55 protein-coding genes, 1 pseudogene and 1 riboswitch (2 of these 57 only partly in view) are annotated in these 56236 nt (G+C 71.0%); of the genes and pseudogenes, 24 read left to right on the plus strand and 32 right to left on the minus strand.

Annotated features, from left to right (window positions below):
- Positions 1-798, minus strand: the 5' portion of a protein-coding gene (locus M2283_RS28325; RefSeq protein ID WP_280879241.1) for an NCS2 family permease. It extends 606 nt beyond the left edge of the window; only the first 798 of its 1404 coding nucleotides appear in the window; the start codon lies at positions 796-798; its stop codon lies off the left edge, out of view.
- A 112-nt stretch (positions 799-910) separates the two neighbouring features.
- On the opposite strand from M2283_RS28325, the gene M2283_RS28330 reads away from it, so the two are divergent.
- Complete coding sequence (locus M2283_RS28330) at positions 911-1201, plus strand: DUF2530 domain-containing protein (protein ID WP_280879242.1); 291 nt, start codon at positions 911-913, stop codon at positions 1199-1201.
- A 95-nt stretch (positions 1202-1296) separates the two neighbouring features.
- On the plus strand, positions 1297-3690 hold the full coding sequence (locus M2283_RS28335; protein ID WP_280879243.1) for an HAD-IC family P-type ATPase: 2394 nt from the start codon (positions 1297-1299) through the stop codon (positions 3688-3690).
- A 45-nt stretch (positions 3691-3735) separates the two neighbouring features.
- On the opposite strand, the gene M2283_RS28340 is transcribed toward M2283_RS28335, so the two are convergent.
- The 7 genes from M2283_RS28340 to M2283_RS28370 all read right to left on the minus strand — a co-directional run bounded on the left by M2283_RS28340 (position 3736) and on the right by M2283_RS28370 (position 11636).
- Entirely contained in the window at positions 3736-4623 is an 888-nt protein-coding gene (locus M2283_RS28340; protein WP_280879244.1) for a hypothetical protein, read from the minus strand.
- Between the two features lie 243 nt (positions 4624-4866).
- Positions 4867-5817 (minus strand): hypothetical protein, encoded by a 951-nt coding sequence (locus M2283_RS28345; protein WP_280879245.1) that lies wholly within the window; start codon positions 5815-5817, stop codon positions 4867-4869.
- 124 nt (positions 5818-5941) lie between these two features.
- Positions 5942-6721, minus strand: a complete 780-nt coding sequence (locus M2283_RS28350) for a calcium-binding protein (RefSeq protein ID WP_280879246.1) — start codon at positions 6719-6721, stop codon at positions 5942-5944.
- A 200-nt stretch (positions 6722-6921) separates the two neighbouring features.
- A complete protein-coding gene (locus M2283_RS28355) occupies positions 6922-7254 on the minus strand; it encodes a hypothetical protein (protein ID WP_280879247.1) in 333 nt (110 codons plus the stop codon).
- 116 nt (positions 7255-7370) lie between these two features.
- On the minus strand, positions 7371-10502 hold the full coding sequence (locus M2283_RS28360; protein WP_280879248.1) for a sacsin N-terminal ATP-binding-like domain-containing protein: 3132 nt from the start codon (positions 10500-10502) through the stop codon (positions 7371-7373).
- A 67-nt stretch (positions 10503-10569) separates the two neighbouring features.
- Positions 10570-10779 (minus strand): DUF397 domain-containing protein, encoded by a 210-nt coding sequence (locus tag M2283_RS28365; protein WP_280879249.1) that lies wholly within the window; start codon positions 10777-10779, stop codon positions 10570-10572.
- On the minus strand, positions 10776-11636 hold the full coding sequence (locus tag M2283_RS28370) for a DUF5753 domain-containing protein (protein ID WP_280879250.1): 861 nt from the start codon (positions 11634-11636) through the stop codon (positions 10776-10778). Before M2283_RS28370 ends, M2283_RS28365 begins: the two co-directional genes overlap by 4 nt.
- Before the next feature lie 154 nt (positions 11637-11790).
- Between M2283_RS28370 and M2283_RS28375 the strand changes: the two genes are divergently transcribed.
- The 3 genes from M2283_RS28375 to M2283_RS28385 all read left to right on the plus strand — a co-directional run bounded on the left by M2283_RS28375 (position 11791) and on the right by M2283_RS28385 (position 12992).
- Positions 11791-12267 (plus strand): ATP-binding protein, encoded by a 477-nt coding sequence (locus tag M2283_RS28375; RefSeq protein ID WP_280879251.1) that lies wholly within the window; start codon positions 11791-11793, stop codon positions 12265-12267.
- A 123-nt stretch (positions 12268-12390) separates the two neighbouring features.
- Positions 12391-12738 (plus strand): hypothetical protein, encoded by a 348-nt coding sequence (locus tag M2283_RS28380; RefSeq protein WP_280879252.1) that lies wholly within the window; start codon positions 12391-12393, stop codon positions 12736-12738.
- Positions 12735-12992: a hypothetical protein gene (locus M2283_RS28385; RefSeq protein WP_280879253.1), complete on the plus strand. Its 258-nt coding sequence runs from the start codon at positions 12735-12737 to the stop codon at positions 12990-12992. The genes M2283_RS28380 and M2283_RS28385 overlap by 4 nt, the downstream gene beginning before the upstream one ends.
- Before the next feature lie 10 nt (positions 12993-13002).
- On the opposite strand, the gene M2283_RS28390 is transcribed toward M2283_RS28385, so the two are convergent.
- On the minus strand, positions 13003-13929 hold the full coding sequence (locus M2283_RS28390) for a DUF3027 domain-containing protein (RefSeq protein ID WP_280879254.1): 927 nt from the start codon (positions 13927-13929) through the stop codon (positions 13003-13005).
- Between the two features lie 301 nt (positions 13930-14230).
- Here M2283_RS28390 and M2283_RS28395 point away from each other — a divergent pair, with 301 nt between their 5' ends.
- The 4 genes from M2283_RS28395 (at position 14231) to M2283_RS28410 (ending at position 17790) form a co-directional block, all read left to right on the plus strand.
- On the plus strand, positions 14231-15655 hold the full coding sequence (locus M2283_RS28395) for an MFS transporter (RefSeq protein ID WP_280879255.1): 1425 nt from the start codon (positions 14231-14233) through the stop codon (positions 15653-15655).
- A 62-nt stretch (positions 15656-15717) separates the two neighbouring features.
- Positions 15718-16230 carry a DUF2771 domain-containing protein gene (locus tag M2283_RS28400; protein ID WP_280879256.1) on the plus strand — a complete coding sequence of 171 codons (513 nt, stop codon included), beginning with the start codon at positions 15718-15720 and terminating at the stop codon, positions 16228-16230.
- Positions 16200-16949 carry a futalosine hydrolase gene (locus M2283_RS28405; protein WP_280879257.1) on the plus strand — a complete coding sequence of 250 codons (750 nt, stop codon included), beginning with the start codon at positions 16200-16202 and terminating at the stop codon, positions 16947-16949. Before M2283_RS28400 ends, M2283_RS28405 begins: the two co-directional genes overlap by 31 nt.
- A complete protein-coding gene (locus M2283_RS28410; RefSeq protein WP_280879258.1) occupies positions 16927-17790 on the plus strand; it encodes a 1,4-dihydroxy-6-naphthoate synthase in 864 nt (287 codons plus the stop codon). The genes M2283_RS28405 and M2283_RS28410 overlap by 23 nt, the downstream gene beginning before the upstream one ends.
- Positions 17791-17818: 28 nt before the next feature.
- Here M2283_RS28410 and M2283_RS28415 read toward each other — a convergent pair whose 3' ends face one another.
- The gene (locus tag M2283_RS28415; protein ID WP_124004059.1) at positions 17819-18202 is read right to left on the minus strand and encodes a cold-shock protein; all 384 of its coding nucleotides are present in this window, start codon (positions 18200-18202) and stop codon (positions 17819-17821) included.
- A gap of 163 nt (positions 18203-18365) precedes the next feature.
- On the opposite strand from M2283_RS28415, the gene M2283_RS28420 reads away from it, so the two are divergent.
- Positions 18366-18614: a hypothetical protein gene (locus tag M2283_RS28420; protein WP_280879259.1), complete on the plus strand. Its 249-nt coding sequence runs from the start codon at positions 18366-18368 to the stop codon at positions 18612-18614.
- On the opposite strand, the gene M2283_RS28425 is transcribed toward M2283_RS28420, so the two are convergent.
- Entirely contained in the window at positions 18593-19252 is a 660-nt protein-coding gene (locus M2283_RS28425; RefSeq protein ID WP_280879260.1) for an HAD family hydrolase, read from the minus strand. The genes M2283_RS28420 and M2283_RS28425 overlap by 22 nt on opposite strands.
- Before the next feature lie 81 nt (positions 19253-19333).
- Complete coding sequence (locus tag M2283_RS28430) at positions 19334-20308, minus strand: hypothetical protein (RefSeq protein WP_280879261.1); 975 nt, start codon at positions 20306-20308, stop codon at positions 19334-19336.
- Between the two features lie 119 nt (positions 20309-20427).
- On the opposite strand from M2283_RS28430, the gene M2283_RS28435 reads away from it, so the two are divergent.
- Entirely contained in the window at positions 20428-22965 is a 2538-nt protein-coding gene (locus tag M2283_RS28435) for a helicase C-terminal domain-containing protein (RefSeq protein ID WP_280879262.1), read from the plus strand.
- Positions 22966-22978: 13 nt separating this feature from the next.
- Here the strand turns inward: M2283_RS28435 and M2283_RS28440 are convergent, their stop codons facing one another.
- A complete protein-coding gene (locus M2283_RS28440; RefSeq protein WP_280879263.1) occupies positions 22979-23509 on the minus strand; it encodes a hypothetical protein in 531 nt (176 codons plus the stop codon).
- 172 nt (positions 23510-23681) lie between these two features.
- Between M2283_RS28440 and M2283_RS28445 the strand changes: the two genes are divergently transcribed.
- Positions 23682-25328, plus strand: a complete 1647-nt coding sequence (locus M2283_RS28445) for a DNA repair helicase XPB (protein WP_348538933.1) — start codon at positions 23682-23684, stop codon at positions 25326-25328.
- A gap of 152 nt (positions 25329-25480) precedes the next feature.
- Here the strand turns inward: M2283_RS28445 and M2283_RS51675 are convergent.
- Both M2283_RS51675 and M2283_RS28455 read right to left on the minus strand, forming a co-directional pair.
- Positions 25481-25747, minus strand: a pseudogene (locus tag M2283_RS51675) (glycosyltransferase 87 family protein); the annotation flags it as partial.
- A gap of 154 nt (positions 25748-25901) precedes the next feature.
- Complete coding sequence (locus M2283_RS28455; RefSeq protein WP_280879265.1) at positions 25902-26093, minus strand: hypothetical protein; 192 nt, start codon at positions 26091-26093, stop codon at positions 25902-25904.
- A gap of 399 nt (positions 26094-26492) precedes the next feature.
- On the opposite strand from M2283_RS28455, the gene M2283_RS28460 reads away from it, so the two are divergent.
- Positions 26493-28460, plus strand: a complete 1968-nt coding sequence (locus M2283_RS28460; RefSeq protein ID WP_280879456.1) for a HelD family protein — start codon at positions 26493-26495, stop codon at positions 28458-28460.
- A gap of 228 nt (positions 28461-28688) precedes the next feature.
- Here the strand turns inward: M2283_RS28460 and M2283_RS28465 are convergent, their stop codons facing one another.
- Entirely contained in the window at positions 28689-29390 is a 702-nt protein-coding gene (locus M2283_RS28465) for a copper homeostasis protein CutC (RefSeq protein ID WP_280879266.1), read from the minus strand.
- A 176-nt stretch (positions 29391-29566) separates the two neighbouring features.
- Complete coding sequence (locus M2283_RS28470; RefSeq protein WP_280879267.1) at positions 29567-30238, minus strand: maleylpyruvate isomerase family mycothiol-dependent enzyme; 672 nt, start codon at positions 30236-30238, stop codon at positions 29567-29569.
- Between the two features lie 59 nt (positions 30239-30297).
- On the opposite strand from M2283_RS28470, the gene M2283_RS28475 reads away from it, so the two are divergent.
- Together M2283_RS28475 and M2283_RS28480 are read left to right on the plus strand one after the other, a co-directional pair.
- On the plus strand, positions 30298-30954 hold the full coding sequence (locus tag M2283_RS28475; protein WP_280879268.1) for an HD domain-containing protein: 657 nt from the start codon (positions 30298-30300) through the stop codon (positions 30952-30954).
- Positions 30955-30964: 10 nt separating this feature from the next.
- Positions 30965-32029 (plus strand): GNAT family N-acetyltransferase, encoded by a 1065-nt coding sequence (locus M2283_RS28480; RefSeq protein ID WP_280879269.1) that lies wholly within the window; start codon positions 30965-30967, stop codon positions 32027-32029.
- Here the strand turns inward: M2283_RS28480 and M2283_RS28485 are convergent.
- Positions 32011-32289 (minus strand): DUF4031 domain-containing protein, encoded by a 279-nt coding sequence (locus M2283_RS28485; protein WP_280879270.1) that lies wholly within the window; start codon positions 32287-32289, stop codon positions 32011-32013. The genes M2283_RS28480 and M2283_RS28485 overlap by 19 nt on opposite strands.
- Positions 32290-32296: 7 nt before the next feature.
- On the minus strand, positions 32297-32680 hold the full coding sequence (locus tag M2283_RS28490) for a hypothetical protein (protein WP_280879271.1): 384 nt from the start codon (positions 32678-32680) through the stop codon (positions 32297-32299).
- A 55-nt stretch (positions 32681-32735) separates the two neighbouring features.
- Between M2283_RS28490 and M2283_RS28495 the strand changes: the two genes are divergently transcribed.
- From M2283_RS28495 to M2283_RS28505, 3 genes are all read left to right on the plus strand, one after another.
- Positions 32736-33713 (plus strand): MurR/RpiR family transcriptional regulator, encoded by a 978-nt coding sequence (locus M2283_RS28495; RefSeq protein WP_280879272.1) that lies wholly within the window; start codon positions 32736-32738, stop codon positions 33711-33713.
- Positions 33714-33828: 115 nt separating this feature from the next.
- A complete protein-coding gene (gene murQ, locus M2283_RS28500; RefSeq protein WP_280879273.1) occupies positions 33829-34767 on the plus strand; it encodes an N-acetylmuramic acid 6-phosphate etherase in 939 nt (312 codons plus the stop codon).
- 16 nt (positions 34768-34783) lie between these two features.
- Complete coding sequence (locus M2283_RS28505) at positions 34784-36187, plus strand: PTS transporter subunit EIIC (RefSeq protein WP_280879274.1); 1404 nt, start codon at positions 34784-34786, stop codon at positions 36185-36187.
- On the opposite strand, the gene M2283_RS28510 is transcribed toward M2283_RS28505, so the two are convergent.
- Positions 36150-37667 (minus strand): subtype B tannase, encoded by a 1518-nt coding sequence (locus M2283_RS28510; RefSeq protein WP_348538934.1) that lies wholly within the window; start codon positions 37665-37667, stop codon positions 36150-36152. The genes M2283_RS28505 and M2283_RS28510 overlap by 38 nt on opposite strands.
- A gap of 186 nt (positions 37668-37853) precedes the next feature.
- Here M2283_RS28510 and M2283_RS28515 point away from each other — a divergent pair, with 186 nt between their 5' ends.
- A complete protein-coding gene (locus M2283_RS28515) occupies positions 37854-38426 on the plus strand; it encodes a hypothetical protein (protein ID WP_280879276.1) in 573 nt (190 codons plus the stop codon).
- 10 nt (positions 38427-38436) lie between these two features.
- Here M2283_RS28515 and M2283_RS28520 read toward each other — a convergent pair whose 3' ends face one another.
- The 7 genes from M2283_RS28520 to thrC form a co-directional block, all read right to left on the minus strand.
- On the minus strand, positions 38437-39975 hold the full coding sequence (locus M2283_RS28520) for a carboxylesterase/lipase family protein (protein ID WP_280879277.1): 1539 nt from the start codon (positions 39973-39975) through the stop codon (positions 38437-38439).
- A gap of 14 nt (positions 39976-39989) precedes the next feature.
- Positions 39990-40895 (minus strand): metallophosphoesterase, encoded by a 906-nt coding sequence (locus M2283_RS28525; RefSeq protein ID WP_280879278.1) that lies wholly within the window; start codon positions 40893-40895, stop codon positions 39990-39992.
- Positions 40896-40957: 62 nt separating this feature from the next.
- The gene (locus M2283_RS28530) at positions 40958-42100 is read right to left on the minus strand and encodes an NADH:flavin oxidoreductase (protein WP_280879279.1); all 1143 of its coding nucleotides are present in this window, start codon (positions 42098-42100) and stop codon (positions 40958-40960) included.
- 222 nt (positions 42101-42322) lie between these two features.
- A complete protein-coding gene (gene groL, locus M2283_RS28535) occupies positions 42323-43951 on the minus strand; it encodes a chaperonin GroEL (RefSeq protein WP_280879280.1) in 1629 nt (542 codons plus the stop codon).
- 286 nt (positions 43952-44237) lie between these two features.
- Complete coding sequence (locus M2283_RS28540; protein WP_004986573.1) at positions 44238-44441, minus strand: cold-shock protein; 204 nt, start codon at positions 44439-44441, stop codon at positions 44238-44240.
- A gap of 451 nt (positions 44442-44892) precedes the next feature.
- Positions 44893-45168: a MoaD/ThiS family protein gene (locus M2283_RS28545; RefSeq protein ID WP_124004081.1), complete on the minus strand. Its 276-nt coding sequence runs from the start codon at positions 45166-45168 to the stop codon at positions 44893-44895.
- The gene (gene thrC / locus M2283_RS28550; protein WP_280879281.1) at positions 45165-46454 is read right to left on the minus strand and encodes a threonine synthase; all 1290 of its coding nucleotides are present in this window, start codon (positions 46452-46454) and stop codon (positions 45165-45167) included. Before thrC ends, M2283_RS28545 begins: the two co-directional genes overlap by 4 nt.
- Positions 46455-46471: 17 nt before the next feature.
- Positions 46472-46626, minus strand: a riboswitch (SAM riboswitch).
- 170 nt (positions 46627-46796) lie between these two features.
- Here thrC and M2283_RS28555 point away from each other — a divergent pair.
- Both M2283_RS28555 and M2283_RS28560 read left to right on the plus strand, forming a co-directional pair.
- Complete coding sequence (locus M2283_RS28555; RefSeq protein WP_280879282.1) at positions 46797-47741, plus strand: glucosyl-3-phosphoglycerate synthase; 945 nt, start codon at positions 46797-46799, stop codon at positions 47739-47741.
- A gap of 86 nt (positions 47742-47827) precedes the next feature.
- Complete coding sequence (locus tag M2283_RS28560; protein ID WP_280879283.1) at positions 47828-49309, plus strand: alpha,alpha-trehalose-phosphate synthase (UDP-forming); 1482 nt, start codon at positions 47828-47830, stop codon at positions 49307-49309.
- On the opposite strand, the gene otsB is transcribed toward M2283_RS28560, so the two are convergent.
- From otsB to M2283_RS28575, 3 genes are read right to left on the minus strand one after another with little or no spacing between them, the layout of a single operon-like run.
- Positions 49297-50166, minus strand: coding sequence for a trehalose-phosphatase (gene otsB / locus M2283_RS28565; RefSeq protein ID WP_280879284.1), 870 nt, complete (start codon positions 50164-50166; stop codon positions 49297-49299). The genes M2283_RS28560 and otsB overlap by 13 nt on opposite strands.
- A 40-nt stretch (positions 50167-50206) precedes the next feature.
- Positions 50207-50440 (minus strand): DUF3263 domain-containing protein, encoded by a 234-nt coding sequence (locus tag M2283_RS28570; RefSeq protein ID WP_280879285.1) that lies wholly within the window; start codon positions 50438-50440, stop codon positions 50207-50209.
- A 60-nt stretch (positions 50441-50500) separates the two neighbouring features.
- Positions 50501-51718: an ABC transporter substrate-binding protein gene (locus M2283_RS28575; RefSeq protein WP_280879457.1), complete on the minus strand. Its 1218-nt coding sequence runs from the start codon at positions 51716-51718 to the stop codon at positions 50501-50503.
- 174 nt (positions 51719-51892) lie between these two features.
- Here M2283_RS28575 and M2283_RS28580 point away from each other — a divergent pair, with 174 nt between their 5' ends.
- From M2283_RS28580 to M2283_RS28590, 3 genes are all read left to right on the plus strand, one after another.
- Positions 51893-52834 (plus strand): ROK family protein, encoded by a 942-nt coding sequence (locus M2283_RS28580; protein ID WP_280879286.1) that lies wholly within the window; start codon positions 51893-51895, stop codon positions 52832-52834.
- The gene (gene nagA / locus M2283_RS28585; RefSeq protein WP_280879287.1) at positions 52834-54045 is read left to right on the plus strand and encodes an N-acetylglucosamine-6-phosphate deacetylase; all 1212 of its coding nucleotides are present in this window, start codon (positions 52834-52836) and stop codon (positions 54043-54045) included. The genes M2283_RS28580 and nagA overlap by 1 nt, the downstream gene beginning before the upstream one ends.
- Before the next feature lie 87 nt (positions 54046-54132).
- Positions 54133-55062, plus strand: coding sequence for a 1-phosphofructokinase family hexose kinase (locus M2283_RS28590; RefSeq protein ID WP_280879288.1), 930 nt, complete (start codon positions 54133-54135; stop codon positions 55060-55062).
- Positions 55063-55107: 45 nt separating this feature from the next.
- On the opposite strand, the gene M2283_RS28595 is transcribed toward M2283_RS28590, so the two are convergent.
- Both M2283_RS28595 and cdgB read right to left on the minus strand, forming a co-directional pair.
- Complete coding sequence (locus tag M2283_RS28595) at positions 55108-56058, minus strand: carbohydrate-binding protein (RefSeq protein WP_280879289.1); 951 nt, start codon at positions 56056-56058, stop codon at positions 55108-55110.
- Between the two features lie 132 nt (positions 56059-56190).
- On the minus strand, positions 56191-56236 hold the end of the coding sequence (gene cdgB, locus M2283_RS28600) for a diguanylate cyclase CdgB (protein WP_280879290.1). Its footprint extends 1646 nt past the window's final position; 46 of the gene's 1692 nt are visible here — the last part of the coding sequence; its start codon lies beyond the right edge, outside the window — the gene reads right to left on this strand; it ends in the stop codon at positions 56191-56193.

A 56236-nucleotide genomic window follows, 5' to 3' on the forward strand; every position in this document is an offset into this window, starting at 1 on the left:
CTTGTCGAAGCCGCCGAACAGGCTGAACTTGCCGATCAGCCCGAAGTCCGGGGTGGCGACCGGGTTGCCGGGCCACTTCGGGGTGGTCAGGCCCCAGGACGGGATCGTCGCGACGGCGTTGACGATCACGGCGAGGACCGTCATCGCGACGATCGAGATCAGGATCGCACCGGAGACCTTGCGGACGATCAGCGCGAGGGTGAGCAGCGCGCCCAGGACGAAGACCAGCACCGGCCAGCCGTTGAGGTGGCCGTCGCCGCCGAGCTGGAGCGGGACGGTGGTCTGGGCGGCGTCCGGGATGCGGGAGACGAAGCCGGAGTCGACCAGGCCGATCAGCATGATGAACAGGCCGATACCGATGGCGATGGCCTTGCGCAGGCCGAAGGGGACGGCGTTCATCACGCGCTCGCGCAGCCCGGTGGCGACCAGCAGCATCACGACGAGGCCGGCCAGCACGACCATGCCCATGGCGTCCGGCCAGGACATCCGGGGTGCGAGCTGGAGCGCGACGACCGAGTTCACGCCGAGACCGGCGGCGAGCGCGATCGGTACGTTGCCGATGACGCCCATGAGCAGGGTGGTGAAGGCCGCCGTCACGGCCGTCGCGGTGACCAGCTGACCGTTGTCCAGCTGGTGCCCGTACATGTCCTTCGCGCTGCCCAGGATGATCGGGTTCAGCACGATGATGTAGGCCATCGCGAAGAAGGTGGCGAAGCCGCCACGGATCTCACGGGGCAGCGTGGAGCCACGCTCGGAGATCTTGAAGTAGCGGTCGAGTGCGCCGGAAGCGGTGGCCATTGGAGGTTCCTACGAGCAGAAGTGGACAAACGGAAAACGGTTTCAGTATGAACATATGACGTCGTCAGCGCCATCTCCGCGCGTAGACGCAAACGCCTCGTAAGCTGTGCGCATGGCGAAGTGGACACCAACGCACGAGGCGCCGGAGCCCCTGGAGGGCCCCGTGGTCGCCACCATCACCGGCCTCACGGCCGTCTGGTTCGTCCTCTTCCTGGTCCAGCTCCCCTTCTACGGCTGGTTCGACGACCACGGGCACCTGTGGTGGCTGTGGACCTGCCTGGCCGGCGGCGGACTCGGCTTCATCGGCATCTGGTACGTCCGTGGCCGCGACGCGGCCCTCAAGCGGATGGCGGCAGCGGACGCGGGAGCCGCGTCGGACCCGGGGCCCGGGTCGGGCGCGTAGCCCCTACAACCACGGCAGGACATGGCTCCTCCCCAGGTCGGATCTTCCGCCCACTCGGCGGGTGAAGCCGCAAATCCGCACGTACCGTCGGAGGCATGACGCACATCGACGCCGGCGCCGAGCTCGACCCTGTGCACCCGGTACCCCTGCCGGAGACGGCGCGTGGGCTGAGTGCCGCCGAGGTCGCCGAGCGGGTGGCGCGCGGGCAGGTCAACGACGTACCCGTCCGCAGCAGTCGGTCGATGGGCGAGATCGTCCGGGCCAACGTGTTCACCCGGTTCAACGCGATCATCGGCGTGCTCTGGCTGATCATGCTGTTCGTCGCGCCCGTCCAGGACAGCCTGTTCGGGTACGTGATCCTCGCCAACACTGGCATCGGGATCGTGCAGGAGTGGCGGGCGAAGAAGACGCTCGACTCGCTGGCGGTGATCGGGGAGTCCAAGCCGACGGTACGGCGGGACGGGACCGCGGCCGAGGTCAGCACGTCGGAGATCGTGCTGGACGACCTGATCGAGATCGGGCCCGGGGACAAGGCGGCCGTCGACGGCGTGTGCGTCGAGGCCGACGGCCTGGAGATCGACGAGTCGCTGCTCACCGGCGAGGCGGACCCGGTGGTGAAGCGTCCCGGCGACCAGGTGATGTCGGGCAGCTTCGTGGTGGCCGGCGGCGGCGCGTTCAGAGCGACCAAGGTGGGCCGCGAGGCCTACGCCGCCCAACTCGCCGAAGAGGCCTCCCGGTTCACGCTCGTCCACTCCGAACTGCGCTCCGGCATCTCCACGATCCTCAAGTACGTGACGTGGATGATGATCCCGACCGCGATCGGCCTGGTCATCAGCCAGCTGTTCGTGAAGGACAACGACCTCAAGGACTCGATCGCGCGGACCGTCGGCGGCATCGTGCCGATGGTCCCGGAGGGCCTGGTCCTGCTCACCTCCGTCGCCTTCGCGATAGGCGTCATCCGCCTTGGCCGGAAACAGTGCCTGGTTCAGGAGCTCCCCGCCATCGAGGGCCTCGCCCGGATCGACACCGTCTGCCTCGACAAGACCGGCACCCTCACCGAGGGCGGCATGGACGTCACCGAACTCCGGCCCCTGCAGGGCACGGACGAGGCGTACGTACGCAAAGTGCTGGGCGCCCTCGGCGAGTCCGACCCGCGCCCCAACGCCTCCCTCCAGGCGATCATCGACGCCTACCCGGACGCCGAGGACTGGCGCTGTACCCGGTCCCTGCCCTTCTCCTCGGCCCGCAAGTACAGCGGCGCCCGCTTCAGCGAGGGCGACGGCGAGACCAGTACGTGGCTGCTGGGCGCGCCGGACGTGCTGCTGGACCCCGCCGACCCCGCCCTCGCCGAGACCGTCCGCCTGAACGAACAGGGCCTGCGCGTCCTGCTGTTGGCCCGGGTCACCGGCGACCTGGACGACCCCGAGGCGGCCCGGGGCGCCAAGCCGGCCGCCCTCGTAGTACTGGAGCAGCGGCTGCGCCCCGACGCGGCCGAGACCCTGCGCTACTTCGCCGAGCAGGACGTGCACGCCAAGGTCATCTCCGGCGACAACGCGGTGTCGGTGGGCGCGGTGGCGGCGAAACTGGGCCTGACGGGCACGACGGTCGACGCCCGCCAACTCCCCACCTCCCAGGAGGAGATGGCGACGGCCCTCGACGAGGGCACGGTGTTCGGGCGGGTCACCCCGCAGCAGAAGCGGGACATGGTGGGCGCGCTGCAGTCACGCGGGCACACGGTCGCGATGACCGGCGACGGCGTGAACGACGTACTCGCCCTCAAGGACGCCGACATCGGCGTCTCCATGGGCTCGGGCTCGGAGGCCACCCGGGCGGTCGCGCAGATCGTGCTGCTCAACAACAGTTTCGCGACGCTGCCTTCGGTGGTCGCGGAGGGGCGCCGGGTCATCGGCAACATCACCCGGGTCGCGACCCTGTTCCTGGTGAAGACGGTCTACTCGGTGCTGCTGGCCATCCTGGTGGTCTGCTTCCAGGTCGAATACCCGTTCCTGCCACGGCACTTGACCCTCCTGTCCACCCTCACCATCGGCATCCCGGCCTTCTTCCTCGCCCTGGCCCCCAACAAGGAGCGGGCGAAGCCGCACTTCGTACGGCGGGTGATGCGGTACTCGATCCCGGGCGGGGTGGTGGCCGGGGTGGCGACCTTCGTGACGTACATGATCGCCCGTCACCACTACACGGGCGAGGGGGCGTTGGACGCGGAGACCAGCGCGGCGACACTCACGCTGTTCCTGATCTCGATGTGGGTCCTGGCGATCATCGCCCGCCCCTACACCTGGTGGCGCGTGGCCCTGGTGGCGTCGATGGCCGCGGCCTTCGTCCTCGTACTGATCGTGCCCTGGCTCCAGCACTTCTTCGCGCTGAAGCTGGTGGGCGTGACGATGCCGTGGATCGCGGTCGGCATCTCGGCGGTGGCGGCGGTCGCCCTGGAGGTGGTGTGGAGGGTGGTCGACCGCCGGTTCCCCGACTAGGGCCTGTCCGGCGAATGCGGATGCCGGATCAGGCCCTGGCGCGGCCTACTTCACGTCGACGTAGTCGCCCGCCGCGCTGACCGCGGGGGTCGTGGTGGTGCCCGCGAAGGTGAAGCGGAAGTACCCGTCGACCGTGGCCTTGGTGGTGGTCTTCAGGGTGCCCGTCGAGGTCGACGTGATGCCCTTGACGTTGGTGTACGTGCTGGAGGTCTTCTTGCGGAACTGCAGCACGACCTTCTGGGTGGCGTAACCGGCGTACTTGCCGGTCTCCCAGTTGGCGCGGCTGAGCTTGCCCGTGACGGTGACGGTCTTGCCCTTCTTGACCGGCTCCGGCGCGGCGTTGACCGTCAGCTGCGAGGCGCGCTGGACGAGGCTGGAGCCGAGGCCGCCCTGGTCGGAGATGTCGCCGGTGCTGTACTGCAGGGCGAGCCCGCCCGCGGACCACTTGCCGGCGTCGGTGTTGATCAGGTCGCCCTCGCCCGGGTAGACGTCGATCTTGCCGGAGCAGCTGGCGGTGGTGTCCGAGGTCGCGGTGCAGGTCGCCGGGAGCTGGCCGAACAGCACGTTGTCCGGGGCGTCGAAGCTGCCCTTGTAGAGGTACGGGCCGTTGTCGAAGTCGTCCGACGTGATGTCGTAGTTCGCGCCGTGGGTCAGCGTGTAGGTGACCGTGGTGGAGACGTGGGCCGAGGTGCCCACCTTGACCGCCTTGGCGACCTTGAGGTTCGAGAAGGTGACGCCCAGGTCGGCCGCGGTCGCGTCGGCGGCGAGCGCGGACTTGGCGGAGCTCGCGGACTGACCGGAGTGCGCGGCAAGGACCTTCGCGGCCTCCGCCTGGTGCGACCAGGCCGAGTCGGCGGCCTGCGAGGCCGGCGCGACGAAGGCGGAGAGGGCCAGGGCGCCGGTGACGGCGGCCACGGTGGCTCGTATACGCATGTGTTTCCCTCAGGGGGAGAAAGTGAAGGTGGAGTCTCTTGACCCACCGAGTGAGAGTCGTGATGGATGTGTCGGGTTGTACGGCCATCAAGGATTTGGCATGAGAATTACGTGAACATGGCGAAGGCCATGCCCGGAGCCCCTGCCGATGGCCTCGCCGGCACGCGAAGTCCCTGTCCGGCACGCGGAGACGGCCGCCCGGAGTCTCCCTCCGGGGCGGCCGTCCCTCACACCGCCGTCGGCCTACTTCACGTCGACGTAGTCACCCGCGGCGCTGACCGCCGGGGTGGTCGCGGTGCCCGCGAAGACGAAGCGGTAGTACCCGTCGACCGTGGCCTTGGTGGTGGTCTTCAGGGTGCCCGTCGAGGTCGTCTTGATGCCCTTGACGTTGGTGTAGGTGCTGGAGGTCTTCTTGCGGAACTGCAGCACCACCTTCTGGGTGGCGTAACCGTGGTACTTCAGGTCGTCCCAGTTGGCGCGGGTGAGCTTGCCCGTGACGGTGACGGTCTTGCCCTTCTTCACCGGCTCGGGCGCGGCGTTGACCGTCAGCTTCGAGAAGCGCTGGAGCTTGGTCGAGCCGACCTTGTCCTGGGCTCCGAACCCGACCTTGCTCAGGTCGATGTCGTCGTCCAGCGGGTCCTGGTCGTTCCAGTCGATGACGTAGCCGTCGGCCTTCCAGCTGGTCGCGTCCGCGTTGCCGAACAGGTCGATCGTCGGGTAGACGTCGATGGTGCCCTTGCAGGTGGACGTCGTCGTCGTGGCCGCGGTGCAGACGGGCCAGTCGTCACCGATCAGGTAGTTGTCCGGGTCGTCGTAGGAGCCGCGGTAGATCTCGACGTCCACCCAGATGTCGGGGGCGTTGAGGTCGAGGCCCTCGTCGTGGGTGACGGTGTAGGTCACCGGGACGGAGACGTGGCCGCTGACGCCCGCGACGATCGGCTTGCCCTTGTTGATCTTCACGTTGGAGAACGCGACGTTCAGCGCGTACGGGGTGCCGGTGTCCGCGGCGGCGGACGCGCTGACGCCGGACTTGCCGGCCGCGGAGGCACCGTCGGCCGCCTCGCGGACGGTCTGCGCGGCCTTCACGAGCTGGTCCTTACCCAGCGGCGAACCGTCGGCGTGCGCGGCAGGGACGACGAGGGCGGAGAGGGCCAGGGCGCCGGAGACGGCGGCCACGGTGGCGCGAATACGCATGGGCTTCCTCGGGTGGGCAGAGGGAAACAGGGGGAAAGCGATGGGAGAGCGGCGCGGGCAGAACCCACGCCGCTCACTTGACGTCGACGACCGCTTCAGGTCGCCGACCGCTCCACGTTGTCGACTACTTCACGTCGACGTAGTCGCCCGTGGCGCTGACCGCCGGGCTGGTCGAGGAGCCCGCGAAGGAGTAGCGGAAATAGCCGTCGACCGTCGCCTTGGTCGTCGTCTTCAGGGCGCCCGTCGAGGTCGACTTGATGGTCTTGACGTTCGTGTACGTGCTGGACGTCTTCTTGCGGAACTGCAGCTTCACCGACTGGCTGGTGTAGGCGCTGTTCTTGCCGGTGTCCCAGTTGGCGCGGGTGAGCTTGCCCGTGACGGTGACGGTCTTGCCCTTCTTCACCGGCTCCGGCGCGGCGTTGACCGTCAGCTGCGCGGCGCGCAGGACCTTGAAGGACTTGGCGTTGTCCTTCTGGACGTAGTTGGCGTCGTTGCCCGTCGCGATCGCCCAGACCTTCCACGTGCCGGCGACCTTGTTGATCAGGTTGTAGCCGGGCTCCATGTCGAAGGTCGACTTGCAGTTGGACGTGGTGGCGTTCACGACGGTGCAGGTGGCCTGGCCGTCACTGCTGTTGGCCACGGCGCCGCTGTCGGAGTGGTCGATGTCCGCGCCGTGGAACAGGATGGCCTGCGCCCAGTCGACGCCCGAGTTGTCCTTGACGGTGAAGGTGACGGAGATGGTCTTCTTCGCGGTCGCCCCGACGGAGACCGGCTTGCCGCCGTTCACGACGACGTTCGAGATCGTCGTGTCCCCGTGCACCTCGTCGGCGTGCGCGGCCGGCACGGCGAGGGCGGAGAGGGCCAGAGCGCCCGAGAGGGCGGCCACGGTGGCTCGAATACGCATGCTTTCCCCACGTTGTGATCAGGGAGCCTGGTGGCTCCCCTGATCAGATCCGTGACGGATGGGAAAGGTTGTACGAGTGGTGAGAATTTTGTGCGAGAAATTTCAAGATCGGCCACGGAACGGCAAAGGGCCCGCCGGCAGGCCGACGGACCCTCGTGGCCGATCGGTGGCCGATGGGCGGCCGACCGGTACCTAGGTGACTAGACGTCCACCTGGGCGCTGATGATGTGGCAGTTGTACCGGTCACCGTCCACATTGGAGTACGGCGGGTGGGCCTGGCCGGAGTACCGGTTCACCCAGGGGCCGTAGATGGTGATCTGGTAGGGGTAGTTGGGCGAGTCGCACTTCGACTTCACCCGGTACGCCCCGAAGCCCGAGGAGCAAACGGCCTGCGCCAGGTTGTCCTCGCCGTTGAACGATGCCTTGCAGTCGTCGACGGCCGCCTGGGCGGGACTCGCGCCGACTACCAGACACGCGCTCAGCCCCACAGCGGCGACGGCAGCCTGCGCCGTCGCCTTGGTGATACGTCTCATTTCCCCGCTCCTTCAGTGGTCAGCAGAAGTCCCGGTCACGCTAAAAGCGTGATCCACAAAAGGTCAACAGGCTTCCGCCTCCACCAACCACCGCTGCCCGCACGGCCGTTGCGCGGTCAGTCGAACCACCGGTCCCGCCCCAGCTCATCCGTCCGTGAAGGATCCTCCAGCAGTGCCGCCACCTCGAAGCGGCGGGGCCACTGGCGGGCCGCCCAGGCGAGGCCCGCGGCCACGCCCTCGACGGTGGACGCGTGCAGCACGCCGTCCACCGTCAGGCGCCAGTCCAACTCGACGCCGTCGACGACGAGTTCCTCGTGTTCCGTGTACGTCGTCGGGGTGCGGTCGCCCAGCAGGCCCCGTACCGACTCCGGTACCTCGTGTTCGGTGCCCTCCGAGTCCACCGACCCCGTCACGGACTCGCTCAGGCGGCGGACCTGGAACAGCTCCGCCAACTCGGCGGCGCGCGCCGGGCGGACCGGGAGCAAGGGGACGCCGTCCGTGAAGGGGAGCAGGTCCGGGGAGTCGACGACCACCGCGTCGGCCGCGTCGACCACGACCACGTCGCCGTCGACCACGGCCCGCAGGTCGTCCGGCAGGGTGACCTGCTCCGGGTCCAGGTCGGCCAAGGCGCCGTAGAGGGCGTGCAGTTGGGCGCCGGTGACGTGGCGGTCGGGGTCGGCGAGGCGGTCGAGGAGTTCGGCGGCGCCGCCGGGCTCGTCGAGGAGGGCGGATACGGATGTTCGTACGCCCAGCGCGCGCAGCACCTGCTCGTCGTCGAAGCCGGTCGCGTCGGCCTCGTCGTACAGGCCACGGAGCAGCGGGTCGCCACCGGCGGCGAGGAGGCCCGCCGGGCGGCGGCCGTCGAGGACCGGGTTTCCGCGCAACCACCAGGCCGTGTACGGCCGTACGACCTCGTGGGTGCCGTCGTGCAGGAGGACGCGGACCGGCTGGACGAGGGCGTCGCGCAGCGGGGGGCGGGACAGCATGGCGAGGGCCTGGGGCCACTTGTCGTCGTCCACCAGGTCCAGGTCGCGTACGGCGATCAGCTCGGTGGCGACGGGGGGGACCGGCGAGTCCGGGAACCGGTCCAGAACGTCCTCGCTCCACACGTCCACGGCGTCCAGCAGCCCGGCGTCGTCGGGTTCGGCGAAGTCGCCGTCCCGGGGCTCCAGTTCGTCGGGGTCCAGGACGACGTCGGTGGCGCGGACGAGGGCGAAGTCGGCGAGGACACCGCAGGCGGCCAGCGGTTGCTGACCCCACTTCTCGGCCAACTCGGTGTCGACGGCGGCGAGTTCGTCCTCGCGGATGACCTGGGAGAAGGCGCTGCCGGGGAAGACGAGTTCACCGGCGGGCGCCAACTCCCCTTCCTCGTCGGGTAGGGCGAGCGCGCCGAGCCACGGTTCGTCACCAGGCTCCAGGCCCGCATCCCGCACCAGGGCGAGGACCGTGTCGGCCAACTCCTCCGCGTCGGGCGCCTCTTGCTCCCAGTCCAACCCGCCATCGTCGTCCAGGGAGGCGGCGACGGCGGCCCGCACCTGGGGCGTGGTGAGCACGGCCCGGGGCGTCGCGGGCAGCGCGCCCAGCTTCTCCAGCAGCGGGTGGGCGGCGTCCGGGTGCGCGACCTTGAGCCCGAGCCGCGCCAGCACCTCGGGGTCGATCAGCGCGTCGGCGTCCGCCGTGGGCAGCAGCACCTGCCGGGGCCCTATGGTCGTACGCCCGTCGGCGAGCGGCACGGGCAGCCCGGACAGCCGGTCGGGGTCGACCCCGGCGAGGCTGTCGTACAGCCGCTGCCACCAGCTGGGCTCCTTCTCCAGCCCGGCCAGCCGGTCCACGGCATCGGTCAGCGGCACCCGGGCCACGCCCAACGTCCGCAGTTCCACCCGCCGTTCGAGCCCGGCGGGGAGAAGGGTCGGCAGGACCTCTGCCAACACTCGCACGGTGTCGTCACCGGCGCCCTCGACGATCTCTGCGTCGCGCGGGCGCAGCGCCTCGGGCAGTTCGGAGTCCTGGTCGTCGACCGTCGGAAGGACGGCCGGTTGCGCGCGCGGGAGGAACGCGGTCCGGGGCAGCCGCTCCAGGATCGCCGCGCGCAGCGTCCCGTCCAGCTCACCCTTCCCGAGCGGCCCGGGCACCAGCCCGATGATCCCCTCCCCCACCGGCCGCCAGCCGGCGAGGAGTTCGACGTACGCGTCCGCCGCCCGCTGCACCACGAAGTCGGTCAGCGGACCGGGCGCGGCATGCCGGCGGGTGGTGTCCAGGGGCAGCGAGGCGATGAGCAGCGCGGGCACGCCGAGCGGCTCGTCGCTGGGGGTCGGGGCATGGACGTACGGGCTGGTCCGTGGCCGCTCGGGAGCGCCCTCGGCATCCACCGGCACCGCCCAGGTCACCGACCAGAACGGCCTGAGCCGCTCCTCGACCGGCCGGTCGGCGAGCAGGTCGGGGGTGAGCGGCCCGTTCGCGGCGACGGTACGCCAACGGGTGGTCCCGTGAAGGGAGTCGTCCACGACGGTGAGGGCGTCGTCGCTGCCGCGGCGGAGCGTCCGCAGGGTGTCCGTCTCGATCACGACCTCCGCCAGCCCGGGCAGGGCGAGGAGGAGCGCGTCGTCGACGGCGTCCAGGAGCCGCTCGGCGAGATCGGCGGCGGCCGCGTCCCGCAGGGGCAGGATGACGGCGGTGTCGTACGGGTCGGGGGCGGTGCCCTCGGCGGCGAACGGGAGCCTCAGCAGCGGCACATGGCCGTCTCGGCGCCGGACCTCGTCCCCGAGGCCGGGACTGTGCCGTGCCGTTTCGGCGGCGTGCTCGCGGGCCTCGACGAGCGACCAGCGGACGCCGCCGTGCCGCCCGACGACGGCGGGTTCGTCGGTGACGGCGAGGACGGAGGCGAACCCGACGCCGAAGCGGCCGATTGACGGCGTGTCCCGCTTGGCGCTCGCCCGGAGCGTGGACAGCGATTCGACGCCGGCCGCGTCGAGGGGGGCGCCGGTGTTGGCGGCGACGAGGACGCCGTCGCGGAGGGTGAGACGGAGCCGACCAGGAACGCCTGCCCGTGCTGCCGCATCGGCGGCGTTCTGGGCGAGCTCGACGACGAGGCGGTCGCGGTAGCCGCCGAGGACCAGGTCCTCCTCGGCGTTCGCGTCCTCACGGAAGCGGGCGGGGCTGGTGGCCCAGGCGTCGAGCACGCCCCGCCTGAGGCGGGCGGTACCGAAGGGGTCCGCTCCCTCGGGGGCCCGCCGCACGAACTTGCTCACGTTCACTCTCCTCATCGACGTGAGGATGAAGGTACAGCCCGTGCGGCATGGCAATGGAAAGCGGTGGTCAGCCTTCCGGGGTACGGGTGACGAAGGCGGACCAAGTGGTCGGGGTGACGGTGAGGCGGGGGCCGTCGGTGACCTTGGAGTCGCGGATGTGGATGGTGGCGGGGGTGGTGGCCACCTCGACGCAGGAGTCACCTTCGCTGCTACTGCTGTAACTGCTCTTGAACCACGTCAGGTCGGACGCGCCCCCGGCCACAGTGGTGCGGATCATGTGTCCCCCAGCAGTTGTTCGAGGAAAGCCGTGGACTCACGTGGTGTGAGCGCCTGAGCCCGGATGATGCCATAGCGAAGTTCCAGGATACGGAGTTGCCTGGCCTCGGATACGGGGCGCCCGCTGGCCACCGCTGGAGAGCGTCCCACCGCTGAACCGTCCTCGAACTTGAGCACGTCGATACCACCTGCCAGCCCGGCATGCTCTTCTCGGTCCATCGGCATCACCTGAAGCTCGACATTGCGCAACTGCCCTGCCTCAAGCAGCCCTTCGAGCTGGCGGCGCAACACCGTCCTGCCGCCGAGCGGGCGTCGTAGCGTCCACTCCTCCAGTACGAAGCTGATCTCGGGCGCCGGTTCTCGCTCGAACACCGCCTTGCGGGCCACGCGCGCGGCGATGAACCGCTCGATCTCGTCGTGCGAGTAGGCGGGACGCCTCATCAGGAGCAACGCCCGCGCATACTCCGGCGTCTGCAACAAGCCGTGGATGTTCAGCGGATCGTAGAGCTGAAGCTCCACCGCCTTCGCCTCCATCTTCGCCAAGTCCCGCACCTGCTTGGGGTACCGGACCCGCTTCACGTCCTCCCACGTCGCCGAGATGAGCCCGCCCGCGTCCAACACCTCGTCGGACCTGTCCAAATACTCCTGCCGGGGAATCCGCTTCCCACCCTCGATCTTGTAGACCAAGTCCTCCCCGTACCCCACCGCCACCGCCACCGCGAACTCGGCGACCCTCATCCCCGCCGCCTCCCGCCGCAGCCTCAACTGCCGCCCCACCGTGGCGAGTACCGCGATCCCCCACTCGTCGTCCGGATCGACTTCCCAGCCGGGCTCGTCCACCCCACCGTCCACCGACATCGCGCACCCCTCCGTAGCTACGACCACCCGGCCACCGCCTACCCGTCCACCCTGATTCGACAGTCTGGACATCCCTGGACAACACCTGGACAGTCACCGTACGCAACGGCGTCGTCACTGTTTACGGTAGGCAAACCTCGCCACGCTGGGTGACGTGAACCAGGAATCCGCCGAAGTCACCACCCCCATCCGCAACTTCAGCGTGCAGCTGTCCCCCACACCCCGAGGCGCCCGCCTCGCCCGACTACTGGCTGTGGAGCAACTCCGTTCCTGGGGACTCCCGCCAACCCCGGCGGAGCACCTCGTGGCGGAGTTGGCCGCCAACGCCGTCGTCCACGGACGCGTCCCCGGCCGGGACTTCCGCCTGCTGCTCTACGTCGTGGGCGACACGTTGCGGATCGAGGTGACCGACACCGCAGGGGACCGCCGGCCCTGCCCCCGGCAACCGTCCGCCGAGGCGGAATCAGGACGTGGACTGATCCTCGTAGAAGCGCTTGCCGCCCGCTGGGGAGTCGCGGCGGGCCCACCCCCACGCAAGACGGTCTGGGCCGAAGTCACCCTGCTCGCACCGGAACCCGGTTCCCCGTGCTGCGGCGATACGGGCGCCCTTCCCCAAGGACCACGAGGATGAAAGAACCCGACCAAGCCCCACCCTCACCGGAGCTCAGGACCGGTACGCATGCCTGAGACCGCTCTGACCTGTTCCCGGCCCTCGGCCCGGATACTCTGGCCGGAGCGCCCTCTGGAGGACACCATGAGCACTCAGGCCGACCACGGGCACGAGCTGATCCCCCGTCCCGAGCAGACCCCCGACACGCTGCGTGCCGCTCTCGCCGTCGTGGCGCCGGGGCGCTTGGACGAAATGCAGGCCACGAAGGACGAGGCCTTCGCCAAGGCGGTCGAGTGGCAGTCTCTGAGCCCTGTGCAGAGCTGGGTGCTGGCGTGGGCCAGGGATATCGAGATCGCCCGCCGACCGGACCTGTCTACCCGGTACACCCGTGCGAAGGGCAACCTGGAGCATGAAGATCCGGCACTGGCTCAGGAGGCCGTTCGCGATCTGAGTGCCGTCCTGGACGAAGCCATGAGGGCAGTTCGCGAGTGACCTGGAAATGGGAGTACGCCTTCGGAGCGGAAGAAGCCGCCCGCACCGCTCCCTCAGGCTTCCTCGCCGCCGTGGAAAGCAGGGCCGACGAACTGGTCAGAGCCGCGGAGGCTTTACACGTCCACGGCCGGGCCCATGAAGGCACCGACCCCAAAGGCGGGGACATCATCGTCCCCGGCGGCTTTTTCACCTATCAAGTCGTCGTGCGCGGCGAACGCGTCTACCTCGTCCAGATCACTTACCTGGGCTTCTGAGCCACTCCCGCTAGGAGTGCCCCAACTCCGCCCCGTCCTCGTCGGAGACGACCGGCACCGACCCCGAGTCCGCCGCAGGCCTCAGCGGGAACGGGTCCACCTGGGTCTCGTCGATCACCGGCAGGGCCGGCTGGGGCGGTTTGGGCATGACCGCGGCCTCGGAGTGGCCGCCGCAGCCGTAGGCGAAGGACACCACGCGGCCGTCCGCCGGGGAGAACTCGTTGGCGCAGACGCCGAAGGCCTGGCCGAGGGAGCCGCCGATGGGCTGGAGGAAGCCGCAGCTGACGCAGGCGGCGGGGGCGGCCTGGGCCATGGGGGTCTCGGAGCCGAAGGACTCCTCCCAGCGGTCGGCGGCGACGTGCAGGCCGTAGCGCGACAGGACGCGGGCGCGGCGCATGCCGAGTTCCTCGGCGACGGCGGCGATCGAGCCGCGGGTCGGCGCGACGGGCAGGTCGGCCGGGACGCCCGCGGTGAGTTCGATGTCCTCCGCGTCGACCAGCTCGGCCATCTCCTCGGAGACGGCGGAGTCGGGAGCGGGGTCCTCCACGCCGGTGTAGCCGGGCTCCAGACGCAGGTCCTCGGCGTCGGTGGGCAGGAGGTCGCCGGGGCCCATGTCGCCGGGGCGCAGACGCTCGCTCCACGGCACCCACTCGGGGGCGAGCAGCGCGTCGGGGCCGGGCAGCAGGACGACCTCGTCCAGCGTGACGAGCTTGGCGCGGGAGGCGCGGGCGACCGTCACGGCCCAGCGCCAGCCCCGGTAGCCGAGCTCCTTGCACTCGAAGAAGTGCGTGACGACCCGGTCGCCGTCGGCCTGGAGACCCGAGTGCTCGCCGACCACGCCGGGCGCGGCGGCCTCCTCGGCGGCGGCGCGGGCGAGGTCGACGGCCTCGGCGCACAGGCGGTCGGTGGTCCGGCTTCGCGTGGTCGCTGCGCTCACAGGTATCGCTTCTCTCCTACGCCGTCACTCGGGTGCGCCGGCCTGAAGGCGAGCGGATGCGGACGGAGCGGACCGAAGGACCGCGTCGACGTCCACGCCCGATCGCGCTCGGGCGCACCTCATCGTCCATTCTGCGGGATGACAGAGAGGCGCGCGGCCGAGAACGTTCGCCACGACGCGCTACGCACGCTACCTTCTCGCGACCGCTCGGCCTACACCGACGTGATGGTTCATCGCTTCATAAGCGTTCATACGCGCGGTAACCGCACTACCCACAGCTTTCTCGGGGCACTATGACGGGGTGGCAGCCGCAAGGACGCCCCACGGAGCCACCGGTGTCGGTGGGGTCAAGGGGAAGAGTCAGAGTGGCGGATCGGGCCGTATCGGCGGACCCGTCCGCGCGGTCGGTCGCGCCCTGCACTTCCCGGTGACCGGCACGGCACGCGGAATCCGCAAGGCGACACACGCGCACGGCGCCGGTGAATCCGGCCTCGGCAAGCTGATCGAGCTGCACGGTGTGAACGGCGCGGGCGATGTGATGATCACGGTCGCCCTCGCCTCCACGGTCTTCTTCTCCGTGCCGACCGACGAGGCCCGCGGCCGCGTCGCGCTCTACCTCGCCATCACGATGGCGCCCTTCACCGTCCTGGCCCCCGTCATCGGCCCGCTCCTGGACCGGCTCCCGCACGGCCGCCGCGCCGCGATGGCCGGTTCGATGCTGGCCCGCGCGCTGCTCGCGCTGATCATCTCGGGCGCGGTCGCCACCGGCAGCCTGGAGCTGTATCCGGCCGCGCTCGGCGTGCTGGTCGCGTCGAAGGCGTACGGCGTCATCAGAAGCGCCGTGGTGCCCCGACTGCTGCCACCCCGCATCTCGTTGGTGAAGGCCAACTCGCGGGTCACCCTGGGCGGCCTCCTCGCCACCGGTGTGGCCGCGCCCATCGGGGCGGGGTTGCAGGCGATCGGGCCGCGCTGGCCGCTCTACGGCGCCTTCGTGATCTACGTCGCCGGTACGTTCCTGTCCTTCACCCTGCCGCCGAAGGTCGACTCGGCCAAGGACGAGGACGTGGCGCTGCTCGCCTCGGACGAGGAGCACCTGCACGGCCCGCACCTGCGGCCCGTCAAGCGCCCGGGCCTCAGGACGGTCGGCCGCGCGGTCACCCACGCGCTCGGCGCCAACGCGGCCCTGCGCTGGCTCTCCGGCTTCCTGACCTTCTTCCTCGCCTTCCTGCTGCGCGAGCACCCGCTGACCGGGTCCAGCGCGGCCGTGTCGCTGGGCATAGTGGCCGTCTCGGCGGGCGTGGGCAACGCACTCGGTACGGCGGTCGGGGCCTGGCTCAGATCCCGGGCACCGGAGATCATCATCGTGGTGATGCTGGCGTTCGTGCTGGGCGCCGCGGTCGTCGCCGCGATCTTCTTCGGCGCGTTCCTGGTGGCCTGTCTGGCCGCGGTCGCCGGGTTCTCGCAGGCGCTGTCCAAGCTGTCCCTGGACGCGCTGATCCAGCGGGACGTGCCCGAGACGGTGCGCACCTCCGCGTTCGCCCGCTCCGAGACCATGCTGCAGATGGCCTGGGTCCTGGGCGGCGCGATCGGCATCGTGATGCCGCTGAACGGCACCCTCGGCCTGTCCGTGGCCGCCGCCGTCCTCGCCCTCGGCTGGCTGGCGACGGCCCGCGGACTGTTCGGCTCCGCCCGCCACGGAGGCTCCTCCAAGCCCCGCGTGGCGTAACACCCGGGCACGCCGCACCCCACATGGGAGGCGGGCCGGAGCCGCCCGATAACCTTCGCCCCATGACCTCGATGCCTCGCGGCGAAGCCGCCGACATGCACCGCGCTGTGCGACGCCGTCGCGCCGTCGCCGCCGCCGGCGCGGTATCCGCCGGACTGCTCGTCCTCTCGGCCTGCGACAAGCCGACGCCGCTGTCGACGATCACGGTCGGCCGCTCCTCGGTCAGCGAGCAGGCCACCTGCGGCGGCGAGGGCAAGGCCCTGAAGTCCGCGGACCTCGCCGCGTGCCTGAAGGACAACGACATCAAGTCCATCAGTGTCGACCCCGACGAGACGGTCCGCTTCGGCGTCGACCCCGACGTCGCCGACAAGCGCTGGACGATCCTCATGAACGGCCAGCCGCTCACCGAGGACAGCGACAAGACGTACCGCACGATCCCGGGCAGCGTCTTCTTCAACGCCCAGTACGGCGCCCAGGGCAACTCCACCCTGGTCTCCATCAAGGCCGCCGACGGCAAGAAGAACAGCAACACGGTCACCGGTCTGTGGTCGTTCAAGCTGAAGAAGGACGACTGATCACGTCCGCCGCACGCGCGTTCCGCGTCCTCGTGGCCACCGCCGTCCCCGCCGAACGGGACGCGGTGGCACGGGCGTTCACGACCGACAGCACCACCGACGTCACCGGTGACAGCACCGTCGACGTCATCGCCGCCGGCGTCGGCCCGGCCCTCGCCGCCGCCTCCACCGCGACGGCCCTCACCACCGCCGCCCTCAAGGGCACCCCGTACACCCTGGTCGTCTCCGCGGGCATCGCCGGCGGCTTCCAGCCCGAGGCGCCCGTCGGCTCCCTCGTCGTCGCCGACGAGATCACCGCGGCCGACCTGGGCGCCGAGACCGCCGACGGCTTCGTCCCGGTCACCGAACTCGGCTTCGGCACCGTCACCCACCGCCCCCCGAAATCACTCGTACGAGACCTCACGGCCGCGACCGGCGCGCGCACCGGAGCCGTACTGACCGTCTCCACCGTGACCGGCACCGCCGCACGCGCCGCCGAACTGCGCGCCCGCCACCCCCGCGCGCTGGCCGAGGCGATGGAGGGCTTCGGGGTGGCCGAGGCCGCCGCCTCGCACGGCGTGCCCGTCCTGGAAGTACGCGCGGTCTCCAACCCCGTGGGCCCGCGCGACCGCGCCGCCTGGCGCATCGGCGACGCCCTCGCGGCACTGACCGAGGGCTTCGGGAAGTTCGCGCCCGTCCTGGAGAGTTGGAACCCGTATGACGACCCACACGACCGGTGAGCAGCGGCTGCAGATCGCGTACTCCCCCTGCCCGAACGACACCTTCGTCTTCGACGCCCTAGCGCACGGCCGTGTGCCGGACGCCCCCGCGCTCGACGTGACCTTCGCGGACATCGACATCACCAACGGCATGGCCGAACGCGGCGAGTTGGACGTACTGAAGGTGTCGTACGCCGTCCTGCCCTATGTCCTTGATGAGTACGCGCTGCTGCCCTGCGGGGGCGCGCTGGGCCGGGGCTGCGGCCCGCTGGTGCTGACCCGCGAGGAAGGCGTCGACCTCACCGGCCGTACGGTCGCGGTGCCGAGCGAGCGGTCGACGGCGTATCTGCTCTTCCGTCTCTGGGCCGCGGACACGATCCCGGGCGGGGTCGGCGAGATCGTGGTGATGCCGTTCCACGAGATCATGCCGGCCGTGCGGGACGGGAAGGTCGACGCGGGGCTCGTCATCCACGAGGCGCGCTTCACGTTCCGGAACTACGGGCTGCACAAGCTCGCGGACATGGGTGAGCACTGGGAGGACACGACGGGTCTGCCGATCCCGCTCGGCGCGATCATCGCGAAGCGTTCACTGGGCGCGGAAAGGCTGGAAACGCTCGCCGAGTCGATCCGCGCCTCGGTGCGGGCCGCGTGGGCCGACCCGGAGGTCTCCCGCCCGTACGTCATGGAACACGCCCAGGAAATGGACCCGTCCGTCGCCGACCAGCACATCGGTCTGTACGTCAACGAATTCACCGCGGACCTCGGCGAGGCCGGCTATGCCGCAATCCGTGGCCTGTTGACGCGCGCGGCGGCCGAGGGGCTGGTTCCGCCCCTCGGCCCGGAGGCACTGAATTTTCCGTGACGGGTGACTTGTCCGCGACTTACGTGGCTTATACGTCGAGTTGGTCGGCGACCGCCCGCAGCAGTCCCGCGATCTTCTTGCCGGCCGGCTTGTCCGGATAGCGACCGCGCTCCAGCATCGGCGTGATGTTCTCCAGGAGCGTCGTCAAGTCCTGCACGATGGAGGCCAGTTCGTCGGGCTTCTTGCGGGTCGCCGCCGCGACGGAGGGGGTCGGATCGAGAACGGTCACCGAAAGGGCCTGGTCGCCGCGTTGGCCGGCGACCACCCCGAACTCCACCCGCTGACCGGGCTTGAGCGTCTCGACTCCGGCGGGGAGGACCGAGGAATGGACGAAGACGTCACCGCCGTCGTCGCGGGAGAGAAAGCCGAAGCCCTTCTCACTGTTGAACCACTTGACCTTGCCGGTAGGCACGTCTGTCCTCGTCCTCGTACTCGTCGGAAAACTGCTTCTGAAACGGCTCTTGATAGCACTGGGGCGGGTCGTCGGGACCCGCCGGTACCAAGGCTAATGGTCTTCAGGCCGGTGACAAGACGTCGCCCGGTTGTTCCTTCGCGCTGGGAACTACCCTGGTCCGGTGCGTGACAAAACCCAAACGAATTCCGCCGGGCCCGGCGACGGACTGATCCGTGCCGGTGCCATCGTGTTCTTCATCGGTGCCGTGGCCACACTCGTCACAGTGGCTCCGCTCTTCCTCCATGCGAAACCATTTCCGACGTACATGTTCGGACTGAGCATGCTCATGGGCGTCGGCTTCCTCGTCGCCGGTGCCGGAGTGCTCCAGTCGATTGCGGCGGGCCGCCGTCAGGCGCGCGCCGGACGGTAGTTGGCGAGCCACTGGGGGAACTCCGTGAGGTCGGCGAGGACCACGTCCGCCCCGGCCGCCGTCAACTCCTCGGCGTCGCACGGCCCGGTCGCCACGGCGACGGACAGGGCACCGGCCGTGCGTGCCCCGCGGACGTCTCCGACGTGGTCACCGACGTAGATGCTCGCGTCGTGCTCGCGCAGCGCCTCCGCCTTCTGCTCGGCCCACAGATTCCCGACTACCTCGTCGGGCCCGAGCCCGAGGTGCTCCAGGTGCAGTTTCGCGTTGGGCCCGTACTTGGCGGTGACGACGATCGCGCGCCCGCCCGCCGCCTGGACGCCACCGATCGCCTCACGGGCGCCGGCCATCGCCGGGGTCGCGGTGATGGCGATCGAGGGGTACATCGAGCGGTAGAGATCCGCCATGGCCTCGACCTGCTCCGCCGGGAACCAGTTGATCAACTCCTGGGCGAGCGGCGGTCCCAGGCGGGTGATCGTCAGGTCGGCATCGATGTACGTCCCCGTCCGCTCGGCCAGCGCGAGGAAGCACGCGCGAATGCCGGGGCGCGAGTCGATGAGGGTCATGTCGAGGTCGAAGCCGACGGTGAGGGAGGCGGGGGTGCGGTCGGGTGCGGAGCTCGTGGAGGCCATATCGGCCATTGTGCCCAGGCGGGGTGACGGGGAGACGCCCGGCTGGTGTGACGTGCACCTACTGCCTGTACTGCCCGCCGATTCCGACTGCTATCGATTCCGCTGCGAGCGCCAGACCAGGAACAGCGCCGACAGGACCGCCGCGCCCCGGATCACCCACGGCCAGGTCTCGGAGATCGCGTCGCTCATGTGGTCCTGGGCGATGGGCTCGCCCCAGCGGCCCTCGTTGCGGCCCCAGAGCCAGACGATGCCGGCGGTGAGGGCGAGGGTGGGCATGCCGATGACCGCCCACTTGGACTCGTTCGGGGTCAGGCGGCGGGAGGCGTAGGCGATGACCCAGCCGAGGAGCAGGGCGAAGAGGTTGCCGAGGATCGCGCCGGCCACGAGCAGGGCGGCGGCGAGCAGGAGGAGCGGGTTGCTCCAGCCGACCGCGGGGCGGGGCAGCAACCGGCGCCGGGGAGCCTTCGGTACGGGCTCCTCGACGACCTCTTCGACGACCGGCGCCTTCTCCAGGACCGGTTCCTTCGGCTTTTCCTCTTCCTTCGGCGGCGGGGGCTTGAGCAGCTCCGGGATCTCCACGCCGCCGACGAACCCCGGCACGCTGTCCTCCAGGGGCGTGCTGCCCACCCGCCACCAGTCGGGCCGCAGCGCGCTGTCCCCGAGCTCCTGCGCGCTGGCGAGGTGGGGCGGGGCGGGGGCGTCGGAGGGCGGGGACGGGGAGGGCTCGGTGGCGCGCGGGCGGGGTACGACCCGGCGCAGGCCCTTGGGCCGCTGCTCGGGCTCGTCGTCGCGTTGTACGGGCACGTGAGCACGCGGCACCTGCGGGGTGGCGGAGCCGGTGCCACCGGCCGCGGAGACGACCTCGTCGGGGCTGCCGAGCCGGTCGATGATCTTGCGGACGGCGGCGGGGCTGTCGACGGTGGCCTTGGCCCGGCTGCGGTCGATCTCGTTGCGCAGCTCGGAGACGAGCCGCATGCGCGTGCCGGACGGCAACTGGCGCTGCTGCGCGACGTCGCCGACGCGGCTCAGATACTCGTAGACGACCTGGTCGCTCTCGATGCCCAACGAAGTCCCTCCGGGATGGGCGCCGTTGAAACCCCGTTGGACGAAGGTACCGCGCACAGGCGGGTTCCGGCCTCGTCCTCAAGAGCCGTACGGGCGGTGATTGCCCTACCGTAGGTCGGATGAGCGACCCGGCAACACCGCCCCGTTCTCTCGCGGAGGCGCTCCGACACAGGGACGACGCCTCCCTCGGCGCGCTCCTGCGCGCCCGGCCCGATCTGATCACGCCCGTTCCCACGGACCTCACGCAGCTCGCGACCCGGGCCGGCACCCGGGCCTCGGTGGTGCGCGCCCTTGAGCGTCTTGACCGGTTCGCACTGCAGACCGCGGAAGCGCTGGCCGTGGCGGCGGAGCCTGCCTCGTACGCGGAGTTGCTCGGGCTGATGGCCGGCTACGAGGTCGATGCGGCCGTCGAAGGGGCGCTGCCGCGCGCCCTCGGTACCTTGCGCGAGCAGGCGCTGGTGTGGGGCGGCGACGACCGGCTGCGGCTGGTGCGCACGGCCCGTGAGCTGCTGGCGCCCTCGCCGCAGCATCCGTCGCCGACGGGCCTGGGGCCGACGGTCCAGGAGGCGACGGCGGGCATGTCACCGGGGCGGATCCAGGAGATCGTGGGCGCGGCCGGGCTGCCCTCGACGCACGACGCGGTCTCGGCGGTGGCCGCGCTCACCGGGCTGTACGGCGACCGGAAGCGGATGGCGGCGCTGCTCGACCAGGCCCCGCCGGAGTCGCTGGAGGTGCTGGCGCGGCTGGTGTGGGGGCCGCCGTACGGGCAGGTAACGGCGGATCCGGCGGCCCGGCTGCGGTGGCTGATCGACCGCGGGCTGCTGCTGCCGACGGCGCCCGGCACGGTCGTACTCCCCCGCGAGGTGGCCCTGCATCTGCGCGGCGGCCACGCGCACCGCACCACCGAGCCCTTGCCGCCGGCGGTGGAGCCGGCCGCCGTGCACCGTCCACAGGTTGTGGACGCGGCGGCGGCCGGGCAGGCGTACACCGCGCTCGCGACCGTGGCGGAGCTGCTCAAGGACTGGCACGAGGGCGGGCCCGCCGTGATGCGGGCGGGCGGGCTGAGCGTGCGGGACCTCAAGCGGACCGCCGTCGCCCTCGACCTGCCCGAACCCGTCGCCGCCTTCTGGGTCGAACTCGCCTACGCGGCCGGGCTGTTGGCCTCCGACAGCGAGGCCGACGAGCGGTACGCGGCGACCCCGGCCTACGACGAGTGGCTGGAGCGGCCGGCCGCCGAGCGGTGGGCCCGGCTCGCGGAGGCCTGGCTGACGGCGACGCGGACGTCCGGACTGGTCGGCGGGCGGGACGCGAAGGACCGTTCGCTGTCGGCGCTGGGGCCCGGGCTCGACCGCTCGGCCGCGCCGGAGGTACGGCACCGGGTGCTGAGCCTGCTGGCCGGGCTGCCGACGGGCGCCGCGCCGACCGCCGACTCCGTGCTCGCCCGACTGCGCTGGGAACGGCCGCCGCGTGGCCCCCAGCCCGGCGACGACCTGCGCGGCCGGCTCGCCCGGTGGGCGCTGTCGGAGTCGGAGATGCTGGGCGTGACGGGCAGGGGCGCGCTGTCGGCGCACGGGCGGGCGCTGCTGGGCGCGCCGGCTGCTCCGGCGGCGGAGACGCTGCCGGCGGGCCCGGGCGACAAACTCCCCGTCCACCGCACCTCGGCCCCGACCCCACCCCCGCCCCTGGAACCCCTCACCCCCGCCGAACAGGCCACCGCCTCCGCCGCCGCCATCCGTCTCCTCACCCCACTCCTGCCCGAGCCGCTGGACCACGTCCTGCTCCAGGCCGACCTGACCGCGGTGGCGCCGGGGCCGTTGGAGCGCCCGCTGGCGGACATGCTGGACGTGCTCGCGGACGTGGAGTCCAAGGGCGGAGCGACGGTCTACCGCTTCACGCCGGGTTCGGTACGGCGGGCCCTGGACGCCGGTCGGGCGGCGACCGACCTGCATGCGTTCCTGGCCGCGCACTCGCGCACGCCGGTGCCGCAGCCGCTGACGTACCTGATCGACGACGTGGCCCGCAGACACGGACGATTGCGGGTGGGGGCGGCCTCGGCGTACGTGCGCTGCGACGACGACGCCGTGCTGAGCGAGATCCTCGCCGACAAGCGGGCCGCCGGGCTGCGGCTGCGCCGCCTCGCGCCGACCGTCCTGGCCACCCAGGCCGACCCGACGGCCCTGCTCGACGGCCTGCGCGCGCTGGGCTTCGCGCCGGCCGCCGAATCGGCCGACGGCGATGTCCTGATCACCCGCTCCGACGCCCACCGCACCCTGCCGCGCACGGCCCCCGAGCCGGTCCCCGACGGCCCCCCGGTCCCGGACGCCACGCTCCTGTCGGCCGCGATCCGTGCCATCCGGGCCGGCGACCTGGCCTCCACGACCCCGCGCAAACCGTCCGCGGCCCCCGTCTCCGGCGGCGCCCTCCCCCGCACCGGCCACGCCGAGACCCTCGCCACCATGCAGGCCGCCGTCCTCACCGGCGAGACCCTCTGGATCGGCTACGTCAACGCCGAGGGCGCCGCCAGCCAGCGCGTCATCGCCCCCATCCGCGTCGAGGGCGGCTTCGTCACGGCGTACGACCACACGGCGGACGAGGTCCGCACGTACCCCCTGCACCGGGTGACGGGGGTGGCGGAACTGGCGGACGACGGGGACTGACCCGGCCGGTCGCTCAGCAGTCCCTGATCGGGGCGTTCGCCGGGAGGCCGAAGTGGGTGCGGGCCGTGGACTGCAGGGTGCCGGCGTCCAGGGAGCCGGCGGCGGCCGGTTCCGTGGCGAGGCTGAAGTGGGCGGCCAGCCAGTCCGCGTACTCCGAACCGTCCGGGGGCTCCTGGCGGGAGGTGACGTGATACGTGCCGTCCGGGTCCCGTTTCAGGCGTACGACCTGCGGGATCGCAGCGCCGGCGCACTCCAGGAGGGCGCCCTCGTGGGTGCCGTACTCGACGCACAGGGTGTTCACGCCGGCCCGGACGAGGCCGTCGTGCTCGTCCAGGTCGAGGGCCTCGGCGCGGCAGAACCAGCGCGCGTCCTTGTACTCGTACCCGGTGCCCGCCGAGTCGGCCACCAGCCGGGCCTCGATCGCCGGCCGTACCTCGGCCCACAGCCGCGCGTCGACATCCGTCGCCGGCCACGCCACCCACGCCCCCGTCGCGAGCAGCACCCCCGTGGCTCCCAGGCCGGTCCCCCACCTGCGTACCGACATCACCCCACGCTCCTCCCCGAACCACGTGTGCGCGCGGCTCCCGCCGGTCAAGACAGTCGTGGGGGGCTCGGGGTTGCACCGGGAGTGCATCGGGTGTGAGCCGCACCCCACCGTGAACAGGGGGCTGTAAGGCACACTGGACGTTTGGCCCGTGCCGAAGGGATGTACGTACGTGAACGGTCCGCTGATCGTCCAGTCCGACAAGACGCTGCTCCTAGAGGTCGACCACGAGCAGGCCGACGAGTGCCGTCGGGCCATCGCGGCGTTCGCGGAACTGGAGCGGGCGCCCGAGCACATCCACACCTACCGGGTGACCCCGCTCGGGCTGTGGAACGCGCGGGCGGCCGGGCACGACGCCGAGCAGGTCGTGGACGCGCTCGTGCAGTTCAGCCGGTATCCCGTGCCGCACGCGCTGCTCGTGGACGTCGCCGAGACCATGGACCGGTACGGACGGCTGACCCTCAGCAAGGACCCGGCCCACGGGCTGGTGCTGACCACCACCGACCGCCCGGTCCTTGAGGAGATCCTGCGCTCGAAGCGGATCGCCCCGCTGGTCGGCATCCGGATCGACCCCGACACCGTGGCCGTGCACCCCTCCGAGCGCGGCCAGATCAAGCAGGCGCTGCTGAAGCTGGGCTGGCCCGCCGAGGACCTCGCCGGGTACGTGGACGGCGAGGCGCACCCGATCGAGCTGGACGAGGACGGGTGGGCGCTGCGGCCGTACCAGAAGCAGGCCGTCGAGAACTTCTGGCACGGCGGGAGCGGTGTCGTCGTCCTGCCTTGTGGGGCAGGGAAGACCCTCGTCGGCGCCGGGGCGATGGCCCAGGCCAAGTCCACCACGCTCATCCTCGTCACCAACACCGTCTCCGCCCGGCAGTGGAAGCACGAGCTGGTGAAGCGGACCTCGCTGACCGAGGAGGAGATCGGGGAGTACAGCGGTACGCGCAAGGAGATCCGCCCCGTCACCATCGCCACGTACCAGGTGCTGACGACGAAGCGGAAGGGCGTCTACCCGCACCTCGAACTCTTCGACTCCCGTGACTGGGGTCTGATCCTCTACGACGAGGTGCACCTGCTGCCCGCGCCGGTCTTCAAGTTCACCGCCGATCTGCAGGCACGCCGGCGGCTGGGTCTGACGGCGACCCTGGTCCGTGAGGACGGCCGCGAGTCGGACGTGTTCTCGCTGATCGGCCCCAAGCGCTTCGACGCGCCCTGGAAGGAGATCGAGGCGCAGGGGTACATCGCACCCGCCGACTGCGTCGAGGTCCGGGTCAACCTCACCGACGCCGAGCGGCTCGCCTATGCCACGGCCGAGACCGAGGAGAAGTACCGGTTCTGTGCGACGACGGAGACCAAGCGGAAGGTCACCGAGGCGATCGTGCGGCGCTTCGCGGGCCAGCAGATCCTCGTCATCGGCCAGTACATCGACCAACTCGACGAACTGGGCGAGCACTTGAACGCCCCCGTCATCAAGGGCGAGACCTCCAACGCCCAGCGCGAGAAGCTCTTCGGCGCCTTCCGCGAGGGCGAGATCAGCGTGCTGGTCGTCTCGAAGGTCGCCAACTTCTCCATCGACCTGCCGGAGGCGACCGTCGCCGTCCAGGTCTCCGGCACCTTCGGCTCCCGCCAGGAGGAGGCCCAGCGCCTGGGCCGCGTCCTGCGCCCCAAGGCCGACGGCCACAAGGCCCACTTCTACTCCGTCGTCGCCCGCGACACCCTCGACCAGGACTTCGCGGCCCACCGCCAGCGCTTCCTGGCCGAGCAGGGGTACGCGTACCGGATCATGGACGCGGACGAGCTGCTGGCGGAGGAGAGCTGAGCGAGCCGCCCGAAGGGGGCCGGTTTCCCGAAGAAGGCTGAGCCCAGCAGCGCCAGACCCAGCGGCGGGTACGGCGACACCAACGGCTGCGCCCACCACGGGAGTCGGAGGTCCAGGTCACCGGCGTGGGGCTGGGGCAGCAGCCACATCGTGCGGGACGCGAACAGGGCTGGGACCGGCAGGGGGCGGCCCGCGAGTCGGGCCGACAGGTGGATGAACCACACCAGCAGGAGCGCGTTGCCCGCGAGGAGGACCGCCTTGACGACGGGTACCGGCAGCCAGGACAGCGGGACGAACAGCAGGGCCGCGAAGGGCGGGTACGTGGCCGGCAACCGCCGGCGCGTGACCGTGAACCCGTAGAGATCGCCGCCGTGGGCGACCGCCGCTCCCTCGGCCCGGTAGACCAGCGCGTCGGCCATCGGAGCGCCCTGCGCGAGACAGAGGGCGACGAAGGCACCGAACGAAACGGCCGGCAGCGGAAGGGGTGTTGCCGAGTACGAAAGGGACGTCGCTGAGCGTGAAAGAGGTGTTGCCGAGTGTGACCCACTAGGGTCACGCGGTGACCCTAGTGGGTCACCTGCGGCGTACGCCCGCTTCCTCGCCGTACTCGCCGAGTATCGCGACGCTGAAGACCGCACCTGCGAAGACCTTGATCGCACGCAGGGCGTTGCCGACACGGTGGGGGTGGCTGCCCTCGACGGCCGTGGCACCGCTGGGGCGGGCCTGCCGAGGGGCGGGGGCTGGGGTGAAGGTTGCTGCGCTCATGTCTCCATGGTGGCTTTTGGCACATAAGGAGGGCATCGGTCTGAGGGGCGAAGCGAGGTCGTCGTGTCGTACGACTGTGGGGCGACCCGTTCCCCCACAGGAGGAGGGGAGCATCCCCTAGGGGTTGGACGCGGCCCCGTTCGTCGGCCCCGTTAATTGGTTGGCCTCCGCCTCCCCGCCTGACCTAGAATCTCCGCTCTTGCCCGCCTCCCTACCCGGAGTGCCGCCGCCCGGACGGAAACCGGTCGGTATCCAGTAGAGCCGCGCAGTTCGTCCGCGCCGTCCACACCGCAGGCCCTCGGAGGCACCCCCTTGTCCACGCACGCCCACGACACCCTCGACGACCCCCTCTCCCGAGAGCGCTCCCACCTCGCCTCCTCGCGCGCCGCCCTGCGGGCCATGCGGGAGGACGTCGAGTCGCTGGACATCCGCGACGTCACCGCGAACTGGGTCAACGCCGAGGTGCTGTCCCGCCAGATCGACGACCGCATCAAGGCGCTCGCCGACCTCAGCGACACCCCGCTGTTCTTCGGCCGCCTCGACTACCTCCACGCACCCGGCGCCGACCAGGCGGAAGGCGCGGACGGCGAGCGCTTCTACATCGGGCGCCGGCACGTGCACGACCACGACGGCGACCCGATGGTCATCGACTGGCGCGCGCCGGTCTCGCAGCCGTTCTACCGGGCGTCCAAGAAGGACCCGCTGGACATCGCGCTGCGCCGCCGCTTCGGGTACACCGGCGGCGACCTCACGGCGTACGAGGACGAGCACCTCTCCGACCCGGCGGAAGACGCCCGGACCAGCAAGCTGCTCCAGCGGGAGATCGAGCGCCCGCGCGTAGGTCCGATGCGCGACATCGTGGCGACCATCCAGCCGGAGCAGGACGAGATCGTGCGCAGCGGCCTGGGCGGGACGGTGTGCGTGCAGGGTGGCCCGGGGACGGGAAAGACGGCCGTCGGTCTGCACCGGGTCGCCTATCTGCTCTACGCCCACCGCGAGCGGCTCGCCCGCACCGGCACCCTCGTCATCGGGCCGAACCGGTCCTTCCTGCACTACATCGAGCAAGTGCTGCCGGCGCTGGGCGAGTTGAGCGTGCGGCAGGCGACCGTGGACGACCTGGTCGCGGGGAGCGTCGAGGTGCTGGGTACGGACGACGCGGCGGCGGCGATCATCAAGGGCGACGCGAGGATGGCTCAGGTGCTGCGCCGGGCCGTGTACGCGCACGTGACCATGCCGACGGAGCAGGTCGTGGTCGTGCGCGGGTCCCGCCGGTGGCGGGTGCCGGCGTACGAACTCGAGGACATCGTGCGGGAGTTGCTGGACCGGGGCATCCGCTACGGCGCCGCCCGCGAGGCCCTGCCGCAGCGCATCGCGCATGCCGTGCTGGTGCAGATGGAGCGGTCGGGCGAGGCGCCGGACGACCGGGTGCAGGACGCGGTGGCCCGCAACAGCGCGGTCAAGGCCGCGGTGAAGGCCGTATGGCCGCCGGTCGACCCGGCGAAACTCGTGCTGCGGCTGCTCACGGACGCGGACTTCCTCGCCGTGCACTCGGACGGGATCCTCACCGAGGACGAGCGGAAGACGATCCTGTGGGCCAGGCCCGTGCGGTCGGTGAAGGCCGCCAAGTGGGCGCCCGCGGACGCGGTGTTGATCGACGAGACGACGGATCTCGTGCAGCGCACGCACTCGTTGGGGCATGTGGTGCTGGACGAGGCGCAGGACCTGTCGCCGATGCAGTACCGGGCGGTGGGGCGGCGCTGCACCACCGGCTCCGCGACCGTCCTGGGCGATCTGGCGCAGGGCACCACGCCCTGGGCGACGCGGAGTTGGGACGAGGCGCTGGCCCACCTCGGCAAGACGGAGGGCGTCATCGAGGAACTGACGGCCGGTTTCCGCGTGCCGACGGACGTCATCACATACGCCTCCCGGCTGCTCCCGCACATCGCCCCCGGCCTCACCCCGGTGGCGTCGGTCCGGGAGAACCCGGGCTTCTTCGCGCTCCGCCCGGTCACCGGCACGGCCGAAGTGGTCGCCGCCTGCGAGGAGTTGCTCGCCCACGAGGGCTCGACGGGCCTGATCTCGGCGGACGCGCGCATCCCGGAACTGGCCGAGGCTTTGACGGCGGCCGGCCTCGGTCACCTCGCCCCGGGTGAGGAGACGACGGCCGAGACCCGTCTCACCCTGGTCCCCGCGTCCCTCGCCAAGGGCCTGGAGTACGACTACGTGGTCCTCGACGAACCGCAGGCCGTGGTCGACGGCGAACCGGACGAACGCACCGGGCTGCGCCGCCTGTACGTGACGCTGACCCGAGCGGTCTCGGGCCTGATCGTGACGCATGCGAGCGAGTTGCCTGCGCAGCTGACCTGATCGTGGCCCAGGCGGGCGCGCTGCCCGCGCAGTTGGCCTGATCGACGACGTGTCCGGTCCGCGGCCGCGCCTGATCGGCCACGCGCCCGGTCTGTGACTCGCCCGATCCGGCGCGGACTTCGGCGGGCCGCGTCGGGAGGCCGGGAAACCCCGCCTCGCGTCGTCCGGGCCATCGAGGCGCAGCCGCACGGAGCGGTCGCGCCGAGCGCCCGGTGCCCCCGCCCCCGGTCACTTCCCGTCCAGCACCGCCCGCCACTCGGCGACCGCCGCCGACGACACCGGCTCGTCCCAGCCGCGCGGGCGGGCCGCGCCGCCGATGTGGAAGGCGTCGAGGCCGGCGGCGCGCAGCGGGGACACGTGGTCGAGGCGCAGGCCGCCGCCGACGAGGAGCTGGGGCTCGTACCCGGGCTCCCCGCGGTGCGCCGCCTCGGCGAGCAGCGTGGACAGGCCGTCGTCGACCCCGGCGGCGGAACCGGCGGTGAGGTAGGTGTCGAGGCCGGGCAGGTCGGCGAGCTGCTTGCGCAGGGCGGTCCGGTCGGCCGCGTGGTCGATGGCCCGGTGGAACGTCCACCGGCACCCGTCCAACTCCCCGGCCAGCCGCTCCACGACCCCCAGATCCACCCCGCCCCCGGCGTCGAGGAAGCCGAGCACGAACTCCTCGGCCCCGGCGTCCCGCATCTCCAGCGCGATCCGGACCAGTCGCTCGACGTCCTCGGCGGGGCCGGCGGCGAAACCGTCGGTGAGTCGCAGCATCACGCGCAGATCGATGTCGACGGCGGCCCGGATCCCGGCGAAGGTCCGCACCGACGGGGTGAGCCCGTCGGCCGCCATGTCGGTGATCAGTTCGAGGCGGTCCGCGCCTCCGGCCTGGGCGGCGACCGCGTCCTCGACGTCGAGGGCGATCACCTCCAGGACTGCACGCGTGCTCATAGGACCCCTTCCGTCGTGTTCCCCTGGAGCGGCTACAGGTCTAGTCCAATCTCAGGGTAGCCGGGCGGGCAGGGGACCGCGAGATCGCCCCGTCTCCCTCGTCACGCTTGTCACTTTCGTCACGCGAAGTCGTCGGGCGGGGCGTCTGAATCCGGTCACTCCAAGACTCTGACCGGTCACCCGAAGATCTTCAGCTCCCCCTCCTCCGCCCCGGCCAGCTCGTACGAGACCCCCTCCGTCACCGGCCGCCCCGCGTACAGCCGTACGAGCGTGGCGGCCCCGCCGATGTAGCGCGCGGGTGGGCGCGGCGCGGTCACGGCGCCCAGACGCAGCGGCTCGTCCACGTCGTCGAGGTCGGCGTGCAGCGGCAGGTGCTCCCTCTCCTGGGTGATGCGCACCAGCAGGGTGAGCGCGTCCGGCAGCCCGGCCCCGGCGTACGCGCCCGGCGCCCCGAGGACCTCGCGCACATCACCGGCGTGCACCCACTCCCCCAGCGCGATCATGTCCAGCTTCCCGCCCGCCTCGGCGATCACCGGCCCCGCCTCGGTCATCCCGCGCTCCAGCTCGTCGACGACCTGCGCGTTCGTCCACTCGGCCCGCTCGGCGATGTCCCGGTCGTTCGCCTCGGGCGAGAAGACCCCGCGCTCGAACCGGCTCTCCACCACCCGCATCAGCGCGGCCGAACAGTGCGCGAGCACATCCCGCACCGTCCACTGCGGACAACCGACCGTCGGCAGCGCGAAGTCCGCGTCGGGCCGGGTCCGCAGCAGCGGCACGAGGGCGTCGCGCTCGACGCTCAGCAGTCGACCGGGCAGTTCGGGGTCCCGTACCTGGTATGGATCAGTCATGGATCCACGCTAGGGGGCGGATGGGGACGAGGTCACTGGGGCGCGGGGAGAATGAGGGCATGGCCGATCTCGATGCCCTGCGTCTGCGCTGGTCCCGTGCTCTGGACGGTGTCCGTACCACGGGCCCCGACCCCCTCCCCTACGCCGACAACCTGCTGGCCCGCTGGCAGGAGCCGCAGCGCCGCTACCACACGCTCGCGCACCTCACGGCGGTCCTGGACCACATCGACGTACTGGAGGAGTACGCCGAGGATCCGGACCTCGTACGCCTGGCCGCCTGGTTCCACGACGCGGTCTACCTGCCCGACCGCTCGGAGAACGAGGAGCGCTCGGCCCGTCTCGCGGAGCGCGCCCTGGCCGAGGCCGGGGTGTCGCAGGACGGGACGGCCGAGGTAGCCCGTCTGGTCCGCCTGACCGTCACCCACGCCCCCGAGCCCGCGGACGCGAACGGCGCCGTCCTGTCCGACGCGGACCTCGCGATCCTGGCGGCGCCCCCGTCGACGTACGCGGCCTACACGGCGGAGGTCCGCGAGGAGTACCACTTCGTGCCGAACGAGGCGTTCCGGGAGGGCCGTTCGGCGATTCTCCGTCAACTCATCGATCTTCCGGGGCTGTTCCGCACCCCCTATGGGCAGCGGGAATGGGAGGCGACGGCCCGCTACAACCTCGCCTCGGAGCTGGAAATGCTGTCGACCACGACGGACCCGGCCACCTAATGTGCGACGCATGCGTGAATGGGGCGTGGAACGGGTGGAAGAAGCCGTCGCGGGCTGTGCGGCGACGCTGCGGATGGCGCTGGACCGGGACTGGGAGTCGGTGCCGGCCGGGGGGCTGGAGTGGGACTGCCGGCGGACGGCGTTCCACATCGCCGAGGATCTGATCGCGTACGCGGGGCAGTTGGCGGGACGCGCGCAGGACGCCTACGTGCCCTTCGAGCTGGTCCCCGAGGAGGACATCGACAACGCGGGCGTCGTGCAGGTCATCGAGACGACCGGCGCCCTGTTCGCCGCCACGCTCCGCACCACCCCGCGCGAGGTCCGCGCCTTCCACCCGTACCCCTTCCGCAGCGCGAACCGCGAGGGCTTCGCCGCGATGGGAATGGCGGAGGTGCTGGTGCACACGTACGACATCGCCGAGGGCCTCGGCCTGCCGTACCAACCGCCTTCCGCACTGGCCGAGTTCGTCGTCACCCGCATCTTCCCGCACGTCCAGCCCGACCCCGATCCGTGGCGCACCCTCCTCCACGCCACCGGCCGCATCCCCCTGCCCGGTCGCGCCCTGCGCACCGACTGGCGCTGGAACAACAACCTGGTCCTGCACTCCGACCGCCTCACCCTCGAAGGCGTCACCCCCGCGGCCCTCGCCGACCTGGCCACGGGCGGCGACGGCGGTTTCAACTGGGTCGTCGGCGGCCCCTATTCGGGGACCCGGGAAGCGTCCGGGATGGTCCTCAAGGCCTACGAAGCAGGCACGCACCGACCCGAGTTCGGCCTGTTCGCCCTGATCCGCGAGGACGGCCTCGCGGTCGGCGGCATGGGCTTCCACGGCGTCCCCGACGAGGACGGCCGCGCGGAGGTCGGCTACGACCTCGTCGAAGGCGCCCGCGGCCGCGGCTACGCGACCGAGGCCCTGCGCGCCCTCTCCCAGTGGGCCCTGGCCCGGGACGACGTGAACTCCCTCTTCGCGACGATCGACCGGGACAACGTGGCGTCCCAGGCGGTGGTTTCGCGGGTGGGGTACACCAAGGTGGGCGAGGACGAGGAAGAGCTGGCCTACGAACTGGGGGGCTGAACCCGCCCCTTCGGCCGCCGCAACCCCGCCCCCGTAAGCAACCGCACCACTTCCCGGCTGCTGACCTCCACCGCCCCCGCCCCCACCGCGTCCCCGTACCGATGCGACGGCAGGTCGTAGTGGTCCCGCTCGAAGGCACGCCTCGGCACGCCCAACGCCTCGGCGAACACGTGGAGTTCGTCGTACGAGACGTCGCTGACGAGGTGGGACCACATGCGGCCGTGGCCGGGCCAGGTCGGGGGGTCGATGTAGATCGTCACGAGCGCCTCATGAGGACGTCATCCCGCCCGTGGCCGGGCCAAGCGTGCCGACCGCCGCGACCTTCACGCCGGCCTGGTGGCAGACCCAGTGCGGGTCGGGGCCCAGTTCGGGCTCGACCTCCAGGGCATGGGGGTCGCCGGCGCCGCACACCGGGCACAGCGGCCAGCGGCCGTACCGCTCCAGGAGGGCGTCCTGGACGTCCTGGGCGACCAGGCCAGCGACGTACTCGGCGCCCTCCGGCCACTGCTCGACCCACCAGCGCCGCTGCACGACGGAGTCCTCGACCAGCGACACCACGTCCGCCTCGGCGACCGCGCCCGCGGCCAGATCGGCGAGCACGAGGGCGCGTGCCGCGTGCAACGCCTGCTCCAGGGGGTCGATGAGGTCCATGCCCCTATTGTGCGCACTCTTGACCACAACACCGAGCCGAAAATATCTTTCATACGTGACCCAGGAAGTGAAGGAAATTTTCGCCAACCGTGCCGGGCCCGCCGCCCAGGCCGGTTCGCGCGCCTCCGCCGGTGCCGGCGCCCACGTCGGGCCAGGCATCGCCCCGCCCGCCCCCGCCGCCCTCGCCGCCAAGGTCCGCACCCTCGCGCCCTCGATGACCCGCTCCATGCAGCGCGTCGCCGAGGCCGTCGCGAACGACCCCGCCGGCTGCGCGGCCCTGACGGTCACCGGTCTCGGCGAGCTCACCGGCACCAGCGAGGCGACCGTCGTACGCACCGCCCGGCTGCTCGGCTACCCCGGCTACCGCGACCTGCGCCTCGCCCTGGCCGGCCTCGCCGCCCAGCAGCAGTCCGGGCGCGCGCCCGCCATCACCACCGACATCGCCGTCGACGACCCCATCGCCGACGTCGTCGCGAAACTCGCCTACGACGAACAGCAGACCCTCGCGGACACCGCTGCGGGGCTCGACACGGTGCAGTTGGGGGCGGCGGTCACCGCCGCCGCTGCCGCCCGGCGCATCGACGTGTACGGCATCGGGGCGTCCGGGCTGGTCGCCCAGGACCTCACGCAGAAGCTGCTGCGGATAGGGCTCATAGCCCACGCGCACAGTGATCCGCATCTTGCCGTCACCAATGCCGTGCAGTTGCGGGCCGGGGATGTGGCCATCGCGATCACGCATTCCGGGTCCACCGGGGATGTCATCGAGCCGTTGCGGGTCGCCTTCGAGCGGGGTGCTACGACGGTGGCGATCACCGGGCGGCCCAACGGGGCGGTTGCTCAGTATGCGGATCATGTGTTGACGACGTCCACGGCTCGGGAGAGTGAGTTGCGGCCCGCCGCGATGTCCTCTCGGACGAGTCAGTTGTTGGTGGTGGACTGTCTCTTCGTTGGAGTGGCGCAACGGACGTATGAGATGGCTGCGCCTGCGCTGGCCGCGTCGTATGAGGCGCTGGCGCATCGGCACCGTCGGTAGACCGTAACTTCGACCGGTTGTGGGGATGCGCGGGTCCGATGGGGCTGGTCGCGCACTTCCCCGCGCCCCTTACAGGCATGTCACCGTTACCGCACGATTGAAAGAGCCGCCTTCCATGACCTCCACCTCCAACAACCCCCGTGATCTGCAAGCCCAGTTGGAGTCCCTTACCACCGAGGCCTTTCGGCCGGACTTGGCCGACATCGATCAGCTCCCCACCCTCGACATCGCCCGGCTCATGAATGGCGAGGACGCCACGGTCCCGGCTGCCGTTGCGCGGCGACTTCCCGAGATCGCCGCCGCAATCGACGCCATCGCCGGGCGGATGGCCGACGGCGGGCGGCTGATCTACGCCGGTGCCGGGACCGCCGGGCGGCTCGGTGTGCTGGACGCCTCCGAGTGTCCGCCGACCTTCAACACCGACCCGGACGAGGTGGTCGGGCTCATCGCGGGTGGGCCGGAGGCCATGGTGACGTCCGTGGAAGGGGCCGAGGACTCCGCCGAGTTCGCGCGGGCCGACCTCGACGCTCTCACCCTCACGCCCGCCGACACGGTCGTCGGCATCTCCGCCTCCGGCCGGACCCCGTACGCCATCGCCGCCGTCCAACACGCCCGCGAGCTCGGCGCGTTGACCGTCGGGCTCTCCTGCAACGCGGGCAGTGCGCTCGGCGCTGCCGCCGAGCACGGTATCGAGGTGGTCGTGGGGCCGGAGCTGGTCACCGGGTCGACGCGGCTCAAGGCGGGGACGGCTCAGAAGCTGGTGCTCAACATGCTCTCCACGATCACGATGATCCGGCTGGGCAAGACGTACGGGAATCTGATGGTCGACGTACGCGCCTCGAACGAGAAGCTGCGGGCCCGGTCCCGTCGGATCGTCGCGCTCGCCACCGGCGCCGGGGACGAGGAGATCGAGCGGGCGCTCGCGGCGACCGACGGCGAGGTGAAGAACGCGATCCTGACGGTCCTCGCCGGGGTCGACGGACCGACGGCCGCCCGCCTTCTGGAGGAGTCCGGGGGACATCTGCGTGCCGCGCTGGCGGCGGCACCCCGCTGACCAGCACTCTCGGGGGATGCCTACCCCCCGGGATCTCGCCGCCGCGCTCCTCCCCCTCGTGGGAGGGGCGGCCAACGTCACCTCCGTCGCCCACTGCATGACCCGGCTGCGGCTGGGGCTCGCCGACCGGTCACTCGTGGACGAGGAGGGGGTGCGGGCCGTGCCGGGGGTGCTCGGTGTCGTGGCCGACGACACGTATCAGATCGTGCTCGGGCCGGGGGTGGTGGGAAGGGTGACGGACGAGTTCGAGGGGATGCTCGCGACATCGACGGCCGCCGGTGAACTGGCCCTCCTCGGCGGCCAGTTGAAGGAGGAGCAGAAGCTCCGTAACGCCACCCCTCTCAAGCTCGCCCTCCGTCGCGTCGCCAACGTCTTCGTCCCCCTCATCCCCGCCCTCATCGGCTGCGGCATCCTCGCCGGGCTCAACGGGCTGCTCCTCAACCTGGGTTGGCCGGCAGGGGTGACCCCGGCGCTGGCCGCCGTCGCCTCCGGGTTCATGGCCCTCATCGCCGTGTTCGTCGGCTACAACACGGCCAAGGAGTTCGGCGGTACGCCCGTGCTCGGCGGGGCCGTCGCCGCGATCGTCGTCTACCCGGGCGTGGCCAAGGTGACCGCCTTCGGGGTCGCGCTCTCCCCCGGTCAGGGCGGCGTCCTCGGCGCGCTCGCCGCCGCGCTGTTGGCGACGTACATCGAGAAGTGGTGCCGGACCTGGGTGCCGGCCACCCTGGACGTGCTGGTCACCCCCACCCTGACCGTCCTGCTCGCCGGCCTCGCCACGCTCTACGGGCTGATGTACGCGGCCGGCGCGCTCTCCTCGGCCATCGGTACGGGGGCGAACTGGCTGCTGGAGACGGCGGGACCGTTCGCGGGGCTGATCCTCGGCGGGCTGTTCCTGCCGCTGGTCATGCTGGGGCTGCACCAGGCGCTGATCCCCATCCACACCACGCTCATCGAGCAGCAGGGGTACACCGTGCTGCTGCCGTTGCTGGCGATGGCGGGCGCGGGGCAGGTGGGTGCGGCGATCGCCGTGTACGTCCGGTCGCGGCACGACGCTTCTCTGCGGACCACCATCAAGTCCGCGCTTCCCGCTGGGCTGTTGGGGATCGGCGAGCCGCTCATCTACGGCGTCTCGCTGCCCCTCGGGCGCCCCTTCCTCACCGCCTGCGCGGGTGGCGCGGCCGGTGGTGCCTTCGTCGGGTTCTTCGCGCTGCTCGGCGACCGGGTGGGGGCGACGGCGATCGGCCCCTCGGGCTGGGCCCTGTTCCCGCTGCTCGCGGGGAACAGGAGCCCGGCCCTGACGGTGGCCGTCTACGGCGGTGGGCTGCTGACCGGCTACCTGGTCGGCTTTCTCGCCACGTACGCGCTGTTCAGGCCCGCTGTCCCTACAGCCGATGCCCCGACACCTGTGCGATCCACGTGACGAAGTCGGCGGGGTCGTTGTCGGCGCCGTGGCCCGCGTCCCAGTAGTACTTGAGGTCGACGTCGTCGCCGAGGTCGCGCAGGCGGGCGGCGAGGTTGGACGCGATGGTGAGGGAGGTGTCGCTGTCCTTGGTGCCGAGGCGGATCCACCAGTGGCGGGAGCGGTGCGGGTTGACCTTGTCGACCAGGTGGTACATCGGGTTCATCGAGTGCAGCTTCTCGGGAATGTCGCTGTCGAGGCGGGTGGCGGTGGAGCCGGAGGTGTCGTGCTCCTGGCCGTAGCGCGTGAAGTGGCGGGCGATCGTGGTGCCGTTGCCGAACTCGTTGCACTCCGGCGTCGACAGGTCGAACGCGTCGAAGGACGGCGCGCTCTTCTTGCGGGCGCCGACATGGGTGAGGAAGTCCGCCCAGGTGAAGGTGGCCCGGTCGCCGGACCAGGTGATGAACGGGTTGGCCGTGAGGTACGTCGTCCGGTCCGCGTCCGAGAGGGCCGCGAGGTAGCGGGTGGCCGAGGGCTCCAGGTGGGTCCTGACCAGGTAGTCGTCGAGGTTGCGGACGGTCAGGCGGCCGAAGCCCGGGGCCGTCAGGTGCAGGGCCGCCAAGTAGCCCGTGAACTCGGCTTTCAGGTCCGCCGCGATCGTCTGGTCCACCGAGGTGCCGTCCGCGAGCGGGTTGTCGGCCCAGCACCACTCGTAGGACATGTCCGCGTGTTCGAGGTCGGTGATCGGGCACCAGTCACCGCTCGCGAAGATCGCGTCGCTCCTGTCCGCCGCGCCCAGCGCCTTCAGGTACGGCTCGTAGAGCGGGCTGTCGCCCGACGCGCCCAGCAGCGCGGACAGCGCGCCGCCCGCGCTCGTACCGGACGACACGATCCGCTCGACGTTCCCGGGAATCAGGCCCCGGTTGAACCGCAGGTAGCGCACGGCGGCCTTGAGGTCGACGATCGCGGCGGGCGCGACGCCGTAGTACACACCGGAGGAGTCGACGAGCGTACGGCCGCGGGCGCCCGGCTCGACGACCACGTATCCGGCGAGGAGCGAGAGCTGGGTGCGGTTCGGGCCGCTGTCACCGCCGCCGGGGCCACCGGGACCTCCCGGACCGCCGGGTCCGCCCGCGCCGCCGATGCCGGTCGCGTTCGCCACCGAGGACGGCATGTAGCCGCCGACGGAGTTGGCGAACAGGATCGGCGCGGCGGTCGCGTCGACGGCCGTCCCGTCCACCGACACCGGGACGCTGACGTTGAGGCCCTGGTAGGTGACGTCGACCGGGTTCGCCACGTAGCTGGCGACCTTGTGGAAGTGGTACGTCACCGAGTGGGCCGTGCCCTCGGTGTCGGTGATGCCGATGGTGAGCTCGGTGTAGGCGCTCGGGTCGAAGACCAGCGAGGCGTCCGTCCCGGACGCGGTGCCCTTCGAGGTCGCGGCCCGGGCGCCGGTGGCGAACCCGACGGACGGGGCCGCAGCGGCCGCGGTGAGCCCCATGACCACAGTTCTGCGCTTCACTCGCTTCACTTCCGTCTCTTCTCTGGGCGGCTCGTGCGGCACGAGTGCAACAGTGGTTCCTTAAGACCTCCTGTGAATCCGATGAGTTGCCGCCAAAATCGTCAACAATCCCTGGTCCGGGGCGGCAGGTTGGCCTGAACCGTGCGCATTTGAAAGGCTCCCACCGTGAACCACGCCCAGCTCACCGCCCTCGGTCGCGCCCTCCGGCTCCTCGGTGAGCACGGCGAGGCGCTCTCCACCGACACCCCGGACACCAAGCTGCACGAGGCCAGGGCCGATCTGCGCCGCGCCCTGGCCCTGCTGGACGAGAGCGTCACCGGCGCCGCGCCCGCCACCCGCTGCCCCGAGCATCCCAACGGCCCGGTCGACGAGAACGCCCACGACCTGTGCCTGCTCTGCGAGACCCGCCGCCGCTCCGCCCGCCGCGCCGAGTTCAACGGACCCGCCATGCCGGCCAGGGCCGCCGACACCACCGCCTCGTCCCGCTACGGCGTCCGCTCCGACCGCCCGCAGCCCCAGGAGCGCTGGCTGCCGGAGCTGTGGAACGGGCAGGAGTGGCAGCTGTGCGGTACGCCACGCCGGGACCGGCACGAGGCCGAGCTGTATCTCACCGCCCAGCGCCGTGCCCCGCGGGCCGCCATGGCGTACCGGCTCGTGCACGAGTTCACCGACTACGAGGTGCTGCGGGTGTGGGGCACGCCGGTGAAGGTCGACATCGAACCCCTGGGCAACCTGTAGGCGCCGCCCGCTACTTGGGCAACGACAGCGGCCGGAACTCGTACCCCTCCCAGAGGCGGCGCGAGCTCTCCCTCGGGTACGGCATGACCTGCGGGTCCACGTCCAGGACCTGGACCAGGCGCTGTTCTCCGTCGTACGCCGGCCAGCCCGGGTCGCCGCCGCGTGCGAACGCCGTCCACGAGGAGCGGAATCGGGTGGACAGGGCCCGTGCTTCCGCGGGTACCTCCACGCCCCCGAACAGCAGGATGCCGAGGTCGGCCGCGTACGTGCCGAAGAGCAGCGGGATGTCCAGGCCGTGGCAGGCGCCGAAGACACCGCCGCTGCCGGGGGCCGGCCAGGTCAGCTCGTAGACGTGGGCCCGGCCGCCGCCCTTGAGCTGCGCCTCGGCCAGCCGCAGGGTCGGCATGGCGAACAGCCAGTCCGTCCAGACCTGTTCGAAGAGCTCGCCCGGCGTGGCGTCCGGGAAGGCGGCGCGGTAGGAGCGCTCGCCGTCCGGCTGGGGCGCGTAGGTCCGCAGGGCCCACGCCGTCTGCTCGTCGCCGACCTCGGCGGCGAGTCCGGACAGTTGGGCCAGGACCACGAACAGCCGGTACTCGTCGCGGTTGTGGCCGGTGAGGAGGTCCACGTCCCGGGCCGCGCCCGCCGCCAGGGCCTCCCAGGGGGAGACGGGGAGGACCTCGCCGTCGACGACCGGGGCGAAGGGGGTCGCCGTCGCGGCCACCTGGCCCCACCGGTCGCCGAACGCCCGCATCTTCTGGCCCAACGCCTCGCCGACCGGGGCGAGTTGATGCGGGGCGAGGGTGGAGAGGTCGGCTGCCGTCGGGCGCAGGCCCGCCTCCTCGGCGATGGCCGCGGCGATGTCGCGGGCCAGTTCGTCGGAGAAGAACGTGCCGGGCACGCTCTGCGCGATCGCCCGCCCGAACAGGCCCCGTGCGCTCGGCATCGCCAGCAGCGACGCCACCGACCCGGCCCCGGCCGACTCCCCGAAGACGGTGACCTGTCCGGGGTCCCCGCCGAACGCCGTGATGTTGTCCCGTACCCACTCCAGGGCCGCCACCTGGTCGAGCAGTCCGCGGTTGGCGGGCGCTCCGTCGATGCGGGCGAAACCCTCCATGCCCAGGCGGTAGTTGAAGGTGACGACGACCAAGTCGCCCTCGCGCGCGATGTGCTGGGCGTCGTAGCCGGGGCTGGCCGCGTGGCCGAGCTTGTAGGCGCCGCCGTAGATCCAGACCATGACCGGGCGCCGGGCGGCCGGATCGGCGTCCGGGGTCCAGACGTTGACCGTCAGCCAGTCGTCGCCCGTGGGTTCGGTCGCCGGGCCCTTGAAGCCCTGGATGCCGGACTCCTGCGGGGGCGGCGGCCCGAAGGCGTACGCCTCCCGGGTGCCGTCCCAGCTCCGGACGGGCCGCGGCGCGGCGAACCGGGCCTCGCCGACCGGGGCTTGGGCGAACGGGATGCCGCGGAACACCGTCAGCCCGTCCTCCCGCCGCCCGCGCACCGCCCCGGCGGCGGTCCGCACGACAGTCCCCGCGGGCTCGCTGGTCGTCATCGACTGCTCCTCACTCATGAGTTCCGGGACTCGTCGGCCCCGGCGTACCGCTCGATCAGCTCCCGCGTCCGCTCCTCGTCCAGCTCGTACACCGTCTCGTGGGCACGGGGATCGCGGGCGTGGAAGGTGTGGAACATCGGGCCCGTCGCGCCGCCCAGCTCCACCAGCGAGGCGGACGCGCCGCGCACCGCGCGTTCCGTGCCGGGCCGTGTCGTCAGGTCGATGCGGTTGACCACGCCGGGGGTCACCCAGACCGGGACCCGCGCCAGCAGCCCGAAGAGCTGGAGGTGGAAGTGACCGGTGAGGACGACCCGGACGTCGCTTCCCCGGATGACGTCCGCGAGGGCGTCCGGATTGCGCAGCCCGAAGACGCGCTGCGTCTCGACGTCGAGGGCGAGGGGCGGGTGGTGGAAGGCGAGGATCGTGCCGTGCGCGGCGTCGGCCGGGGTGGCCAACACCCCCCGCAACCAGTCGAGTTGCTCGTCCCCGAGCCACCCGTGCACCTTGCCCGGCACCAGCGAGTCCAACGTCACGACCCGCCAGCCGCCCACCTCGCTCACCGCGGCCCGCTCACCCCGCGCCGACCCGACGACCGCCTCGGCCCGCTCGGTGCCGTCCGCCGCCAGGTGCCCACTCCCCAGCACCTTGCCGAACGCCTCGCGCTCGTCGTGGTTCCCGGTGGTGAAGAACACCGGCGCGTTCCACCGCCGGGCGAACTCCGTAATCAGCTCACGGGCGGTCGTGTACGCCTCCACGGCCCCGTCATCGGCGATGTCGCCGGTGACGAAGACCGCGTCGACGTCTCGCTGGTGGCGCAGTTCGCCGAGCATGAGACGGAGGGATTCGGTCGCGTTGACACCACGCCCGTTGGGGGCGTCGGTGCGGTCCAGATGCGTGTCGGACAGATGAATGATCCGCATACGACGGAACGCTAGCCCAGCACCCTCCCGGGGTCATCGGCCCGGATTCGGCCTTCCGCCGCTCAGCTCAGGGTCTTGAGGGCGACCGCGTCGTACGGCTTCAGTTCGTCGAAGCGGCCGGCGAGGATCTTCGACGCCCACTGCGGGTCCTGGAGCAGGGCACGGCCGACGGCGACCATGTCGTACTCCTCGCGCTCCAGCGCGTCCAGGAGGTCGTCGATGCCCTTGAGCGGGGCGCCCTCACCCTTGAAGCCCTTGAGGAAGTCGCCGTCGAGGCCGACCGAGCCGACGGTGATGGTGGGCTTGCCGGTGAGCTTCTTGGTCCAGCCGGCGAGGTTGAGGTCGGAGCCGTCGAACTCGGGGAGCCAGTAGCGGCGGGTGGAGGCGTGGAAGGCGTCGGCGCCGGCCGCGGCGAGGGGGGCCAGGATCGACTCCAGCTCCTCGGGGGTCTCGGCCAGACGGGCCTTGTAGACGTCCTGCTTCCACTGCGAGTAGCGGAAGATGATCGGGAACTCGGGGGAGACGGCCTCCCGGACCGCCCCGACGAGCTCCGCCGCGAACTTGGTACGGGCGACCGGGTCACCGCCGTAGGAGTCGGTACGGCGGTTGGTGCCGGCCCACAGGAACTGGTCGAGCAGGTAGCCGTGGGCGCCGTGCAGTTCGACCCCGTCGAAGCCGATCCGCTCGGCGGCGACCGCGGCCTCGACGAACGCGTCGATGACGTCGTCCAGGTCATCCTGGGTCATCGCCCTGCCGGTGGGCTCGGTGGCGCCGATCCGCAGGCCCGAGGGGCCGACCGCGGGGGCGTCGGCGTACGGCGGCTGGCCCTGCTCGCGCACCATGCCGATGTGCCACAGCTGCGGCACGATCCGCCCGCCCGCCGCGTGCACCGCGTCGGCGGCCTTCGCCCAGCCCGCCAGCTGCTCCTCGCCGTGGAACCGCGGGATGCGGTCGCTCTGCCCGGCCGACTCGTGTCCGACGTAGGTGCCCTCGGTGACGATGAGACCGACGCCCGCTCCGGCGCGGCGCGCGTAGTACGAGGCCACGTTCTCGCCGGGGATCCCGCCCGGGGAGAACTGGCGGGTCATCGGCGCCATCGCGATGCGGTTGGGGACGGTCAGGCCGTTGAGGGCGATCGGCCGGGAGAGGATCTCGGCCGCGCGGGAGGCGGAGGGGGACGTGGAGGTGTGGGCGGAGGCGGTCACGTGGGGGAACTCCTTGGGGGTACCGGATGGTATGTGCGTATGCATTGAACGTCGGTCAACGTTCAACACCCGCGCCGGTCGCCTCATTCCGGCCCGCCGGCGTCTCCCGCTGTGATCCATGCCACGTGACCGGGTACGTGATCCCGGACATGCCGAAGGGCGGCACCCCCTGTCGCCAGGAAGTGCCGCCCTCGGTAAGGACGTTGATCAACCAGAGGCCGATCAGAAGTCCATGTCACCGCCCGGCATGCCGCCACCGGCGCCCGCGCCGGCACCGGCCTTCTCCGGCTTGTCGGCGATGACGGCCTCGGTGGTGAGGAAGAGCGCGGCGATGGACGCGGCGTTCTGCAGGGCAGAGCGCGTGACCTTCGCCGGGTCGATGATGCCTTCGGCGATCATGTCGACGTACTCACCGGTGGCCGCGTTCAGACCCCAACCCACGGTCAGGTTGCGGACCTTCTCGACCACGACGCCGCCCTCGAGACCACCGTTGACGGCGATCTGCTTGAGCGGGGCCTCAAGGGCGAGCTTCACGGCGTTGGCGCCGGTCGCCTCGTCACCCGTCAGCTCCAGCTTCTCGAACACCGCGGAGGCCTGCAGCAGGGCCACGCCGCCACCGGCGACGATGCCCTCCTCGACGGCCGCCTTGGCGTTGCGCACGGCGTCCTCGATGCGGTGCTTGCGCTCCTTGAGCTCCACCTCGGTGGCAGCGCCGGCCTTGATGACCGCGACACCGCCGGCGAGCTTCGCCAGGCGCTCCTGCAGCTTCTCGCGGTCGTAGTCCGAGTCGCTGTTCTCGATCTCGGCGCGGATCTGGTTGACCCGGCCGCCCACCTGGTCCGAGGACCCGGCGCCGTCGACGATGGTGGTCTCGTCCTTGGTGATGACGACCTTGCGGGCGCGGCCCAGGAGGTCCAGGGACGCGTTCTCCAGCTTGAGGCCGACCTCCTCGGAGATGACCTCGCCGCCCGTGAGGATGGCGATGTCGCCGAGCATGGCCTTGCGACGGTCACCGAAGCCCGGGGCCTTGACGGCGACGGACTTGAAGGTGCCGCGGATCTTGTTGACGACCAGGGTCGACAGGGCCTCGCCCTCGACGTCCTCGGCGATGATCAGCAGCGGCTTGCCCGACTGCATGACCTTCTCCAGGAGCGGGAGCAGGTCCTTGACGGAGCCGATCTTGGAGTTGGCGATCAGGATGTAGGGGTCGTCGAGCGACGCCTCCATCCGCTCCATGTCGGTGGCGAAGTACGCCGAGATGTAGCCCTTGTCGAAGCGCATACCCTCGGTGAGCTCCAGCTCCAGACCGAAGGTCTGGGACTCCTCGACGGTGATGACGCCTTCCTTGCCGACCTTGTCCATCGCCTCGGCGATGAGCTCGCCGATCTGGGTGTCGGCGGCGGAGATGGAGGCCGTGGAGGCGATCTGCTCCTTGGTCTCGACATCCTTGGCCTGCTCGAGCAGGGCACCGGAGACGGCCTCGACGGCCTTCTCGATACCGCGCTTGAGGGCCATCGGGTTGGCGCCGGCGGCTACGTTGCGCAGACCCTCCTTGACGAGGGCCTGGGCGAGCACGGTCGCGGTGGTCGTACCGTCACCGGCGACGTCGTCCGTCTTCTTGGCGACTTCCTTGACCAGCTCGGCGCCGATCTTCTCGTACGGGTCCTCGAGCTCGATCTCCTTGGCGATGGAGACACCATCGTTGGTGATCGTGGGGGCGCCCCACTTCTTCTCGAGGACGACGTTGCGGCCCTTGGGGCCGAGCGTCACCTTCACGGCGTCCGCGAGCTGGTTCATGCCGCGCTCGAGGCCGCGCCGCGCCTCCTCGTCGAACGCGATGATCTTGGCCATGTGAAGTGGTCCCTCCAGGACTGGGGGTGATTCCTTCGGACCGCGCCCGCGCCCGCGACGGACGGCTCGCATGCCCCGTGGTTCCTTGCCCCACCTGGCCTGCGGGCCTCACCGACTCGGTCCTTCTTGTCACTCTCACCTTCAGAGTGCTAACGCCAATGATTAGCACTCGCCCCCTGCGAGTGCAAGCGGCTCTCGGGGATCGGGCAGGCGCCCGGGCCCCTCCACCACGCACGGCGAGGGGCCCGCACCCTGCCGGATGCGGACCCCTCGCCATGTGAAATGTTCAGGCGGTGACGCGAACCATGTCGGCCTGCGGGCCCTTCTGACCCTGCGAGATCTCGAACTCGACCCGCTGGCCCTCTTCCAGGGTGCGGTAGCCGTCCATCTGAATGGCGCTGTAATGGACGAAGACGTCCGCACCACCGTCGACCGCGATGAAGCCGTACCCCTTCTCCGCGTTGAACCACTTGACGGTGCCCTGAGCCATGCCTAACTCCCCTATTACTGGCCCTTGCACGGATCCACACTTCGCGGATCCGGGTCAGACCTCACCCCCCACGGATTGGGGGCGTGCGCCGGAACGCGTCGACCGCGGCCGAATGTATCCGTCCAACTGCCGTCTGCAACAGGTCAATCCGACGAGAATTCAGGGCACGACCGGTCGGGAATCTGCCGAGAATTCGCCAGAATTCAGGGCAAGTCGGGCTCCATAAAAGGCGCAAAACACACAAAAAACCTGCTTACTTTGGCTACTTCTTGTCGCCCGTGCAGCAGGTTTCCGGGGAGGCCGACCCGTAGATCGGCGGCGCGTTCCCCAACTGTACCTCGCTCAACCCCACTGAATTGCCCCCTCCGCTTCTCTCACGGAGGGGGCAATCAGATGAACTCTCGGTAATCGCTATTACCGACGGTAATTATCAGCCGTCGGCCGGCCGTGATCAGCCACCCGCGACAGCGGGGATGATCGAGACACCCGCACCGTCCGGGGTCACCGTCTCCAGCCCCTGCTCGAACCGCACGTCGTCGTCATTCACGTACACATTGACGAACCGCCGCAGCTTGCCCTGGTCGTCCAGCACGCGCGCGGCGATACCGGTGTGGTTCTTCTCCAGATCGGCGATGACCTCGCCGAGGGTCGCGCCCTCGGCCGTCACCTCCGCCTCGCCACCCGTGTAGGGACGCAGGATGGTCGGGATACGGACTTTGACGCTCATGATGCGAGGCCTGCCTCTCGGAAGGAGTCGAGGTTCGGGCGGATGGTGGCGGTCAGACCGGTACCGGCCACCGCGTCCAGGGTCTTGAGGCCGTCGCCGGTGTTCAGCACGACCGTGGTCTTGGTCGGGTCCAGCAGACCGTTCTCGATCAGCTTCTTCGCGACGCCGACGGTCACGCCACCGGCGGTCTCCGCGAAGATGCCCTCGGTCCGGGCCAGCAACTTGATGGCGTCGACGACCTGCTCGTCGTTGACATCCTCCACCGCACCACCGGTCCGGCGCGCGATGTCCAGGACGTACGGGCCGTCCGCCGGGTTGCCGATGGCCAGCGACTTGGCGATGGTGTTCGGCTTCTGGGGGCGGACCACGTCGTGGCCCGCCTTGTAGGCGACGGACACCGGCGAGCACCCCTCGGCCTGGGCACCGAAGATCTTGTACGGCTTGTCCTCGACGAGGCCGAGCTTGATCAGCTCCTGCAGCCCCTTGTCGATCTTCGTGAGCTGCGAGCCGGAGGCGATCGGCACGACGAGCTGGTCGGGGAGCTGCCAGCCGAGCTGCTCGCAGATCTCGTACGCCAGGGTCTTGGAACCCTCCGCGTAGTACGGCCGCAGGTTGACGTTGACGAAGCCCCAGCCCTCGCCGGCCGGGTCGCCGATCAGCTCGGAGCAGAAGCGGTTCACGTCGTCGTAGTTGCCCTCGATGCCGACGAGCTCGCCGCCGTAGATCGCGGCCATGACGATCTTGCCCTGCTCCAGGTCATGCGGGATGAACACGCAGGAGCGGAAACCGGCGCGCGCGGCGGCGGCACCCACCGCGCCGGCCAGGTTGCCGGTGGAGGAGCAGGAGAGGGTGGTGAAGTTGAAGGCACGGGCCGCTTCGATGGCCTGGGCGACTACGCGGTCCTTGAAGGAGTGCGTCGGGTTGCCCGAATCGTCCTTCACGAAGAGCTTGCCGGCGTCGACACCCAGCTCGCGCGCGAGGTTGTCGGCCTGGACGAGCTTGGTCCAGCCGGGGTTGATGTTCGGCTTGGTCGCCACGTCCGCGGGGACGGGCAGCAGCGGCGCGTAACGCCAGATGTTCGCGGGACCCGCTTCGATCCGCTTGCGGAGCTCCTCAGTGTCGTAGGCCGAGAAGTCGTACGCGATCTCGAGCGGGCCGAAACACTCCTCGCAGGCGAAGACCGGTCCGAGCGGTACCCGGTGGCCGCACTCACGGCAGGAGAGCGCCGCAGCCGGGCCGAGGTCTACGGTGGAGTCGGTGGTGCTTGCAACAGTCTGCACAGCCATGGAGGCGAGGCCCTTTCTCCTCATCTTCCTCACGACGCATCTCGCCGCGAGACGGATTTGGCACCTTCCCTAGCCGGGAGCCTCGCGTAACGATCAACACTGATCTACGAGACCGGCTGGAGGGTTGCCGGGGCTTCATCGGGCCGTATCCCTCTGCCCCTCTGGATGAGCGGTATGCGGTTGTATAAGCAGTTGTGGGTGCCGACGATCTCCGACATGCGATGGTCATCAGCGTTGTTCAAGACTGTAACCGAAGGCCAGGACAGTTGAGCTAGCCGTCCGAACCGCGAGATGGATCACACATGATCCACTCGCCGAGAGATCGCAGAGGAGCCGCGCACTGTGCTGAACGAAGTCGAGCGTTGGCTGAGCACCCGCTCCTGGTCCGTGACCGATCGCCCGCTCCACAAGATTCTGGCCGCGAAGCACCGCACGGGCCAGTCGGTCAGTGTCGTGCTGCCCGCGCTCAACGAGGAGGAGACCGTCGGCGACATCGTCGCCGTCATCCGTCACGACCTCATGCAGCAGGTCCCGCTCGTCGACGAGATCGTCGTCGTCGACTCGGGATCCACCGACCGCACCTCCGAGGTCGCCGCGGCGGCCGGCGCGAGGGTCGTCCACCGCGACGACATCCTGCCGCACATCCCGCCCGTGCCCGGCAAGGGCGAGGTGCTGTGGCGCTCGCTCCTGGTCACCACGGGCGACATCGTCTGTTTCATCGACGCCGACCTGAAGGAGTTCTCCTCGGACTTCGTCTCCGGCATCGTCGGCCCGCTGCTCACCGATCCCGGCATCGACCTCGTCAAGGCGATGTACGACCGCCCCCTCGGCGGCGCCGCGGGCCAGGGCGGCCGGGTCACCGAGCTGATGGCGCGCCCGCTGCTGAACATGCACTGGCCGCAGCTGGCCGGCTTCGTACAGCCGCTGGGCGGCGAGTACGCGGCCCGCCGCAGCCTGCTGGAACAGCTGCCGTTCCCGGTCGGGTACGGCGTCGAGCTGGGCATGCTGGTCGACGCCCTGCATCTGGTGGGCCTGGACGCACTGGCCCAGGTCGACGTCGGCGTGCGCAAGCACCGGCACCAGGACGGGCAGGCGCTGGGCCGCATGGCCGCCGCGATCTACCGCACCGCCCAGCTCCGGCTGGCCCGCGGGCACCTGATCCGCCCCTCACTGACCCAGTTCGAGCGGGGCGAGGACGGTTTCGAGCCGCGCACCTACTCCGTGGACACGGAGGAGCGGCCGCCGATGGTGGAGATCGCGGAGTACGCGCAGCGCAAGGTCGCCTGACGACAGCAGGTCACATGCCGTATACGGCCTGCTAGCGCGTGCACTCACACGTTTGAGCGTTTCCCGGCCGGGCTAGGTTGTGGCGTATGGCTTCCACGCAGGGCGCTGCCCAGGTATTGGTCGCGTCCAACCGCGGCCCGGTCTCCTACGACGTCCAGGAGGACGGCTCGCTGGCCGCCCGGCGCGGTGGCGGCGGGCTGGTCTCCGGTCTGTCGGCGATCGGGCCGGACGCGGGCGCGCTGTGGGTGTGCTCGGCGCTGTCCGAGGGCGACCGCGAGGCCGTGCGGCGCGGGGTCGGCGAGGACGGCGTGCGGATGCTCGCCATCCCGGCCGACGTGCACGCGGACGCGTACAACGGCATCGCCAACTCGGTGCTGTGGTTCGTGCACCACATGCTGTACCAGACGCCGCTGGAGCCGGTCTTCGACGCGGAGTTCCGGCGCCAGTGGGCGTCGTACGAGACGTACAACCGCGCGTTCGCCGAGGCGCTGGCCGAGGAGGCGGGCGAGGGTGCGGCGGTGCTGGTGCAGGACTACCACCTGTGTCTGGTCCCCGGGATGCTCCGCGAGCTCCGCCCCGACCTGCGGATCGGGCACTTCTCGCACACGCCGTGGGCGCCGGTGGACTACTTCCGGATGCTGCCCGACGACATCCAGGCGCGGCTGATGGAGGGCATGCTCGGGGCGGACCGGGTGGCGTTCCTGACCTGGCGGTGGGCGACGGCGTTCCAGGAGTGCGCGGGTGCGGTCGACCCCGACCGCTGGCTCTCCACCTGGCCGTCGGGCGCCCCGCGGGCCATCGAGCACGTTCAGAAGGACGGGACCACCCACCAGGAGCGGATCACTCGCCGGACGCTCATCGGTGTCCACGGCCTCGGTGCCGACGCCGAGTTCCTGCACGCCCGCTCGCACGAGGCGGACGTCGAGGAGCGGATGGCGGCTCTGCGCGAGGAGATCGGCGAGGGCCGCAGGACGATCGTCCGGGTGGACCGGACCGAGCTGTCGAAGAACATCGTGCGCGGGCTGCTGGCGTACCGGCAGCTGCTCGACGACCACCCCGAGTGGCGGGAGCGGGTCGTGCACGTGGCCTTCGCCTACCCCTCGCGGCAGGACCTCGCCGTGTACCGCGACTACACCGCCGAGGTGCAGCGGGTCGCGGACGAGATCAACTCCGAGTACGGGACGCCCGGTTGGACGCCCGTCGTGCTGCACGTCAAGGACGACTTCGCCCGCTCGCTGGCCGCGTACCGGCTCGCCGACGTGGCCCTCGTCAACCCCATCCGGGACGGCATGAACCTCGTCGCCAAGGAGGTGCCCGTCGTCTCCGACGAGGGGTGCGCGCTGGTGCTCTCCCGGGAGGCGGGTGCCTTCCAGGAGCTGGGCAAGGACGCGATCGTGGTGAATCCGTACGACGTGATCGGGACGGCGCGCGCACTGCACGAGGCGTTGTCGATGCCGGTGGAGGAACGGGCGGAGCGGACCAAGCGGTTGGCGGCAGCGGCGACCGCGCTGCCGCCGGCGCAGTGGTTCCTTGAGCAGTTGGAAGCGCTGCGGGATCAGGCGAGCTGAGCCGCCAGCGCCCGCAGCAGTCGTACGACTCCCTCAGGACCGTCCACCACCAGGTCCGCCCGCTCCCTGAGTTCCGTCACCTCGTCGCTGCCGCTGCACACCAGGAGGCCGGGGATGCCGTCGGAGCGGAGTTTGTCGACGGCGGCGAAGGCGGGGAGGTCACCCAGGTCGTCGCCGGCGAAGAGGACGGCCTCGGCGGAGAGTTGGCGGACGTGTTCGAGGAGGGCGACGCCCTTGTCCATGCCCGGGGGGCGCAACTCCAGGACCAGGCGGCCGGGTTCGACGACGAGGCCGTGGCGGGTGGCGAGGTCGGTGAGGGGTTCGCGCAGGGCCTCGAAGGCGGCCTGGGGGTCGGCGGCGCGGCGGGTGTGGACGGCGACCGCGCGGCCCTTCTCCTCGATCCAGGTGCCCTGCCAGGCGCCGATGCCGTCGAGGAACCCGGGCAGCTCGGCGCGGACGGCGGCCACGCCGGGGTGCTGGGCGGGGGCGCTGACCTCGCCGGTGGCCGCGTCCCAGCGCTCGGCGCCGTAGTGGCCGAGGACGACCAGGTGCTCAAGCCCCGGCACGCCCGCGAAACCGCCGTGCCGGACCGCGACGCCGGCCGGGCGGCCGGTGACCACGGCGACGGAGGCGATCTTCGGCGCGAGCGCGGCCAGCGCGGTCACCGCGCCGGGGTGGGCGCGGGCCTGTTCGGGGTCCGGCACGATCGGGGCGAGGGTGCCGTCGAAGTCGAGGCCTACGACCGTCGCGGCCGGCCGTCGCAGGATCGCGGCGAGTCCGTCACGGCCGGCCTGCGTGGCCGGGGTCGGCAGGGGGTCCATGGAGTGCGTCGAGTCCGTGTCCGAAGGGGTGCCCATACGGTGACCCTAACCGGGCGGGGCGGGACGCACCCATGGCTCAGCGCTCCGACCGGCGCCGGTCCCTGACCCGTCTCAGTCTGTTCACCGTGACCGGGTCGTGGGCGAGGGCCCGCTCGTCGTCCAGGAGGGCGTTGAGCAGCTGGTAGTAGCGGACCGGGGCCAGGTCCAGCTCCTCCCGTATCGCCCGCTCCTTGGCGCCGGGGCCCGCGAACCCCCGGCGCTCCAGGGCGAGGACGGCCCGCTCACGCTCCCCCAGCTGCTCGTGCTCCATGAACCCAACGGTAGGCCCCGCCACTGACAACGCGAGCCATCCGCGGAACCCCCGCCCCGGCTACTGCTTGTTGTCCTCCTTGGCCGCCGTCGACTCCAGCCGGCTCAGGACCGTCGAGGGGTTGGCGCCGGGGGCGACCGCCTTGCCTATGTCCTTCTTGACGGCCGCGCTGACCGTGGACCAGGAGGTCTTGCCGACCGGGTAGAGCTCGGACTGCGGCAGTTCCTGAAGGAACGGCTTGAGGTCGGTGTCCTGGTCGGCCGTGGCCATCACCTCGGAGGCGGAGTTGGTGACCGGCAGCAGGTCGTACTCGCGGGAGAAGGCGAGCACGTTCTTCTCGCTGTAGACGAAGTCGAGGAAGTCGCCGACCTGTTCGGCGTGACCGCCCTGCTTGAAGGCCGTCATCCAGTCGGCGACGCCCATGGAGTACTTGGTCTGGCCGCTCACCCCGGGCATCGGCACCATGCCGAACTTCACGCCCTTCTTCTCGGCGATCTTCATCAGCGAGGGGTGCCCGTTGAGCATGCCGACGTCACCGGAGGCGAAGGCCGAGAAGGCGGCGGCGCGGTTGAGCTTGCCGGGCGCGACGGGACCGGTCAGCCCCTTGTCGACCAGGTCGTCCTTGAGCCAGGTGAAGGTGTCGACGTTCTCGGCGGAGTCCAGCGCGTAGGTGCCGAAGCTGTCGGTGTAGCCGCCCCCGCCGCTGAGCACCCACTGCATGGTCTCGGCCTGCGCCTCCTCCGGACCGAGCGGCAGGGCGTACGGGTATTTCACACCCCGCTCCTTGAGCGCAGCCGCGTCGGCGGCGAGCTGGGCCCAGGTCTTCGGCGCGGTGAGACCGGCATCCTTGAAGAGGGTCTTGTTGTAGAAGAGCAGCCGCGTGGAGGCGGCGAACGGCATGCCGTACTGCACGTCCTTGACCTGCCCCGCGGTGGCGAACTGCGCGGCGAAGTCGGCCTGCGTGCGGATGGAGAGCAGATCGTCGGCCTGGTAGAGCAGACCGGCGTCCGCGTAGTCGGCGTACGCGCCGATCTGCGCCATGTCGGGGGCCTTGCCGGCGTCGACCAGTTCCTTGACCTTGCGGTCGACGTCGTTCCAGGAGTAGACGCTGACCTCGACCTGCACGCCGGAGTGCGTGTTCTCGTACTCCTTGACCAGCTGGTCCCAGTACTTCTGCGAACTGTTGGCGGTCGAGTCGCCGTAGTCCGCGGCGACGAGTCTCAGGGTGACGTCCCCGGAGTCCCCGGTCAGGCCACAACCGGCGAGTACCGCCGTCATGCCCAGCGCGGAGCCCACCGCGATCGTCCCTGTCCTGCGCCCCTGGCGCTCTTGCCGCCGCTGCACTGCCTTGCTCCAACCCTGCTGTCTCGCCGTTCAATAAATGGACCCAATAGGTCTACACCACGTAAGTGGACTAGACCTCTCGCGGGTCGGGGCGTCACACTGTCCCCCGTGAGACATGTCATCGCCCTCGACGTGGGCGGCACCGGGATGAAGGCCGCCTTGGTCGGCGCGGACGGCGCACTGCTCCACCGGGCCCGCCGGGCGACCGGGCGCGAGCGCGGTCCCGACGCGGTCGTCGAGGGCATCCTCGACTTCGCCGCCGAACTGCGCGCGTACGGCGCCGAACACCTCGGCGAGCCCGCCGCCGCCGGTCTCGCCGTCCCCGGCATAGTCGACGAGCCGGGCGGCATCGCCGCCTACTCCGCCAACCTCGGCTGGCGGGACGTACCCCTGCGCGACCTGCTGGCCGCACGGCTCGGCGGCGTCCCGGTCGCCCTCGGCCACGACGTGCGCACCGGCGGACTCGCCGAGGGCCGGATCGGCGCCGGCCAGGGCGCCGACCGCTTCCTCTTCGTCCCCCTCGGCACCGGCATCGCGGGCGCCATCGGCATCGCGGGCCGGGTCGAGGCGGGCGCCCACGGCTTCGCCGGCGAGATCGGCCACATCGTCGTCCGCCCCGGCGGCACCCCCTGCCCCTGCGGCCAGATCGGCTGCCTGGAGCGGTACGCGTCCGCGGCGGCGGTCAGCGAGGCATGGGCAGCGGCCACGGGGAACCCCGACGCGGACGCGGCCGACTGCGCGAAGGCCGTAGAGGCCGGGGACTCGAACGCCGTACGGGTCTGGCAGGACGCCATCGACGCCCTGGCCGACGGCCTCGTCACCGCTCTCACCCTGCTGGATCCGCGCACGCTGATCATCGGTGGCGGCCTGGCGGAGGCGGGGGAAACGTTGTTCACACCGTTGCGGGACGCCGTCCGGCAACGGGTCACCTTCCAGAAACTGCCGTCCATCGTCCCGGCGGCCCTGGGCGACACAGCGGGATGCCTGGGTGCGGGCCTGCTGGCCTGGGATCTCCTGGACTCATCCGACCGTACGGAGGTAACCGCCTGATGGACAACGTCCCAGGGGCGCGGGGAACTGCGCGATCAGCCACCCTCGACGCGAGGCCCGCATCCGGCCGCGCGCCCCACATCCTGTCCGGCGCCGACGTGGTCCTCCCCACCGGAACGGTCAAAGCCGGCCGCGTAATCATCGACGGCCCCCGAATCGCCGGCAGCGCACCGGAGAACGCCCAGGTCACCGACGTATCCGGCCACTGGCTAGTACCCGGCTTCGTCGACATCCACAACCACGGCGGCGGCGGAGCCTCCTTCACCTCCGGCACGATCGAGGACGTCCTCAAGGGCATCCACACCCACCGCCTGCACGGCACGACGACCCTGGTCGCCTCGACCGTCACAGGCGACATGGACTTCCTGGCCCAACGCGCGGGCCTCCTCTCGGAGTTGGCCGAGCAGGGCGACCTCGCCGGGATCCACTTCGAGGGCCCGTTCATCTCGCCGTGCCGCAAGGGCGCCCACTCCGAGGCACTCCTGCGCGACCCGGACCCGGCGGACGTGCGCAAGCTGGTCGACGCGGCGCGCGGCCAGGCGAGGATGGTCACCCTCGCCACCGAACTGCCCGGCGGCCTCGACTCCGTACGCCTGCTCGCCGAACACGGCGTCATCGCGGCGATCGGCCACACGGACGCGACGTACGAGCAGACGGTCGAGGCGATCGACGCGGGCGCGACCGTGGCCACGCACCTGTTCAACGCGATGCCGCCGCTCGGCCACCGCGACCCCGGTCCGATCGTCGCCCTGCTCGAAGACCCCCGGATCACCGTCGAGTTGATCAACGACGGTACGCATCTCCACCCGGCCTCCCTGGAGTTGGCGTTCCATCACGCGGGCGCGGGCCGGGTCGCGTTCATCACGGACGCGATGGACGCGGCGGGCTTCGGCGACGGGCGTTACATGCTCGGCCCGTTGGAGGTCGAGGTCAGTGAGGGTGTGGCGCGGCTGGTGGAGGGCGGTTCGATCGCGGGGTCGACGCTGACGCTGGACCGCGCGTTCAAGCGGGCGGTGACGATCGACAAGCTCCCCGTCGAGGACGCGGTCGCCGCGCTCTCGGCCAACCCGGCCCGGCTGCTGGGGGCTTACGGCGAGATCGGCTCCCTGGAACCCGGCAAGTACGCCGACCTGGTCCTTCTCGACCATCATTTCGACCTCAAGGGCGTCATGCGGCGCGGCGAATGGGTGGTCGATCCCCAACTGGGTTGATCTGTCCTGCTGTTGAGGTGGCGGCCGTCCTGGAACACTGGGGCGGCCGCTGTCCATGTGCGCCTTCTCCGGGGGAGGTCGGCCCAGGTGATCCTCACGGTCACGCTGAACACCGCTCTCGACATCACCTATCGCGTACGGGGTCTGCGCCCGCACGCCTCCCACCGGGTCACCGAGGTGATCGAACGGCCGGGCGGCAAGGGCCTGAACGTGGCCCGCGTGCTCGCGGCCCTGGGCCACGAGGTGACGGTCACCGGCTTCGCGGGCGGCGCCACCGGACGGGTCGTACAGGAGCAACTCACCGCCACCGCGGGGGTCGTGGTCGCGCTGCTGCCGGTGGCCGGAGCGACCCGGCGCACGATCGCCGTCGTGGACCAGACCAGCGGCGACACGACCCAGCTCAACGAGCCCGGCCCGACGGTCACTTCGGCCGAGTGGTCCGCCTTCCAGGAGGCCTACGAGGATCTGCTGCGCGGGGTCTCGGCGGTGGCGCTGTGCGGGAGTCTGCCGCCGGGGGTGCCGGTGGGGGCGTACGCCGGGCTGGTGCGGACGGCGAGGGCGGCCGGGGTACCGGTGCTGCTCGACACCAGCGGGGAGCCGCTGCGCCGCGGGGTCGCCGCCCGCCCCGACATCGTCAAGCCGAACGCCGAGGAACTGGCCGAACTCACCGGCTCCCACGAGCCGTTGCGGGCCACGCAGGACGCCCGCAGGCGCGGCGCCCGGGCCGTGGTGGCCTCACTGGGCGCGCAGGGCCTGCTGGCGGTCGCTCCGGAGGGCCGCTGGCGCGCCACCCCACCCGCCCGGGTGCACGGCAACCCGACCGGCGCCGGCGACTCGGCGGTCGCGGGCCTGCTCTCGGGCCTGGTCGAACAACTCCCATGGCCGGACCGCCTGTCCCGCGCGATCGCCCTGTCGTCGGCGACCGTACTGGCGCCGGTGGCGGGCGAGTTCGACCGGGGGGCGTACGAGGAGTTGCTGGGGCGGGTGGCGGTTACGAAAGAGGCCTGCGTGGCATGACCGCCCGCTTCTTTCCGCTCTTTTCCGCAACCCCTGTACACGCTGCTACTGGTCGACGTTCTCCGTCACGGAGAACTGGTCGAGCAGGGCGTTGCACTTGTTGCCCTGCTGGCAGGAGAGCTGAATCGTGTTGGTGCCCTTGTTCAGGGAGACCTGGGCCCAGGTGGTCTGCCAGTTCTTCTCGAAGTCCTTGCCAACTCCGCCGAAGTTCTTCATGTTCAGCGGCCGGTCGCTGGCCTTGCCGTTGACCGTCAGCGTCCCGTCGGCATCTTCGTCGGCGATGCTGTAGCGGACGTAGACCCGGTAGGTGCCGGACTTCTCGATGCCGTTGACCGTCCAGGTGACCGAGGCGCCGACCTGGTTGAAGCCCTGTACGTAGACGCCGCCGTCGGACTCGGCGCCCTTCACGTCGGACGCGGTGCTCGTGCCGCCGTCCAGGCGCATCGTCTTCACGTCGCTCTTCGGAAGGTCGGCCGCCGCTGCCGACGAGGTCGACGCGCTCGGCTCCGAGCTCTGGGACGTGGACGGATTCGCCGACGCGTCACCCCCCGCCTTGTCGTCCGAGGAGTTGCCGTTCATCATCGCGATGCCGATGCCGATGACGACCGCGGCGACCACCGCGATCGCGCCGATCAGCAGGCCCTTGGTGTTGGGCCCGCGACCCCGGCCACCGCCGCCGCCGTCGCTGCGGAAGGACTGCTGCTGGGTGCTGGGGGCGCCGCCCGGGAAGGTCTCCGGCGCCGCGTAGTGCGAGTTCGGCTGGTTGTAGGTGCCCGGCTGCTGCGGGACCTGGGCGTACGGAGCGGTCGCGGCGGCCGGGGCCTGCTGCTGGCCGTACTGCCGCTGACCGACGGCCCGCTGGCGGTTGACCGAGTTCGGGTAGCCGTAGCCACCACCGGACGGCGGTTGGGCCCCCTTGGCCTGTCCGTCGGCGTAGAGGTAGCCGAACGGGTCGTCGTCCTCGGGCGTACTGGCGCCGTTGTTGCCGGACGTCATCCCTAGGTACTCCTCAGCGGTGCGGGTCGGATGCGATACGTGTAGTCAGAATGGCGAGCCTACCCGCTCCAGATGGCCCAAACGGGTGACTCGGATCGCATCGCCTCGCGGACCTGGCCCCTGACCTGGAGATCATCCCGCCCGTCTGTGCTGTTTGGGACGAGATCGTTTCTCTACG

The organism is Streptomyces pseudovenezuelae, assembly GCF_029892565.1.
Classification (GTDB): domain Bacteria; phylum Actinomycetota; class Actinomycetes; order Streptomycetales; family Streptomycetaceae; genus Streptomyces; species Streptomyces pseudovenezuelae_A.

What these genes read in the sequence shown, in the direction of transcription:
- M2283_RS28330 (WP_280879242.1), top strand. Translation starts at nt 911, where the DNA reads ATGGCGAAGTGGACACCAACGCACGAGGCGCCGGAGCCCCTGGAGGGC.
- M2283_RS28335 (WP_280879243.1), top strand. Translation starts at nt 1,297, where the DNA reads ATGACGCACATCGACGCCGGCGCCGAGCTCGACCCTGTGCACCCGGTA.
- M2283_RS28340 (WP_280879244.1), bottom strand. Translation starts at nt 4,623, where the DNA reads ATGCGTATACGAGCCACCGTGGCCGCCGTCACCGGCGCCCTGGCCCTC.
- M2283_RS28345 (WP_280879245.1), bottom strand. Translation starts at nt 5,817, where the DNA reads ATGCGTATTCGCGCCACCGTGGCCGCCGTCTCCGGCGCCCTGGCCCTC.
- M2283_RS28350 (WP_280879246.1), bottom strand. Translation starts at nt 6,721, where the DNA reads ATGCGTATTCGAGCCACCGTGGCCGCCCTCTCGGGCGCTCTGGCCCTC.
- M2283_RS28355 (WP_280879247.1), bottom strand. Translation starts at nt 7,254, where the DNA reads ATGAGACGTATCACCAAGGCGACGGCGCAGGCTGCCGTCGCCGCTGTG.
- M2283_RS28365 (WP_280879249.1), bottom strand. Translation starts at nt 10,779, where the DNA reads ATGATCCGCACCACTGTGGCCGGGGGCGCGTCCGACCTGACGTGGTTC.
- M2283_RS28370 (WP_280879250.1), bottom strand. Translation starts at nt 11,636, where the DNA reads ATGTCGGTGGACGGTGGGGTGGACGAGCCCGGCTGGGAAGTCGATCCG.
- M2283_RS28380 (WP_280879252.1), top strand. Translation starts at nt 12,391, where the DNA reads ATGAGCACTCAGGCCGACCACGGGCACGAGCTGATCCCCCGTCCCGAG.
- M2283_RS28400 (WP_280879256.1), top strand. Translation starts at nt 15,718, where the DNA reads ATGACCTCGATGCCTCGCGGCGAAGCCGCCGACATGCACCGCGCTGTG.
- M2283_RS28410 (WP_280879258.1), top strand. Translation starts at nt 16,927, where the DNA reads ATGACGACCCACACGACCGGTGAGCAGCGGCTGCAGATCGCGTACTCC.
- M2283_RS28425 (WP_280879260.1), bottom strand. Translation starts at nt 19,252, where the DNA reads ATGGCCGATATGGCCTCCACGAGCTCCGCACCCGACCGCACCCCCGCC.
- M2283_RS28435 (WP_280879262.1), top strand. Translation starts at nt 20,428, where the DNA reads ATGAGCGACCCGGCAACACCGCCCCGTTCTCTCGCGGAGGCGCTCCGA.
- M2283_RS28440 (WP_280879263.1), bottom strand. Translation starts at nt 23,509, where the DNA reads ATGTCGGTACGCAGGTGGGGGACCGGCCTGGGAGCCACGGGGGTGCTG.
- M2283_RS28455 (WP_280879265.1), bottom strand. Translation starts at nt 26,093, where the DNA reads ATGAGCGCAGCAACCTTCACCCCAGCCCCCGCCCCTCGGCAGGCCCGC.
- M2283_RS28460 (WP_280879456.1), top strand. Translation starts at nt 26,493, where the DNA reads ATGCGGGAGGACGTCGAGTCGCTGGACATCCGCGACGTCACCGCGAAC.
- M2283_RS28465 (WP_280879266.1), bottom strand. Translation starts at nt 29,390, where the DNA reads ATGAGCACGCGTGCAGTCCTGGAGGTGATCGCCCTCGACGTCGAGGAC.
- M2283_RS28470 (WP_280879267.1), bottom strand. Translation starts at nt 30,238, where the DNA reads ATGACTGATCCATACCAGGTACGGGACCCCGAACTGCCCGGTCGACTG.
- M2283_RS28475 (WP_280879268.1), top strand. Translation starts at nt 30,298, where the DNA reads ATGGCCGATCTCGATGCCCTGCGTCTGCGCTGGTCCCGTGCTCTGGAC.
- M2283_RS28480 (WP_280879269.1), top strand. Translation starts at nt 30,965, where the DNA reads ATGCGTGAATGGGGCGTGGAACGGGTGGAAGAAGCCGTCGCGGGCTGT.
- M2283_RS28490 (WP_280879271.1), bottom strand. Translation starts at nt 32,680, where the DNA reads ATGGACCTCATCGACCCCCTGGAGCAGGCGTTGCACGCGGCACGCGCC.
- murQ (WP_280879273.1), top strand. Translation starts at nt 33,829, where the DNA reads ATGACCTCCACCTCCAACAACCCCCGTGATCTGCAAGCCCAGTTGGAG.
- M2283_RS28505 (WP_280879274.1), top strand. Translation starts at nt 34,784, where the DNA reads ATGCCTACCCCCCGGGATCTCGCCGCCGCGCTCCTCCCCCTCGTGGGA.
- M2283_RS28510 (WP_348538934.1), bottom strand. Translation starts at nt 37,667, where the DNA reads ATGGGGCTCACCGCGGCCGCTGCGGCCCCGTCCGTCGGGTTCGCCACC.
- M2283_RS28520 (WP_280879277.1), bottom strand. Translation starts at nt 39,975, where the DNA reads ATGACGACCAGCGAGCCCGCGGGGACTGTCGTGCGGACCGCCGCCGGG.
- M2283_RS28525 (WP_280879278.1), bottom strand. Translation starts at nt 40,895, where the DNA reads ATGCGGATCATTCATCTGTCCGACACGCATCTGGACCGCACCGACGCC.
- groL (WP_280879280.1), bottom strand. Translation starts at nt 43,951, where the DNA reads ATGGCCAAGATCATCGCGTTCGACGAGGAGGCGCGGCGCGGCCTCGAG.
- M2283_RS28540 (WP_004986573.1), bottom strand. Translation starts at nt 44,441, where the DNA reads ATGGCTCAGGGCACCGTCAAGTGGTTCAACGCGGAGAAGGGGTACGGC.
- M2283_RS28545 (WP_124004081.1), bottom strand. Translation starts at nt 45,168, where the DNA reads ATGAGCGTCAAAGTCCGTATCCCGACCATCCTGCGTCCCTACACGGGT.
- thrC (WP_280879281.1), bottom strand. Translation starts at nt 46,454, where the DNA reads ATGGCTGTGCAGACTGTTGCAAGCACCACCGACTCCACCGTAGACCTC.
- M2283_RS28560 (WP_280879283.1), top strand. Translation starts at nt 47,828, where the DNA reads ATGGCTTCCACGCAGGGCGCTGCCCAGGTATTGGTCGCGTCCAACCGC.
- otsB (WP_280879284.1), bottom strand. Translation starts at nt 50,166, where the DNA reads ATGGGCACCCCTTCGGACACGGACTCGACGCACTCCATGGACCCCCTG.
- M2283_RS28570 (WP_280879285.1), bottom strand. Translation starts at nt 50,440, where the DNA reads ATGGAGCACGAGCAGCTGGGGGAGCGTGAGCGGGCCGTCCTCGCCCTG.
- M2283_RS28575 (WP_280879457.1), bottom strand. Translation starts at nt 51,718, where the DNA reads ATGACGGCGGTACTCGCCGGTTGTGGCCTGACCGGGGACTCCGGGGAC.
- nagA (WP_280879287.1), top strand. Translation starts at nt 52,834, where the DNA reads ATGGACAACGTCCCAGGGGCGCGGGGAACTGCGCGATCAGCCACCCTC.
- M2283_RS28595 (WP_280879289.1), bottom strand. Translation starts at nt 56,058, where the DNA reads ATGACGTCCGGCAACAACGGCGCCAGTACGCCCGAGGACGACGACCCG.